This window comes from Sphingomonas sp. BK235 (assembly GCF_004345855.1).
Classification (GTDB): domain Bacteria; phylum Pseudomonadota; class Alphaproteobacteria; order Sphingomonadales; family Sphingomonadaceae; genus Sphingomonas.
Window position 1 is genome coordinate 450,431 of sequence record NZ_SLXN01000001.1, and the last position, 55,259, is coordinate 505,689.

Consider the following 55,259-nt stretch of genomic DNA (forward strand, 5'->3'; position numbering starts at 1 on the left):
AGGTGCGCGGGGCAGCCATAGCCCTTGTTCGACTGCCAGCCATAATGCGGGTGCGCTTCCGCCGCCGCGATCATGATCTGGTCGCGCGTATGTTTGGCGACGATCGAGGCGGCGGCGATCGAGCGGCTCACCGCGTCGCCGCCAACGATCGCGGTGGCGGCATAGCCCCAGCGCGGCAGGCGGTTGCCATCCACCAGCACGTGTCCGGGCATGCCGCCGATCGCCTGCGTCAGCTCGTCCACCGCGAGCGTCATCGCCTTCATCGTCGCCCAATAGATGTTGAGCGTGTCGATCTCGGCGGGCTCGACGATGCCGACCCCGATCAGCGCGCAGTCACGCAGCCGCGCGTACAGCCGCGCGCGCTCGGTCGCCGGCAGCTTCTTCGAATCGTCGATGCCGCGCGGCACGCCCTTGGCGGGCAGCACCACCGCCGCGGCGACCACCGGCCCCGCCAGCGGCCCGCGCCCGGCCTCGTCGACCCCCGCGACGGGGGGCAGGCAGCGCCTCTCGTGGAGCAGCCCCGGCATCAGAGCCGCCACGGCGGGAAGCGGCGATTCTCGCCCGCCTGGTACAGGCACAGGGCGTTGCCCGACGGATCGCGCAGCCGCGCCTCGCGCCAGCCCCATGGCCGATCGCGCGCCTCCTCGACGGTCACCCCGGCGGCGCGCGCCTGCGCCACCGCCGCGTCGACGTCGGCGACCTCCAGGAAGACCAGCGCCGCACCGCCGACCTCCTGCGCCGCCTCGATCGACAGCGTCGCGCCGCCTGCGCTCTCGAAGCGCGCATATCGCTCGCCGCTGGCGACGATCGGGGTCAGCCCGAGCCCGCGATAGAAAGCGAGCGTGGCGGCGTGGTCGGTCATCGGCAGCGTCACCTGGTTGAGCGTCGGTGCCGCCGCGGCGACGTCGAGCCGGACGCGCGCATGGCCCATCGGCCCATGCCCGGCGCCGAGACCCGGCGCCTCGCGCAGCGCGATCCGGACGAACAGGCGCGCCCGCGCGATCGCGTCGGGCAGGGCGAGTCCGCGCGCGAGCCCCTCGGCGATCGCGCTCGCCAGCGTACAGCCGGTGCCGTGGCTGTGGCGCGTCGCGATCCGCTCGCCCTCCCAGCGGGCGATCTCGCCGCGCGCGTCGATCAGCCGATCGACCACGGTGGCGCCCTCGGCATGGCCGCCCTTGACCAACAGCGGGCTCCCGATCCGTCCGGCATAGTCGCGTGCGGCGGCGGTGACCTCGTCCGGTGCGAGCGACTCGCGCCCGCACAGCGCCGCGAGCTCGGGCAGGTTGGGCGTCACCAGCGCGGCACCGCGCGCGAGCCGAGCGAAGGCCGCGACCGTGGCCGCGTCGGCGAGGACCGCGCCGCTGCTCGCCACCATCACCGGATCGAGCACGATCGCGCCGCCGTAGCGCCCGCTCTCCAGCTCCTCCGCCACCGCGGCCGCGACGTCCGCGCCGCCGAGCATCCCGATCTTGACCGAGTCGACCCCGAGGTCGTCGACCACGCCCGCCATCTGCTGCCGCACCAGCGCGGGCGGCAGCGCGGCGACCGCCTGGACCCCGAGCGTGTTCTGCGCCGTGACCGCGGTGATCGCGGTCATGGCATGGCCGCCCAGCATCGTGACCGTCTTGATGTCGGCCTGGATCCCCGCGCCGCCACCCGAGTCCGAGCCGGCGACGATCAGCACCCGCGGCATCATCCGCGATACCGCCGTTCGGTGGCGGCGGGATGGCGTCGCAGCGTGGCGCCGGTGCGCGCGGGCCGATCGAGCAGCTCGCCGCCGCAGCCGGGGCAGCGCTCGTCCAGCGCGTCGGCGCAATCGGCACAAAAGGTACATTCGAGCGAGCAGATGAACGCGCCGCCCTCGTCGGCGGGCAGGTCGAGGCCGCAGCGCTCGCAATCGGGACGCATCTCCAGCATGGCCGCGCTGTAACGGCCGCGCCGCGCGAGGTCACGCGCTTTGGCCGGGTCGGGTCACGACCGCGCGGCGGCGGCTTGCGTGCTGCGCCGCGACACGCGATGGCGGCGGCAATGACGCACCCCCCCGCCCAGAGCCGCGCTGGCCTCCTGCTCGGCATCGGCGCCTTCATCTGCTGGGGGCTGTTGCCGCTCTATCTCCATCTGCTCGACGCGGTGCCGGCGGTGCAGGTGCTCGCCTATCGCGCGATCTTCTCGCTGCTGCTGCTCGTCGCGATCGTCGCGCTGACGGGGCGCGGCCGCGCGGTCCTCGCCGCCGCGCGCGGGCGGACGCTGGCGCTGCTCAGCGCCACCGCGCTGCTGATCGCGATCAACTGGCTGATCTATATCTGGTCGGTGCAGAACGGGCACGTGCTGGAGGCGAGCCTCGGCTATTTCATCAACCCCTTGCTCAACGTGCTGCTCGGCGTGGCGGTGCTGCGCGAGCGGATCACGCGGGTGCAGGCGGTGGCCGTGGCGATCGCCGCGGTCGGCGTGCTGATCCTGGCGGCGGATGGCGGCGGGGCGCTGTGGATCTCGCTCGTGCTCGCGGTGACGTTCGGATTGTACGGGCTGATCCGCAAGATCGTGGCGATCGACGCGCTCGGGGGACTGCTGATCGAGACCGCGCTGCTGTTCCTGCCGGCGCTCGCGGTGATCGGCTGGGCGCAGGCGCACGGACAGGGCGCGTTCGGGCACGATCCGCGGCTCGACCTGCTGCTGGTGCTGGCGGGCGCGGTCACCGCCGCCCCGCTGCTGATGTTCGCGGCGGCGGCGCGGCGGCTGCGCTACGCCACGCTCGGGCTGCTGCAATATATCGGGCCGACGCTCCAGTTCCTCGAAGCGGTCCTGATCTTCGGCGAGCCGCTTCGCCCGATCCAGCTCGCCAGCTTCGTGCTGATCTGGAGCGCGTGCGCGCTCTACGCCGTGGCAGCTTGGCGTGTCGCGCCGCCGCGCGCCGCTTAGCCCGCCGCCCGCGACGCGCCGCCGAACGCCTGCAGCGCATCGCGCAGCTCGCGCCGCGCGCGATGATAGGCGCGCGGATCACGGATCCCCAGCCGCGCGCGCGCCGTCGCCAGCGGTTCGTGGAGCAGCGCGCGCGGGTCCTCGCCGACCAGCCACGCCGCGGCGCGGCCGTGGCGATAGCCTTCCCACACCGCGCGCGCGAACAGCCCGCTGCGCGTCACCGCGACGCTCTTGAGCGCGGCGGCGAGCGCGATCAGCGCCCAGCCGAGCCCGCCCACCTGCGCGAAGCTGAACGCCACCAGCGCCGCCTCACCGAGCGGATCGTCCGCCTCATAGCCGGTCAAAACGTGCCACAGGTCGTGCAGGTCGCGGATGCGACGGCCCATCCAGCCGTACGGGTGCGCCGCGGCCCAGGCATCGGCATGGTCGAGCTCGCTCACCGCGACCAAGCCATCGGCGCTATACCCCGTCGCGGCGAGGAAATCGCGATAAGCGGCGCCGACGCTGCCCGGTGCGAAGCCGGCGATCGCGTCACCGTCGCCGAGCAGCTCGGCCAGTTCGACGCGCTCATAGGCCATCCGGCCACCCTCAGCGGTCGCGATCAGCCGCGCGTAATTGGCAGGGGCGTTGCCCACGTTGAGCGCGCGCATGATGCGGAACACCTGCCGCGTGTCGTCGGCGTCGCGCATCAGCCGGCGCACCGCATCGAGCGCGCCGCGCCAGTCGCGTCGGCCGGTGGTGCCGGGATAGGGCGGCAGGCGAGTCATCGCGATCGACTCCTTACTGACATATGTGTCAGTTAAGCCGGCGGGCGTGTCTCGTCAAGCGCGGCCGACTCCTCGCGCGCCGAACCGCGGCGGCCGAGCCGCGCGCTGGTGGCGATGTCCATGGTGACGTTCCCCACCGTGCGGACGATGTCCGGGATGGTCTCCACCGCCACCAGCAGGCCCAGCGGCGCGACCGGCGCGCCGATCGTTCCCGCGATCGGCGCGATTGCGCTGACGTAGCTCACCGTGCCGGGCAGGCTGACCGAGCCGAGCGACGTCAGCGTCGCCACCACCACGCCGATCGCCAGCGTCGCGGGCGAGAGCGCGACGTCGAACCAGGTCGCGACATAGATCGCCACCGCCAGGTTCATCGCCGGCCCGGTCGCGCGGAAGATCGCGACCGCGAGCGGCAGCGTCACGCCCGCGACGCGGACGTCGACGCCCAGGTCGCGCGTTCCCTCCAGCATCGCGGGCATCGACGCGAGCGAGCTCTGCGTGCTGATCGCGACCGCCTGCGCCGGCAGCGTCGCGCGCGCGAACGCGCCGAGCGGGACGCGCGCGCCGAACCGCGCGATCGGATAAGCGAGCAGCATCACCGCCACCCCCGAGGCGCTGACGATCAGGATATAATGGACCAGCGCGCCGAACGCCCCCGTGCCCGCGCGCGCGCCCACCACCAGCGCCAGCGCGAGCACGCCCAGCGGCGCGATCCACAGCACCCAGTCGATCACCACCAGCATCGCGTCGCGCAGCGCGGTGAACAGCCGCACCAGCAGGTCGCGCTGCTCGCGCTCGATCCGCGCGATGGCGAAGGCGAACACCAGCGTGAAGATGATGAGCGACAGGAAAGCGTCGCTCGCGGCGGCCTGGATCACGTTGGTGGGGACGATCCCCGCGAGGAAATCGCCGAGCGGCGGGACCGGCGGCACCGCCTCCGCCCCCGACAGCGCGCGTCGCAGCGCGGCGGCCGAGGCGGTGGGCAGCGGGACGAGCGCGAGCAGCAGCGGGGTGAGCAGCGCGGCGATCGTCGCCGAGGTGGCGAGCAGCGCGACGTAGAGCGCGATCGCGCGCGCGGCGAGCCGGCCCGCGCGCGCCGCCTCGGCGGTGGCGGCCACGCCGGTGACGAGCAGCGCGACGACGAGCGGGACGATCGTCATCTGCAGCGCGTGGAGCCAGGCGGTGCCGAGCGGCTCGGCCACCGCGATCGCGGTCGGCACCGCGCCGGGTGCGACGCGCACCAGCAGGATGCCGGCGGCGAGGCCGGCGACCAGCGCCAGGAGAATACGGGTAGCCTGCGACATCAGCGCGCTCTTCGCCCTTCGTTCGTCTTCGTTTATGGGAGCGCCCCAGCGGAGCGAACGGACGAGGCGATGGCAAGGAAATATTTCGGAACCGACGGTATTCGGGGGCTGACCAACGCCGGCGCGATGACCGCGGAGATGGCGATGAAGGTCGGCATGGCCGCGGGGCGGCACTTCCTGCGCGGCGCGCACCGCCACCGCGTCGTCATCGGCAAGGACACCCGGCTCTCGGGCTATATGCTCGAGAGCGCGCTCCAGGCCGGCTTCACCAGCGTCGGGATGGACGTCACGCTCGTCGGTCCGATGCCGACCCCCGCGGTGGCGATGCTGACCAAGTCGATGCGCGCCGACATGGGCGTGATGATCTCCGCCAGCCACAATCCCTTCGCCGACAACGGCATCAAATTGTTCGGCCCCGACGGCTACAAGCTGTCGGACGAGGACGAGGAGGCGATCGAGGCCGCGATCGACGGCGACGTCGCGCTCGCGCCCGCCGGTGAGATCGGCCGCGCCAAGCGGATCGACGACGCGCGCGGTCGCTACATCCATTTCGCCAAGTCGACCTTCCCCGCCGACCTGCGGCTCGACGGGCTCAAGGTGGTGGTGGATTGCGCCAACGGCGCCGCCTATCAGGTCGCGCCCGAGGCGCTGTGGGAGCTCGGCGCCGATCTCGTCCAGATCGGGGTCAGCCCCAACGGGCTCAACATCAACGACCGCATCGGCTCCACCCACCCCGAGGCGCTGTCCGCGGCGGTGGTGGAGCATGGTGCCGCGATCGGGATCGCGCTGGACGGCGACGCCGACCGGCTGATCGTGGTCGACGAGCGCGGCCGCGTGATCGACGGCGACCAGCTGATGGCGACGATCGCGGCGAGCTGGGCGCGCGCGGGCCGGCTCGCCGGGGGCGGGCTGGTCGCCACGGTGATGTCGAACCTGGGGCTGGAACGCCATCTGGCGGCGCAGGGGCTGGGCCTGATCCGCACCAAGGTCGGCGACCGCCACGTGCTCGAGGCGATGCGGCGGCGCGGCTACAATGTCGGCGGGGAGCAATCGGGGCACATCATCCTGTCCGATTACGCCACCACCGGGGACGGGTTGGTCGCCGCGCTCCAGGTGCTGGCCGAAGTGTGTCGCGCCGGGGCGCCCGCGAGCGAGGTGCTGCATCGCTTCGACCCGCTGCCCCAGTTGCTCAAGAACGTCCGCTTCGCGGGCGGGCGTCCGCTCGAGGCGGAGTCGGTCAGGCAGGTGATCGCGGCGGCCGAGGCCGAGCTGGCGGGCAATGGGCGGCTGGTGATCCGTCCCTCGGGCACCGAGCCGGTGATCCGCGTCATGGCCGAGGGCGACGATCCGCAACAGGTCGAGCGGGTGGTCGACCGGATCTGCGACGCGGTGCGCGCCGCCGCCTGATCGGGGCGGCCGCGCTCGCTTGCGCCGGCGGCGGGCGGGGGGCAGGGAGGTGCGATGCCGCTCCGCCTCCGCCCCGTGCAGTTCGTCGACTCGCCCTTCGCTTATCCGGACGGCGCGGCGGTGCGGCTGGCGGGCGGGCTGCTCTGGTTCGCGGCCTATGAGGTCAGCGGCGATGGCCCGACGCGCGTCGTGCCGGTCGGCGAGATCGGCACGCTGGGAGAGCGTGCGGCGATGCTCCATGACCGCATCGTCGCGCCGCGCGCGCCGCTGAGACTCGGTGAGCGCGTGCTGCGGCTCGACCAGCCGCAGGTCGCCGCGATCCTCAACGTCACGCCCGACAGTTTCTCCGACGGCGGCGCGCACCGCGACGACCCGGCCGCCGCGGCCGCGGCCGGGGTGGCGCTGGCGGCGGCGGGCGCCGCGCTGATCGACGTCGGCGGCGAGTCGACCCGGCCGGGCGCGACGCTGGTGTGGGAAGAGGATGAGGCGCGCCGGGTCGTCCCCGTGATCGAGCGCCTGACGCGCGCGGGCGTGCTGGTCTCGATCGATACGCGCAAGGCGCCGGTGATGGACGCGGCGCTGGCCGCGGGCGCGGCGATCGTCAACGACGTGTCGGCGCTGCTGTGGGACGATCGTTCCGCCGCGGCCGTGGCGCGCGCGGGGGCGCCGGTGATCCTGATGCACTCCCCCGATCCGCGCGCGGGCGGGCACGGGCGGCAGGGCTATGCGGACGTCGTCGCCGAGGTGTTCGACTGGCTCGAGGCGCGCGTGGAGGCGGTGGTCGCCGCCGGGATCGACCGCGCGCGCGTCATCGTCGACCCGGGCATCGGCTTCGGCAAGTCGCTGTCGGACAATCTCGCGCTGCTCAACGCGCTGCCGATGCTGCACGCGCTGGGCTGCGCGGTGATGCTGGGCGCCAGCCGCAAGCGGATGATCGGCGCGCTCAGCAACGAGGCGCCCGTGGGGGAGCGGCTGGGCGGCTCGGTCGCGCTGGCGCTCGCCGGCGCGAATGCCGGGGTGCAGTTGCTGCGCGTCCACGATGTCGCCGAGACGGTGCAGGCGCTGCGGGTGTGGCGCGGGCTGCGCGACCGCGCGCTGGTCGGGTGACCGCGCGTCCCGTCAATTGATACCGCAGGTGCAACGACCTGAGGTAACGTGCGTTGGCCGCGCATGATCGTCACCGCCGTTCCCCGCCTGACCCAGATCGTCCGCGAAGTCTGGAAGCCGCTGCTCCTGCTCTTCATCTGGGACGTGATCGTCACGGTCACTTACTACGTCCTGCCGTTCAAGGCGCCCGAGCTGCCGCTGACGCTGTTCGGCTCCGCGCTCGCGCTGTTCCTCGGCTTCCGCAGCAACTCCGCCTATCAACGCTGGTGGGAGGGACGGTCGTTGTGGGGGCTGATGATCAACGCCAGCCGCAACCTCGCGCGTGCGGCGCGCAACTTCCTGCCCGATCCCGAGGCGCGCGACATGAAGCGCACGATCGTGCTGCGCCAGATCGCTTATGTGAACGCGCTGCGCTGCCAGTTGCGCAAGCAGAAAGCCGACGACGCGGTGCTGCGGTTCCTGTCGAAGGGCGAAGCGGATTTCGCGCTGTCGCGCACCAACATCGCCAACGGCATCGTCGACGGCACCGGCCGGCGCGTCAATCTGGCGCGCGAGAACGGGTGGATCGACACGATCCAGCAGGCGTCGATCGAGCGCGTGCTGATCGACATCGCCAACGCGCAGGGCGGGATGGAGCGGCTCAAGAACACGCCCCTACCCAATCAATATCGCTTCTTCCCGATGATCTTCACCCATCTGTTCTGCATCCTCCTGCCGATCGGGCTGGTGGAGACGCTGGGCTTCGCCACGCCGCTCGGTTCGACCGTCGCGGGGCTGATGTTCCTGGCGGTGCTGGCGATCGGCGACGATCTGGTCGATCCCTTCGCCAATACGGTGCACGACCTGCCGCTGCTGGCGATGTGCCGGACGATCGAGATCGACCTGTTGCAGTCGATCGGCGAGGAGGCACCCGAGCCGATGCAACCCGATAATGGCGTGCTGTGGTAAGCCGTTCCCTCGCGCGGCGAGGGGGCGTCACGCGACGCCGATGCCCGGTCGGCGACGCTGAACGCCGACCTCCACCGCGCGGTCAGGCCGCGCTGTCGATCCCGAGCTCGCCCAGCTTGCGGTAGAGCGTCGAGCGGCCGATGCCGAGCCGGCGTGCCACCTCGGTCATCCGCCCGCGATAATGCGTGATGGCGAGGCGGATCACGTCGGCCTCGATCTCCTCGATCGTGCGCAGATGCCCGTCGGGGCGGAACAGCGCCACCCCTGCCGCCTCGACGCGCGCCGCGCCGCGCGTGGCGCGCTGTCCGAGTGCCGCGATCTGCGGGAAGTCCGCGCGCGTCAGCGTGTCGCCCTCGCACAGCACCGCGGCGCGGAACAGCGCGTCCTGCAACTGGCGCACGTTGTTGGGCCAGTCGTAGCTCATCAGCAGCATCATCGCGTCGTCGCTGATGTCGAGCTGGCGCAGACCGGGCTGGCCCGCGATCCGCTCGAGCAGGTGACGCGTCAGCGCGGGGATGTCGCCGGCGCGATCGCGCAGCGGCGGGATCGCGACCGCGACCGCGTTGAGCCGGTAATAAAGGTCCTCGCGGAAGCGGCCCGCGCCGACCTCCTCGAGCAGCCGCTTGTTGGTGGCGGCGATCACGCGCACGTCGACCGCGCGCGCGTGGCGACCGCCGAGCGGCAGCACCTCGCCCGACTGGAGCGTGGCGAGCAGGCGCCGCTGCGCCTCGATCGGCAGGTGATCGACCTCGTCGAGGAACAGGGTGCCGCCATCGGCCTCGACCAGGCGCCCCTGCTTGCGCTCGAACGCGCCGGGGAAGGCGCCTTCCTCGTGGCCGAACAGCACGCTCTCGATCAGATTGGCCTGCACCGCGCCGCAATTGACGGTGACCCGCGGGCCGGTCGCACGCGGGCTGGCGGCGTGGATCGCCTCGGCGATCACTTCCTTGCCGACGCCGCTCTCGCCCTCGATCAGGACGGGGACGCGCGCGCGCGCGGCCTTGGCGGCGATCGTCAGCGCGGCGCGGAAGTCGGGCGCGGTACCGACGATCTCGTCGAACCCGAGCATGGCCGGGATCTTCTCGGTCAGCGGCCGCAGCTCGCCCGCCGCGGTGGCGGCGACCGCGCGCTCCAGCGCCTGGAGCAGGCGCTCGGGCGCGAGCGGCTTGGCGAGATAATCGGTCGCGCCCGCGCGCATCGCGTCGACCGCCTGCGCCACCGACGCCTGCGCGGTGAGCATCAGGATCGGCAGCTGCGCGCGATAGCCGCGCAGCTCGCCGATGACTCCCGCCGCGTCCCAGCCGCCCGCGGTCGGGTCGAGCAGGATCGCGTCGAGCTGCATGCCGTCCGGTGTCGATAGCGTCGCCACGGCGGTGGCGGGATCTTCGGCGAAGATCGCCCGCCAGCCGCCACGCGCGGCCAAGGTCCCGATGACGCGTCGTTGCGCGGCATCCTGGTCGACCAGCATCAGCAGACGTTGTCCGTTGCGCGTCATGTTCGGCCTATTGTCTCGTGACTCTCTGCCTATCGCCTAACCGTGCTGAGTAAAGGCGGCCTTAAGCGACTGTGGCGATATTGCGTCCGCGACGTCGCGCCTCTAGGCTCTCGATCGACACAGAGCGATACGAGGAAAAGATGGCGGAGAGTAGCGCGGGGCGCGGCGACATCAAGGCGCACGAGGCGACCTATTCCGGCATGATCGGGTTGCTGAAATGGGGTGCGGTGGCCTGTTTCATCCTCGCCTTCTTCGTCATCTGGCTGATCGCGTAACCGCGGCGTGAAGATCGCGGTCGTCAAGGAACAGGCGCCGGGCGAGCGTCGAGTCGCCGCCACGCCCGAGACCGTGCGCAAGTTCGCTGCGCTGGGCGCGTCCGTCGCGGTCGAGCATGACGCGGGGACAGAAGCCTCGATCGCCGATGCGGATTTCGCGGCGGCGGGCGCGACGCTGGGCGACCGCGGCGCGACGCTGGCCGCGGCCGACATCGTGCTGGCGGTGCAGCCGCCCGCGCCCGAGACGCTCGCCGGCGCGGCGCCGGGCGCCTGGGTGGCGGCGATCATGGCGCCGTTCGGCGAGGGCGGGCGCGCGCGCGTCGATGCCTATGCCGCGGCGGGCTACGAAGCATTGGCGATGGACTTCATGCCGCGGATCACGCGCGCGCAGTCGATGGACGTGCTGTCGTCGCAGTCCAACCTCGCCGGCTACAAGGCCGTGCTCGATGCGGCGGCGGAATATGGCCGCGCCTTTCCGATGATGATGACCGCGGCGGGCACCGTGTCCGCCGCCAAGGTGTTCGTGATGGGGGTCGGCGTCGCGGGGTTGCAGGCGATCGCCACCGCGCGGCGGCTCGGCGCGCAGGTCTCGGCGACGGACGTGCGCTCGGCCACGCGCGAGCAGATCCTGTCGCTCGGCGCCAAGCCCGTGTTCGTCGAGGAGGTGGTGGGGATCGAGGGCGAGGGCAGCGGCGGTTATGCCGGCGAGATGTCGCCCGAATATCAGGCGGCGCAGGCGGCGTTGGTGTCGTCGCACATCGCCAAGCAGGACATCGTCATCACCACCGCGCTGATCCCCGGTCGCGCGGCGCCGCGGCTGGTGACCGACGCGCAGCTCGCGACGATGCGCGCGGGCAGCGTGCTGGTCGATCTGGCGGTGGAGCAAGGCGGCAATGTCGAGGGCGCGGTGGCGGGCGAGATCGTGGAGCGCCACGGCGTGCGGATCATCGGCCACCGCAACGTGGCGTCGCGACTGGCGGCCGATTCGGCGGCGCTCTACGCGCGCAACCTGTACAATTTCCTCTCCACCTTCTGGGACAAGGAGCAGGGCCGCCCGGTGCTCGACGAGGAGATCGGCGACGCGGTGCGGCTGACCCGCGGCGGCACGGTGGTGAACGCGAGGCTGGTGTCGTGAATGCGCGGGGACAAGCTGCTCGCCGCCATGCGGGCCAATCCTCACGACTGGCGGATCACCGACGTGGAGCGGCTCTGCCGTGCTCATGGCCTGACCTGCCTGCCGCCGCGGCACGGCTCGCATTATAAGGTGACCCACCCGGCGATGCAGGCGATCCTTACCATCCCATCCCGTCGACCGATCAAGCCGGTCTACATCCGCGATCTCGTGCACATGGTCGACGCGGTTGCCGGGGAGAGCCGATGAACCCGCATGCCTATGAGGTCGACATCCGACCCCTCGCCGAGGCGGATGGTGGGGGCTTCGTCGCGATCGTCCCCGATCTGCCGGGCTGCCGCTCAGACGGCGAGACGCCGCATGAGGCGCTTACCAACGCCTATGATGCGGTGCTGAGCTGGATCGAGGCGGCCGAGGCGCTCGGTCGCGAGATCCCGGCGCCACGCCGCGTGCCGGCATGAGAGCGGAGCGATAACATGGACTTCGTCGCGATCCTGTCGATCTTCGTGCTGGCGTGCTTCGTCGGCTATTACGTCGTCTGGTCGGTCACGCCGGCGCTGCACACGCCGCTGATGGCGGTGACCAACGCGATATCGAGCGTCATCATCGTCGGCGCGCTGATCGCTGGCGCGGCGGCGGGGAGCACCGGTTCGAAATGGCTCGGGCTCGTCGCGGTGGTGCTCGCCAGCGTCAACATCTTCGGCGGCTTCGCGGTGACGCAGCGGATGCTCGCCATGTACAAGAAGAAGGAGCGGTCGTCGCCGCGGCCGTGAGGGGGAGAACAGAGTGGAGCATGTCGCGGTAAACCCTTGGGTCGCGCTGGCCTATCTGATCGCCGGCGTGTGCTTCATCCTGGCGCTGCGCGGGCTGTCGAGCCCGGCGACGAGCCAGCGCGGCAATCGCTTCGGCATGATCGGCATGGGCGTGGCGGTGGTGACGACGCTCGTCACCCACGTGCCGCTCGCCACCACGCTGGTCGAGGGTGAGGATTATGCCGCGCTGATCGCGCGCGTCGATTATGCCGCGGCGTTCGAGATCGTCGCCGCGATCGCGCTCGGCGCGGTGATCGGCGTCGGCGTCGCCCGACGCATCGCCATGACCGCGATGCCGCAGCTCGTCGCGGCGTTCCACAGCCTGGTCGGGCTCGCCGCGGTGCTGGTCGCCGCCGCGGCCTTCCTCAACCCGGTCGCCTTCGGCATCGCGGTGCCGGTGCTGTTCCCCGACGGCACCGCCGCGGCGCTGATCAACCCGGTCAGCCGCGTCGAGATGGGGCTGGGCGTCGCGATCGGCGCGATCACCTTCTCGGGCAGCGTGATCGCCTTCCTCAAGCTCAACGGCAACATGGGCGGCAAGCCGATCCTGCTGCCCGGTCGGCACGTCATCAATCTCGGCGTGCTCGCCGCGATCCTGCTGCTCGTGGCCTATTTCACCGTCGACCAGTCGCCCTGGGTGTTCTGGACGGTGACCCTGCTGTCGTTCGCGATCGGCTTCCTGCTGATCGTCCCGATCGGCGGCGCGGACATGCCCGTCGTCGTGTCGATGCTCAACAGCTATTCGGGCTGGGCCGCCGCGGCGATGGGCTTCACCCTGCACAATGCGGCGATGATCATCACCGGCGCGCTGGTCGGATCGTCGGGCGCGATCCTCAGCTACATCATGTGCCGGGCGATGAACCGCAGCTTCGTCAGCGTGATCGCCGGCGGCTTCGGCGCCGAGGCGGGCGGCAGTGGGAGCGGCGCGGCGGCGAGCGACCGCGCGTGGAAGCGCGGCTCGGCCGAGGACGCCGCCTTCCTGATGAGCCAGGCCGAGCAGGTCATCATCGTGCCCGGCTATGGCATGGCGGTGGCGCAGGCGCAGCACGTGCTGCGCGAGATGGGGGACAAGCTCAAGGCGCATGGCGTGCGCGTCAAATATGCCATCCACCCGGTGGCGGGGCGGATGCCCGGGCATATGAACGTGCTGCTCGCCGAGGCCAACGTCCCCTATGACGAGGTGTTCGAGCTGGAGGACATCAACTCCGAGTTCGCGCAGACCGACGTCGCCTTCGTGATCGGCGCCAACGACGTGACCAACCCGGCGGCCAAGACCGACCGCAGCTCGCCGATCTACGGCATGCCCGTGCTCGACGTCGAAAAGGCCAAAACGGTTCTCTTCATCAAACGGTCGATGGGCGGAGTCGGCTATGCTGGAGTCGACAACGAGGTCTTCTACCGGGACAATACGATGATGCTGCTCGCCGACGCCAAGAAGATGGTGGAAGAAATCGTCAAGTCGCTCGACTGACGCCGTGTCCCCGCTACCCTATGATGCCGGGGGTGCGGCCACCCCCGCGTTCGTCCTCGCCAGCCTCGATCCCGCCGGGGCGCTGGGCGCGCGCGAGGCGATCGCGCTGATCGGTGGCAGCATCACCGCACACCTCGCGCTCCCCGCCGCGTCCGAGGCGCTCGCCGCCTTGGAGGGCGCGCCCGTGATCGTGCTCGATCTCGCCGAGGCGGACGACGCGCTCGCGCACGACGTGGTCGCGTCGGTCGACACGCTCGCCGCGGCGCGCGCGTGGCGTGTCGTGGTGGCCTTGTCGGTCGCGCAGATCGATCCCGTCGTCGCCGCGCTGGGCGATCAGATCGGTGCGGTGCAACTGCTGTGCGCGCCCGAGCGTGCCGACTGGATCGGCGCGCTCGCAGTCGCGGCGGCGCGCGGGGAGGGCCGCGTCCGCGCGCCCGAGCATGATTCGGAACGGCTGGCGCGGCTGAGTGCCGAGGTCGCGCGTATCGCGGCGGTGCTCGCGCGGCTGGGCGAGAGCGAGGGCGCCGCCGGCCGGGCGGAGGAGCGCCGCTTCGCTTTCCATGCCGCGCCCGCCGCCGCGGTCGAGATCGACGCCGCGACGGTTCGCGACGTGCTGCGCGCGCGCCGGCTGCGCGATCGGTTCTTCGGTGCGGGGCTGTTCGAGGATCCCGCCTGGGACATGCTGCTCGATCTCTATGCCGCACGGATGGAAGGCGTTCGTGTGTCGGTGTCGAGCCTGTGCATCGCGGCGGCGGTAGCGCCGACCACCGCGCTGCGCTGGATCACACGACTGACCGAGCGGCGGCTGCTCGCGCGCATGCCCGACCCGCGCGACCGCCGCCGCGTCTTCATCGGTCTGACCGACGAGGCGGTCAGCGCGATGCACGGTCATCTCGCCGCTCTGACCGACGCGCGACTGCCGCTGGCGTGAGCGCCCCGGCGCGACGCGCCATCGCACGGGCTCTTGCACGACGAGGCCGTCCGTGTAGAGCGGCGGCAACGGCAGGGCCCGAGCTGGCCCGCGCGCCGGGCGCTTAGCTCAGCTGGTAGAGCGGCTCGTTTACACCGAGTAGGTCGGCGGTTCGAACCCGTCAGCGCCCACCATGCCGTCACCGGCCCAATCGTTGCTTTCTCGCCGTACTTTCTGCACCTAACGCGACGGGGTGACGAGGGGCGAGCGGGGGGGCGAGCGGATGAGCGGCATCGGCGAGGGGTTGGCGGAGCTGGGCCAGGGCGCCATGGCCGCGCTCGCGACCGAGCGGGCGGTCGCCGCCGACGGCCATACGCACGAGACCGTCTGTCTCAATTGCGCCACCCCGCTGATCGGGACGCATTGCCATGCCTGCGGGCAGGCCGCGCACGTCCACCGCACGCTCGGCGCGTTCTTCCACGATCTGCTGCACGGCGTGTTTCACTTCGAAGGGCGGGTGTGGCGCACGCTGCCGCTGCTGGCGTGGCAGCCGGGACGATTGACGCGCGAATATATCGACGGGCGCCGCGCCAGCTATGTCTCGCCGATCGCGCTGTTTCTCTTCGGCATGTTCCTGATGTTCGCGGTGTTCCATGCGACCGGTGCGCCCGAGACCGCGGACGGCGCGCAGGTGCAGACCGTGGGCGAGGCGATCGCGCGCGGCGACCGCCGCGTCGCCGCGCTGGAGCAGCGCCGCCGCGCCGCGCAGGGCGATCGGCGCGCGCTCGAGCGGATCGACGAGCGGCTGGCCGAGGAACGCGCCACGCTCAAGCTGCTCCACCGTCTCGATCCCGACGCGCCGAGTGCCGCGGCGGGGCAGGGCAACGGGCAGGACCAGGGCTTCAGCGACATCCCCACGCTCGACCACGCGATCAGGAAGTTCCGCGCCAACCCCGACCTGGCGACCTACAAGATCCAGACCTACGCGTATAAATACAGCTGGGCGCTGATCCCGATCTCGGTGCCCTTCCTGTGGCTGCTGTTCCCGTTCAACCGGCGGTTCCGCTTCTACGATCACACCGTCTTCGTGACCTATTCGTTGTGCTTCATGACGCTGCTGGCGATCGCCGCGATGCTGCTCGGCGCGGTCGGGCTCGGCGGTGCGGCGGGGCTGCTGATGCTGCTTCCGCCCTGGCACATGTACCGCCAGCTGCGCGGTGCCTATGCGCTGGGCCGCGGCGGTGCGCTGGTGCGCACCGCGCTGCTGCTGCTCTTCGCGCTGCTGGCGCTGGGGCTGTTCTTCGTCATGATCATGGCGCAGACCAGCCTCTAGCTCCTAGCCGACCCAACTGCTGGCGAGATACAATTCCATCATCCGCCGCCCCTTGTCGCTGAGCGTCACCAGCGAGCGGCGACGGTCGTCGACGTCGGCGCGGCGCATCACCAGCCCGCTCGCCTCGAGCTTGCCGAGGCAGCGCAGCGCGGTACTGGGCGGCACCGCCGCGCCGATACAGGCGCTCGACACCGGTACCAGCGTGTTGCGGCCATGGTGGATATAGAGGTCGAGCAGCATGTCCCAGGCCGCCTCGCCGAACAGATCGGTGCCGAACATCCGGTCGCGCGCGCGCCGTTCCTGATACATCAGCTCGGCGCGTTCGAGCAGCCCCGGGGCGGGCGCCGGTTGCTGCGCCTCCTTGGCGCGGAGCCGGTCGAGCAGCGCCTCGATCTCACGGATCGCGCAGCCCAGCTCCTCGTGCGTCGCAGGCTCGTGTCTCATCGGCCGCGCCCCGTCGCTGGAACGTCCAGTCGAACTCGCGCCCCCCCGCGCGCAGGCGGCGCCGATGCCGTATCACCCCGATCGCCAGCAGCAGCAGCCCCGGATAGGCCAGCCATGCCGCGACCCGCGTGTAGACGATCGGCAGCACCGCGGGATCGTAGGCGCGCACCCCATGGGTCGCGACGGTCAGCGCGTGGAAGGCGGTGAGATACAGCGGCCAGAAGCGGTCCGCGGTGAGGCTCACCGCCACCAGCCCCGCCAGCAGCGCCGAGTCGACCGCCACCCGCTGCCACTCGACATGGACATAGGTGTAGCCCCTCACGTGCGGCAGCAGCGCGGAGGCGGTCGCCGCCAGCAACAGCAAGGCCGCCACCCAGCGCTCCGGCGCGCCGCCGCGCCGAAAGGCGTAGAGGCAGGTGCCCAAGAGCACCGCGGCGAAGACGAGCACGCGCGTCATCGGCCGCTTTCCCGATATGGTTGATCACGATCGTACCGTCGCGGCTCAGCCGCGCGGCGCGAACGAGGGATCCTGCTTGTCGGTATCGCCGTACAGCCGCACGTCGATCCCGCGCGCCTTGGCCAGCGCCTCGAGCAGGCGGTGCACGTCGGCGGTGGCGCCCTGCGCGGCGCTGATCTGGACCGCGACGTCGCTGATCCCGGCGCGGATCGACTTGCCGACGACGGGCGCGATATTCTGCTCGAGCCGCGCCTCGATGAGCGCCGCCATGAGTCGCCCGGTGACCGCGAAGGCGCGATCCTGCAGCACCTCGAGCTCGCGCAGCAACGTGGCCACCGCGGTGACCTCGGTCGAGACGCGCTCACCGCGCGAGCTGCGCGACGACGTCGCTGAGGGTGCGGACGAAGAGAGCGAAAAGACCGAAGCCGGTGACGAGTGCGAAAACGATGGCGCCGAGCCAGAAGAGGCGCTGAGCGATTGTGAGGTCATTACCATCCCCGTTGCGGAACGGCAGCCGCAGCGGACCGGGGGCGTGTGGCGCCGACCGCGGCCCGGCCGCGGCGGCCGGTGCCGGTGCATCATCGCCCGGCGACGACGGTTCTGCGTCGGGCCGCGGGGTGGGGTCGCCCACCGAGAAACGACCCCTCGTTTCCGGGTGGGCGGCCTCGTGCGCGGCCAGCGCGGCCGCGGCGGCGGGGCGGCCACCGACGTCGAGCAGCGCGGTCGCCTCGGTGAGATAGCCGCTGACCGTATTCTCGGAGATGGCGAGCGCGCGCGCGATCTCCTTCACGCGATAGCGCTGATGGTAGAGCCGAAGCGATTCCCGTTGCCGGGTCGTCAGTTTGGCGAATCGATCCGGCGACATGATCCAGGAGATGCGAGAAGCTGGTTGAGCTGTCATCAACCAAGATGCGCGCGAGGGTGCCGCGCTGGGAAGCCGCGCCGTCGGTTGCGGTAGATTGGCCGCCACCATCATGACTTATCCCGACGATATGGCTATCACGCCGGCATGGCAGCCGACCAAGAGCCCGAAGCCGCGTCGATGCGGGCCGCCTTCCGCTCGCTCGATTGGTCGCGCACGCCGTTGGGGCCGCGCGCCGACTGGCCCGCCGCGCTGCGGACCACGGTGGAGATCATGCTCGCCTCGCGCTTCGCGATGTGCGCGGCCTGGGGGCCGGAGCTGACGTTCCTCTACAACGACGCTTATGCCGAGATGCTGGGGGCGCGGCACCCGGACGCGCTCGGCCGGCCGATGCGCACGGTCTGGCCCGAATTATGGGATCAGCTGACCCCGCTGATCGAGGCGGCGATGGCGGATCGCCCCGTGCTCGAGCGCGACCGTTATTTCCGCATGACGCGCAACGGCGTGCCCGAGGACACGTGGTGGAGCTTCTCCTACAGCGCGCTGCGCGACGACGACGGCGCGGTGGCGGGTTTCCTCGACGTCGCGCTGGACGTCACCGACAAGGTCCGCAACGAGCTGCGGCTGGCGGCCGAGAGCGAGCAGCTGCGCGCCAGCGAGACGCGCTTCCGCGCGCTCGTCGGGGCGCGCGCCGACGCGATCTATCGCATGAGCCCGGATTGGAGCGAGCTGCTCTCGCTCGACGGTGCGGGCTTCCTCGCCGACGCGCGCCGCCCCGCCGCCGATTGGGTCGCCACCTACATCCCGGCCGAGGATCAGGCGGTGGTGCGCGCGCAGTTCGACGCCGCGGTCGCGGCGCGCGCGCCGTTCGAGCTGGAGCATCGTTTCCGCCACGTCGACGGCAGCATCGGCTGGATCCAGTCGCGCGCGGTGCCGATCCTCGACGCCGCGGGCGCGATCGTGGAATGGTTCGGCAGCGCGGTCGATGTGACACGCGACCATGAATCGCGCGCCGCACTGGCGTCGAGCCGCGAGCAGCTCGAACTCGCCACGCGCGCCGCGCAACTGGGGCGGTTCGATTACTGGCCGCAGCGTGACCTGCTCGAATGGGATGATCGCTGTCGCGCGCTGTTCGGGCTCTCGCCCGGCACGACGGTGAGCTACGCGGGCAGCTTCGTCGCCGGCCTGCACCCCGACGATCGCGAGCAGGCCGTGGCCGCGGTCGCCGCCGCGCTCGCGCCGGACAGCTCGCGCCGCTTCGACACCGAATATCGCACTATCGGGATCGAGGACGGGATCGAGCGCCACGTCCACGCGCAGGGGCTCGCCTTCTTCGAGCGCGGCGTGGCGGTGCGGTTGATCGGCATGGTGCGCGACGTCACGGCGGATCGTCGCGGCGACGCAGCGCTGCGCCAGACCGAGGAGCGGCTGCGGCTGGCGGTGCGCGCCACCAATGACGCGATCTGGGACTGGGATCTGGTGTGCGACCACGTCCTGTGGAACGAGGCGCTGACCACCGGCTACGGCCACCGTCCGGTCGATCTGCGTACCGACGGGGCGTGGTGGCTGGAGCGGGTCCATCCCGACGATCGCGCGCGCATCCACGCCGATATCCACGCGGTGATCGCGGGCAGCGGCAGCGACTGGGGCGCCGAATATCGCTTTCAACGCGGCGACGGCGGCTATGCGGACGTTCGCGACCGCGGCTATGTCATCCGCGACGCGGCCGGGCGCGCGGTGCGGATGATCGGCGCGATGCTCGACCAGACCGAGCGCAAGGAGGTCGAGCGCTCGCTCGAGCGGACCAAGGAGGGGCTGGAGGTCGCGGTCGCCGAGCGCACGCGCGAGCGCGACCAGATGTGGCGGATTACCCCTGACCTGCTGTGCGTCGCGGGGATCGACGGTCGCGTCCGCGAGACCAACCCGGCCTGGACCGAGGTGCTGGGCTGGCAGGCGAGCGAAATGGCGGGGCGCTCCTTCCTCGACTTCGTCCATCCCGACGACCAGGCCGCGACCGTCGCGGCGCTGGCGGCGATGCGCGCGGGCGAGAGCGTGTTCGGCTTCGAGAACCGCTATCGCGCGCGCGACGGCCAGTATCGCTGGTTCAGCTGGAATGCGGTGCCGCGCGACGCGCTGATCTATGCGGTGGTGCGCGACGTCACCGCGGCGCACGCGCAGGCCGAGGCGCTCGCCAAGGCCGAGGAACAGCTGCGGCAGAGCCAGAAGATGGAGGCGGTGGGCCAGCTCACCGGTGGAATCGCCCATGATTTCAACAACATGCTCACCGGCGTTATCGGCAGCCTGGAGCTGCTGCGCCGTTATGTCGCCGAAGGCCGCAGCGACCGCGTCGATCGCTACATCGACGCGGCGACCAGCTCGGCCCAGCGCGCCGCGGGGCTGACCCAACGGCTGCTGGCCTTCTCGCGGCGCCAGTCGCTCGACGTCCAGGCGGTGGACGTCAATCGCGTCGTGCTCGGTGTCGAGGAGCTGCTGCGCCGCACCTTGGGCGAGCATATCGCGCTGACCTTGGGGCTCGATCCGGCGGTGTGGCACGCCACCACCGATGCCAACCAGCTCGAGAGCGCGCTGCTCAACCTCGCGATCAACGCGCGCGATGCCATGCCCGCGGGCGGGACGCTGACGATCGCGACCGCCGCCGCCACGCTCGATGCGGCGGCGGGGGCGGGGATGGCCGAGTTCGCGCCGGGCGACTACGTCGCGGTGAGCGTGTCCGACACCGGCACGGGCATGGCCGCCGAGGTGATCGCCAAGGCGTTCGACCCCTTCTTCACCACCAAGCCGATCGGGCAGGGGACGGGGCTGGGGCTGTCGATGATCTACGGCTTCGCGCGTCAGACCGGCGGTCACGCGCGGATCGCCTCGACCCTGGGCGAGGGATCGACGGTGACGCTGTATCTGCCGCGCGCACGCGAGGCGGCCCGTCCGTCGACCGAGCCGCGCGCGATCGGCGTGCGCGCCCGCGCCGGCGAGCAGGTGATGGTGGTGGAGGACGATCCCGCGGTGCGGATGCTCGTCGTCGACGTGCTGGAGGGGCTCGGCTACGGCGTGCTCCAGGCGGTGGACGGGCAGGAGGCGGTGGCGCTGCTGGAGCGGCGGCCGCCGATCGCGCTGCTCGTCTCCGACGTCGGGCTCCCGGGGCTCAACGGCCGTCAGGTCGCGGCCCGCGCGCGCGCGCAGATGCCCGAGCTGAAGGTGCTGTTCGTGACGGGCTATGCCGAGGAAGCGCTGGTCCGCTCGGGCTTTCTCGATCCCGGCATGGACATGATCGCCAAGCCGTTCGACATCGATGCGCTGGCGGCCAAGATCGCGTCGATGCTGGGGCACCATCCGGTCGACGCCTGAGCACGGCCGGGAGGCGGCAGCTCAGTCGATCGCCGCGACCACCCCGGCCCAGGCGGCGATCTCGTCGTCGGCGTGGCGTTCCACCTCCAGCGCACCCGCGCTGGCGCGGGCGAGGTCGATCTCGGCCGAGCCCTCCCATTCCCAGGTGGCGTTGCCGTGGAGCGTCACCATGCCCGCCGCGGTGGCGCGCGCGCGCACCAGCCCGCCGCGATTGTAGACGGTGACGTCGCGATCGAAGGCGATCCGTCCCGTCAGCCCGGCGGCATAGGTGGAGGCCGCCATCGCGCTGCCGCAGCTGTCGGTGAGGCCGACGCCGCGCTCGAAGGTGCGGACGTACAGCGCATCCGCCGCGCGGCGCTCGACGAAGGAGACGTTGGCGCGCCGCGGCAGCCACGCCGGGGCGGCCTCGCAGGCGCTGCCGACCGCGACCAGCTCGGCCTCGTCGACCGAATCGACGAAGGCGACCAGATGCGGATTGGGCATCGCCACCGCGGTGAAGCGCCGCGTGCTGGGCAGCGGCGGCACCGCCGCGTCGACGATCCGCGCGGGCGCGTCGTGCAGCGGCCAGGCGGCGGCGTCGAGCGAGGCGGGGCCGGCGGTCTCCGCCACGGTATAGACACCCGGGGCGAGCGGCGCGGCGCGCTCCACCTCGGCGTAGCTGGTCTTGAGCCGTACCGTCGCGCGGTCGATCCCCAGCGCGGCGAAGCCCGCGCGCGCGACGCAGCGCAGGCCGTTGAGGCACGTCTCGGCCTCGCTGCCGTCGCTGTTGAACATCCGCATCCCGAAGGCGGCACGCGCGTCGCCCGCGGTGAGCACGAGCAGCCCGTCACCCCCGACCGGCCCGGCGCGATCCGCCAGCGCGCGGGCCACCGCCGACCATGCTGCCTCGTCGAGCGCGAGCGCGCGCCCGTCGATCAGCGGGAAATCGTTGCCGGAGCCGTGACATTTGATGAAGCGCAGCCGCATCGCGCCTATCTGTTGCGCGCGCTGCGTCAGGGCAAGCGGTAATGATCCGCGAGCCGGTCGAGCGCGAGCGACAGCACCAGTCGGCCGCTGCGCGCGGGCCAGTCGAGCGCGCGTTCACTGTCGGGGAGTGACTCGCCCGCGCAGACCACGCGCCACAGGATATCGGCCAGACCGCGACCCGAGTCGGCGATGGCGGCGTCGAAGCGCCGCTTGGCCGCGACGCACGCCTCGGTCGGGTGCATCGACTCTGCGGTGCCGCCGTCGACCCGCGGCACCCAGCGCATCGTCACCGCGGGCGCCAGCGCGGCCCGCTCGTAATCGGCGCGGAGCCGCTCGCCTGCCTCGTTCTGGCGCGCGTCGATCAACCCTCGCGCCGCCAGCCAGGACAACGGCGACTCGCGCCGGTTGACGGTGACGGTGCGCCCGCGACGGGCGCCGCCGGCCACCGCGCCGCGGCGGCCCTGACCGTCGATCACCTGTTCCACCAGATCCCGCATGTCCGCATCTCCTGCCGTGCAGCGCGCGCGTCGCAGAAGTTGGACGACGTAGGACAGCGTCGCCGTGGCTGGATCGCGCGCGCGGCGCGGGGTAGGGCGCGGCATGATCACCTTCGTGCTCGCGCGCGCCGACAACGGCGTCATCGGTGTCGACGGTCGGTTGCCCTGGCACCTCCCCGCCGATCTCCGGCGCTTCAAGGCGCTGACGATGGGACAGGCGATGGTGATGGGGCGCAAGACCTTCGAAAGCTTCCCCGCGCCGCTGCCCGGCCGCCGCCATGTCGTGCTCACGCGTGACCCGATGTGGCGGGCTGAAGGCGCCGAGGTGGCGCATACGCCCGACGCCGCGCTCGCGCTCGCGCGCGGCGGCGACCCGGACGCGCGCGTCGCGGTGATCGGCGGCGCCGAGATCTTCGCGCTGCTGCGCGACCGCGCCGATCGTGTCGAGCTCACCGAGGTCCATGCCGAACCCGCGGGCGACGCGATCGTGCCGGCCTTCACCGGCTGGCGCGAGCTGGCGCGCGAGTCGCACGCGGTCGAGGGCGAGCGTCCCGCCTACGACTTCGTCACGCTGGCACGGTGACGCTGGCACCGCGCCGGCCGAGCCGCTAAGGCGCCGCGCATGGAGCGGCTTGACGGCGGCTCGGCGGTGCCGGCCGGGCTGGCCGGCGGGATCGTCGCGCTGGGCAATTTCGACGGTTTTCACCTCGGTCACCAGGCGGTCGTCGGCCGCGCGGTCGAGCGCGCGCGCGCGGAAGGGCGGCCCGCGCTGGTCGCCACCTTCGACCCGCACCCGGTGCGTTACTTCCGCCCCGACACGCCGCCGTTCCGGCTCACCACGCTGGACCAGCGCGCGCGTCTGTTCTCCGCCGCGGGTGCGGACGCGATGGTCGTGTTCCACTTCGACGAGGCGCTCGCCGGGCTCCACGCCGACGCCTTCGTCGCCGAGCGGCTGATCGGCGCGCTGCGCGTCGGCGGCGTCGTCACCGGCGAGGACTTCACCTTCGGCCACCGCAAGAGCGGCGACATCGCCACGCTGCGCGCCGCCGGCGCGGCGCACGGCTTCTCGGTCGATACCGTCGGCGCGGTGATGCTCGACGGCGAACCCGTCTCCTCGACGCGGATCCGCGCCGCGCTCGGCGCGGGCGACCCGCGCGGCGCGGCGCGGCTGCTCACCCGGCCGTTCGCGATCGAGGGGGTGGTGCAGCACGGCGACAAGCTCGGCCGCACGATCGGCTATCCCACCGCCAACCTCGACATGGGCACATATCTGCGCCCCGCCTACGGCATCTACGCGGTGCGCGGGCGGCTGGCGGACGGGCGCGTGCTCGACGGCGCCGCCAATCTCGGCATCCGCCCCAGCTTCGACCCGCCCAAGGAGCTGCTCGAGCCCTTCTTCTTCGACTTCTCGGGCGATCTCTACGGCCAGGAGCTCGAGGTCGAGCTGATCGACTATATCCGCCCGGAGGCGAAGTTCGACACGCTCGACGCGCTGGTGGCGCAGATGGACTCGGACTGCGCTACCGCGCGGGCGTTGCTGGCGCGCTGACGCGGCGCTAAGGCCATGCCCCACATGGCCGACGCACCCGACACGCCGCGCGACTGGCGCAACACCGTCTTCCTGCCGAAGACCGACTTCCCGATGAAGGCGGGGCTCGCGCAGAAGGAGCCCGCGATCCTCGACCGCTGGAAGCGGATCGGGCTGTACGATCGCCTGCGCGAGCAGCGCCAGGGGCGCGAGCGCTGGATCCTCCACGACGGCCCGCCCTACGCCAACGGCGACATCCACATGGGCCATGCGATGAACAAGGTGCTGAAGGACGTGATCGTCCGCAGCCGCTCGCTGATGGGCTATGACGCGCCCTACGTGCCCGGCTGGGACTGCCACGGCCTGCCGATCGAGTGGAAGGTCGAGGAGGCGTACCGCGCCAAGAAGCTCGACAAGGATCAGGTGCCGGTCGCGCAGTTCCGCGCCGAGTGCCGCGCCTATGCCGACAATTGGGTACAGATCCAGAAGGAGCAGTTCCAGCGGCTCGGCGTGATGGGCGACTGGGACAACCCCTATCTCACCATGCGCTACGAGGCCGAGGCGGTGATCGCGGGCGAGCTGCTCAAGTTCGCCGAGAGCGGCCAGCTCTATCGCGGCGCCAAGCCGGTGATGTGGAGCCCGGTGGAGAAGACTGCGCTGGCCGAGGCCGAGGTCGAGTATGAGGACGTGGTCTCGACCCAGATCGACGTCGGCTTCGAGGTGAGCGACTGCCCCGAATATCCGGGCCTCGCGGGCACGCTGGCGGTGATCTGGACGACCACGCCCTGGACGATCCCGGTCAACCAGGCGCTCGCCTATGGTTCGGCGATCGACTATCTCCAGTTCGAGCACGAGGGCCGGCGCTATCTCGTCGCCGAGCCGCTGCTGCCCGCCTTCACCAAGCGCACCGGCATCCCGATGGGCAAGATCGTCGCGCTGATCAAAGGCCCGGTGCTGGAGGGCGCGACCGCGCGCCACCCGATGCACCACCTCGGCGGCTTCTTCGCCACGCCGCGGCCGTTCCTCGAGGGCGAGTTCGTCACCACCGACGCCGGCACCGGGCTGGTCCACATGGCGCCCGATCACGGCGAGGACGACTTCCTGCTGTGCAAGGCCAACGGCATCGAGCCGGTGTTCGCGGTCGATGCCGCCGGCTTCTACCGCGCCGACTGGGCCTGGCTCGGCGGGCAGGGCAGCGTGATCAACAAGAAGTTCGTGGCGAGCGAGGGGCCGATCTGCACCGACCTGCGCGCGGCGGGCGCGCTGCTCGGCGCGAGCGACGACTTCCAGCACAGCTACCCGCACTCGTGGCGCTCCAAGGCGAAGGTGATCTTCCGCGCGACCCCGCAGTGGTTCATCCCGATGGACGTGGCGAGCGGCGCGGCGGCGGGTGACTCCGCCGGGGCCGGTACGGCGGACGGGGCCGAGCGTGGCAACGCCCCCACACTCCGCCAGCTCGCGCTCGACGCGATCGCGCGGACCCAGTGGGTGCCGCCGCGCGCGGAGAACCGCATCCGCTCGATGGTGGAAGGGCGCCCCGACTGGGTGATCAGCCGCCAGCGCGCCTGGGGCGTGCCGATCGCGCTGTACGTGAACCGCGCCACCGGCCAGTATCTCAACGATGCTGCCGTCAACGCGCGCATCGTCGCGGCCTTCCGCGACGGCGGCGCCGACGCCTGGTTCACCGCCGACCATCAGGTCCTTCTCGGCGAGGCGCATGACCTCGCCGACTATGAGCCGGTGAACGACATCCTCGACGTGTGGTTCGACTCAGGGTCGACCCACGCCTTCGTCGTCGAGGCCCGCTACGGGGAAGGCACGCGCGCCAACCTCTATATCGAGGGGTCGGACCAGCATCGCGGCTGGTTCCAATCGTCGCTGCTGGAGAGCTGCGGCACGCGCGGACGGGCGCCCTATGACGCGGTGCTCACCCACGGCTTCGCACTCGACGGCCAGGGCCGCAAGATGTCGAAGAGCCTCGGCAACGTCGTCGACCCGCTCAAGGTGATCGGCGAGTCGGGCGCGGATATCCTGCGGCTGTGGGCGGTGTCGACCGACTATTTCGACGATATCCGGATCGGCAAGGAGGTGCTCGCCACCGCCTCGGACTCCTACCGCAAGCTGCGCAACACCTTCCGCTACCTGCTCGGCGCGCTCGACGGTTTCGCCGAGGAGGAGCGCGTCCCCGTCGCCGAGATGCCCGAGCTGGAGCGCTACGTGCTCCACCTGCTCCACGCCCTCGACATGGAGCTGCGGGAGGCGGCGCGCGGCTTCGAGTTCAACCGCTACGTCCGCCTGCTCGCCGACTTCGCCAACGAGGACCTGTCGGCCTTCTTCTTCGACGTGCGCAAGGACTCGCTCTACTGCGACGCCGCCGACGACGTGAAGCGCCGCAGCTACCGCACCGTGCTCGACGTGCTGTTCCACGCGCTGGTGCGCTACGCCGCGCCGGTGCTGGTCTTCACCGCCGAGGAAGTGTGGCAGGCGCGCTTCCCCGACGAGGCGAGCTCGGTTCACTTCCTCGAGTGGCCGCTGCTGCCCGATCCGGCCGCCGAGGACCTCTCGGCGCGCTGGCAGGCGGTGCGCGCGCTGCGCGTCCGCGTCACCGAGGCGATCGAGCCGCTGCGCCGCGCGAAGACGGTGCGCTCCAGCCTCGAGGCGGAGGTGACCGTGCCCGACCTGCCGCTCGACGCCGCGCAGCTCGCCGAGGCATTCATCGTGGCGAAGGTGACGCCGGCCGATGGCGTCGACGTGACCCGGACCGACTATCACAAATGCGGCCGCTGCTGGCGGCACCTGCCCGAGGTGACGGTCGACGACGCGCTGTGCGACCGCTGCGCCGTGGTGGTGGGGGAGGGCGCGTGAGCCGGTCGCTGCCGCGCCTCGGGCTCGCGATCGCGCTCGTCGTCTTCGTCGTCGACCAGCTCGTCAAATGGGTCGTCACCGGCCCGCTCGCGATCGACTTCCTCGGCGCCTATCGCGAGATCCTGCCGATCTTCGACCTGCGCTTCACCAAGAACGAGGGTGTGTCGCTCGGCATGCTGCGCGCCGAGACCGACACGATGCGCTGGCTGCTCGTCGCCTTCACCGGCGCGATTGCGGTGGCGGTGGCGGTGTGGATGGTCCGCGAGGAGAAGACCGGCGAGCAGGCCGCGCTGGGGCTGGTGCTGGGCGGGGCGCTCGGCAACATCCTCGATCGCGTGCGGCTGGGCTATGTGGTGGACTTCGCCGACCTCCATTTCGGTGAGTGGCGGCCCTTCCTGGTCTTCAACGTCGCCGACGCCGCGATTACGATCGGCGTGCTGATTCTGCTGGTGCGCGCGCTCCTGATCCGCGAGAAGCGCCCCGATCCTTCGGAGAATGTCCATGCGTAAGTCTGTCGTCGCGGTGTCCGGTGTGGCGATGCTCGCCCTGCTCGCCGGCTGCGGCAAGCGCGGCTACGACCGCGCCCGCCCCGACGAGTTCGCGGTGGCGCGCCAGGCGCCGCTGATCATCCCGCCCGACTTCGCGCTGGTGCCGCCGCAGCCGGGCGCCGCGCGCACCCAGGGCAACAACCCGCAGGCGCAGGCGATCGACGCTTTGTTCGGCGGCCCGGCGCAGCGCAGCGCGGCCGAAGCCGGCGTGGTCGACCAGGCCGGCGGCACCGGCGCTGCGCCCGCTGGCATCCGCTCGGAGGCGGGCGACCCGAAGACGAACGTCGTCGACAAGGGCCAGACCACGCGCGACATCATCGCCGCGCCGCAGGGCGACGGCCAGGACGCGCGCGCGAGCGCGGGCGGCGCCGCGAGCGCACCGGCTGCGGCACCGGCGACGCCGGCGCGTGCCACGCCGACGACGACACCGCAGCAGTAAGGGCGCGGGGGCCGAGCCTCATCTCAACGCCGGGGCCGCGCATCTTGATGACGGGGCCGTGCTCCGGCGAACGCCGGAGCCCAGGGCCGCAGGAGTAACGCTCGTGGCTCTGGGCTCCTGCGTGCGCAGGAGCACGGGAGAGGTCGGGACGTTCGCGACCTCCGACCGTCATGCCGGGCCTGACCCGGCATCCATCGTGCCGCGAGCGTCGCAGCCGGCGTGTGAGCGGCACCATGGATCCCGGCTCAAGGCCGGGATGACGGGTATGAAGGTGACGCCTACTAGCCGCGCCTTACCTCTACCGTTCCATCACCCCGCGCCACGCCGCGAGCCCGCGCTCCAGGTCGGCGATCAGGTCGTCCGGATCCTCCAGCCCGATCTGCAGCCGCACCAGCGGCCCCTCGAACCCGCACACTGTCGCGCTGCGATGCCGCTGCGGGTCGATCGGCACCGCGAGGCTCTCGAACCCGCCCCAGCTATAGCCGATGCCGAAATGCTCGAGCGAGTCGATCAGCGCCGCGCGCGCCGCGTCGCTCCCCCCGGCGAGCACGAACGAGAACAGCCCCGACGCGCCCGCGAAGTCGCGCTGCCACAGCTCGTGCCCGGGGCACGACGGCAGCGCCGGGTGAAGTACCCGCGCCACCTCGGGCCGCGCCTCCAGCCAACGCGCCACGGTCAGCGCGCTACGCTCGTGCTGCGCCAGTCGCACCGCCATCGTGCGCAGCCCGCGGCTGCCGAGGAAAGCGTCGTCGGCGCTGATCACCTGACCGAGCTGGAAGCTGGTATCGCGCAGCGCCGCGAACCGCCCCGGCGCCGCGGTGACCGAGCCCATCATCACGTCCGAGTGGCCGCCGACATATTTGGTGCAGGCGAGCACCGAGTAATCGACGCCGAGCCCGATCACCGGGAACAGCAGCGGCGTCGCCCAGGTGTTGTCGATCACCGTCGCCACCCCGCGTGCCTTGGCCGCGGCGACGATCGCGGGCACGTCCTGCACCTCGAAGGTGAGGCTGCCGGGGCTCTCCATGAAGATCACGCGGGTGCGATCGCCGATCAGCTCGGCGATACCTGCGCCGATCAGCGGGTCATAGTAGCGGGTGGTGATGCCCATCCGCGCCAGCAGCTTGTCGGCGAGCGAGCGGGTCGGATCATAGGCGCTGTCGACCAGCAGCAGCTCGTCGCCGGGCGACAGCAGCGTCAGCAGGCAGGCCGCGATCGCCGCGACGCCCGAGGGATAGAGGAAGGTCGCCTCGGCGCCGGGCTCGAGCTCGGTGAGCGCGTCGGCGAGGCTCCACTGCGTCGGTGTGCCGCGGCGACCGTAGAACAGGCGGTGGTGCGTGTCGCGCGCGCCGGTCGCGCGCAGGTGCGCGACGTCGTTGTAGAGGATCGTCGAGGCCCGCCACACCGGCGTGTTGACGACGCCGCCAGTCCACTCGTCGCGGCGCCCGGTCTGGACGACGCGCGTGGCGGGCTTGACCGGCCGGTCGCTCATGCCGCCCCCGTCGCCTTGGGGGTGCTCGGGTCCGCGCCCCACTCGGTCCAGCTACCGTCATAGACCGCGGCGTCGCGCCCGAGCAGATGCGCGCCGAAGGCGAGCACGCTGGCGGTGATGCCCGAGCCGCAGGTCATGACCATCGGCCGGTCGAGGTCTACCCCGGCGTCGCGGAAGGCGGCGGCGAGTGCCTCGCCGCGCTTCCACCGGCCGTCCTCGTCGAACAGCCGCTTGTAGGGCAGGTTGCGCGCGCCGGGGATGTGGCCCGGGGCGACGCCCGCGCGCGGGTCCGGCTCCGCGCCGGTGAAGCGCGCCGCCGAGCGCGCGTCGACGATCTGCTCGCTCGCGTCCTGCTGGATCGCGCGCATCGCGGCGAGGTCGCGCAGCCCCGCCGTTCCAGCGCCGGCGTCGATCGCGCGCGGCGGCACCGCAGCGTCGCCCTGCTCCAGCGGGAGACCCGCCCGCTTCCACGCCGCCAGTCCGCCGTCGAGCAGCGCGACCCGATCGAAACCGAAGGCGCGCAGCATCACCCAGGCGCGCGCCGCGGTATGATGGGGCGCGTCGTCGTAGAGCACAATGCGCGTGGCGCGATCGATCCCGAGCCGGGCGGCGCGCGCGGCGAACTGCGCCGCGCCCGGCAGGGTCGAGGGCAGGTCGCTCGCCGCGTCGGAGAAGCCGGCGAGGTCCATGTAGAGCGCGCCCGGCACATGGCCGGCGCGATACTCGGCGGCGTGGTCGCGCGGCGGCTCGCCGGGCAGCAGCGCGTCGTAGCTGGCGTCGAGCACGCGCAGGTCGGGGGCGCCAAGCTGGTCGGCGAGCCATTCGGCGGAGACGAGTGGATCCATGTCCCTCTCATAGGCCGCGCGCGCGGTGCGGCAACAGGTCGCATTCCGCGCCGCGCGCGCCTATGTGCGCGCGCATGACCCCGATGCACCTTGGCCAGAACAGCTCGCTCCCCGCCTCGCCGCAGGAGGCGGTGCTCGACTATGTCCCCAACCCGCGCCCCGGCCAGACCTATCTGGTGCGCTTCACCCAGCCCGAGTTCACCTCGCTCTGCCCGGTAACGGGCCAGCCCGACTTCGCGCACCTCGTGCTCGACTATGTGCCCGGCGAGACGATCGTCGAATCCAAGTCGCTCAAGCTGTTCCTCGGCGCGTTCCGCAACCACGCCGCCTTCCATGAGGATTGTACCGTCGGCATCGGCCAGCGGCTGTACGAGGAGATGCGCCCGCGCTGGCTGCGCATCGGCGGCTATTGGTACCCGCGCGGCGGTATGCCGATCGACGTCTTCTGGCAGTCGGCCGCGCCGCCGGCCGACCTGTGGCTGCCCGATCAGGGCGTCGCTCCGTATCGCGGGCGCGGCTGATCCGGATCAGTCGGTTCGGGTCTCCCGCGGTGCAGCAAAACTGCAACCAATCCTTTCATGGCTGGTTCAGAAGAGAGGCACGGCGTCGCGTGGCGTCCGTGCTGCACCAGCGAAGGTATGAGGATGAATCAGTCGGCCGTTCCGCAGGACGTCAACCACATCGCGCTGATCGGCAATTTCCTGCCGCGACAGTGCGGCATCGCGACGTTCACGACCGACACCTACCAGGCACTGCGCGAGCGTTTCCCCGATACGCAGGTGGACGTCTACGCGATGGACGATCACCCGGGGCGCTATGCCTATCCCGAGGCGGTCACCGCCGCGATCCCGCAGCACGACCTCTCCGCCTATGTCGCCACCGCGCGGCGGATCGAGGCGAGTGGGGCGCAGGTGCTGTGGCTCCAGCACGAGTACGGCATCTTCGGCGGCGAGGCGGGCGGCCATATCTTCGCGCTGCTCGACCGGCTGACGATCCCGCTGATCGTGACGCTCCACACCGTGCTGGAGAAGCCCAGCACGGCCGAGCGCACCGTGCTGGAAGGGCTGCTGCGGCGCGCCGCCAAGGTGATCGTGATGGCCGAGCGCGGCCGCGAGATCCTCGAGCGCGTCTACGGCGCCAGCCCCAAGTCGATCGCGGTGATCCCGCACGGCGTGCCCGACCGGCCGTTCGCCGAGCCGGACGCGTTCAAACCGCGCTTCGGCTGGGACGGCAAGCGCGTGATCCTCACCTTCGGCCTTCTCGCGCCGGGCAAGGGGATCGAGACGATCGTCGAGGCCATGCCCGCGGTGGTCGAGAAGAACCCCGACGCGATGTACATCGTGCTGGGCGCGACCCATCCCAATCTGGTCGCGCACGAGGGCGAGAAGTATCGCGACTCGCTCAAGGCGCGCGCGGCCGAGCTCGGCGTCGGCGACAATGTCGCCTTCATCGACGCCTTCGTCGATCACGACGAGCTGATCGACCATCTTCAGGCGGCGGATATCTATGCCACGCCGTATCTCAACCCGGCTCAGATCACGAGCGGCACGCTCAGCTACGCCGTCGGCGTCGGCAAGGCGGTGATCTCGACGCCCTATGTCCACGCCACTGAGATCCTGGCGGACGGGCACGGGGTGCTGGTCGATTTCCGCGATAGCGCCGCCTTCGCGCGCGAGATCAACAATCTTCTGGGCAGCGCCCGCAACCTCGGACGTCTGTCCTCGCGTGCCTATGCGCGTGGCCGCACGATGATCTGGCCTCGTGTAGTGGAGCAAGCAATGGACGAGATCGCGACGAGTATCGCGACCCAGCCGCGGCGCCTCCGCGGCGGCGGCGAGACCGACACAAAGGTGTTGCCTCCCGAGATCGCCGCGGTCGAGCGGATGAGTGACTCGACCGGCATGTTGCAGCACTCGATCTACTCGGTGCCCGACCGCCGCCACGGCTATTGCATCGATGACAACGCGCGCGCGCTGATGCTGATGAGCGCCGTCCCCGAGCTCGACGCGGCAACGCGCGACAAGTGGATGACGATCTACGCCTCGTTCGTGCAATATGCCTGGAACCCAGAGGCGCGGCGCTTCCGCAACTTCATGAACTTCGACCGCACCTGGTGCGAGGACGTCGGCTCCGAGGACTCGAACGGCCGCACGTTGTGGGCACTGGGCGTCACCGCGCGCGACGCGCACGAGGCCAAGCACCGCGACTGGGCGCGCGCGATGTTCGACTCGACCGCGACGCTCGCGCTCGAGCTGGAGAGCCCGCGCGCGCAGGCCTTCGCGATGCTGGGCGCCGCGGCGATGTTGGAGGCCTCGCCGCGCCACGAGCTGGCGACGCAGATCCTGCGCCGCTTCCCCGATGAGCATCTCAAGCTGCTCGATGCGGCGCGCCGGCCCGAATGGGGCTGGTTCGAGATCGTGCTCGCCTATGACAATGCGCGCCTGCCCGAGGCGATGCTGCGCGCCGGCATCGCGCTCCAGCGGCCCGACCTGATCGCCTGCGGCATCGACACGCTGGAGTGGATCGTCGCCAAGCAGACCGCGCCCGAGGGCCATTTCCGCGCGGTGGGTTCGGAGAGCTTCGGCCGCGTCTACGCCGACCCGCTGCCGTTCGACCAGCAGCCGCTCGAGGCACAGGCCACGATCGACGCCTGCGCCGCGGCGTTCGACGCGACGGGGGACGCGCGCTGGTACGACGAGGCGAAGCGTGCCTACGACTGGTATCTCGGCGTCAACGACCTCGACCTCCCGCTGGCGACGCAGCGCGACGGCGGCTGTTTCGACGGGCTGATGCCGACCGGGCTCAACCGCAACCAGGGTGCCGAGTCGATCCTGGCGCTGCAAATGGCCTCGTGCGCGATTTCGGGGCTTTCAATCCGCGCCGGAAAAGTGGCAGGGACGCAGCGCGACGTCGCCTGAGCGGCATCGCGCGCGTACCGTCGTTCACTAAGACGAGGCTGGTCCTTGGAGCTGTTCAACCACCGGCTGCGTCTGCATGCCGACCCGTCGCGCGTCGTGGTGCGGCCCTTCCACATCGGCTGGATCGCCAACGCCAATGGCGTCAGCCGCTCGGAGCGGCTGATCGCCGAGGTGCTCGACATGCCGCCGCAGGAGGCGCGCGATCAGCTCGACCTCGTGCTCAAGGACTTCGAGGCGCGCCACTGGCAGACCCGCCGCGTGTTCATGACCCGCTATGACGAGATCGCGGCGGCGCACGGGCTCGACGGCAGCCGCATCAGCGACGAAAAGCGCCAGCTGATCGGCGCCTATTTCTGCCACGAATACAGCTATGCCGCCGCGGCGCTGATGAACCCCAGCGCGGTGCCGCATCCCGACCAGAGCGGGATGGAGGACGGCGCGCAACGCATCCTGATGAGCCTGCGCGCGGTGGGCGAGGGGCATATCTCCTCCGTCGCCTTCCGCGAGGGCATCATCACCTCGGAGAACGAACTCAAGCTCGCCCCCGAGCCGCCCTTCGCCACCGCCACCGACGCGATCGGCACCGACGAGGAAGCGCCGCCGACCGGGCCGGTGACGGTTTACCGGCACCGCGACAGCACGCTGTCGGGCACGGTGATCTTCCCGATCACCGACGCGCAGTCGAAAGGATTGGAGGACCTGCGCCTCGTCCATTTCGAGCATGACGACGGCAGCGTCGAGTGGCTCGGCACCTATACCGCCTACAATGGCGCGACGATCCAGTCCGAGCTGCTGCGCACGCGCGACTTCCGCGCCTTCGATCTCGTGCCGATGACGGGCAGCGCGGCGCGCAACAAGGGCATCGCGCTGTTCCCGCGCAAGGTCGGCGGCCAGTATCTCTCGATCGGGCGGCAGGACGGCGAGAATCTCTACCTGCTCAAGACCGACGACCTCACCCATTGGGACGAGGGCGAGCTGATCCTCAAGCCGGTCTTCCCCTGGGAGTTCGTCCAGATTGGCAATTGCGGGCCGCCGATCGAGATCGACGAGGGCTGGCTGCTGCTGACCCACGGCGTCGGCGCGATGCGCAAATATTCCATCGGCGCGGCCTTGCTCGACAAGGACAATCCCGCGCGGGTGATCGGCCGCACGCGCTCACCGATCCTCGCCGCCGCGGACCAGGACCGCGAAGGCTATGTGCCCAACGTGGTCTACACCTGCGGCGCGATGAAGCACGGCGACAAATTGTTCATGCCCTATGGCATTGCCGACAGCTCGGTGGGTTTCGCCTTCGTCTCGATCAGCGAGCTGCTCGACAAGATGTGAGGAGCGGGGACGGGGGCGGGAGCGGAACACGCCTCTCGCTCCCCTTCCCGTCATCCCGGCTCAAGGCGGCACCTTGGCGAAAGTCGCAGAACGCTTCTCATCTTCCGTCATCCCGGACTTGTTCCGGGATCCACTTCACCGCGAGAGCAACCCGCGACGCGTTCGCGGGACGCTGGATCCCGGAACAAGTCCGGGATGACGAAGGGGAGGCGCGGGATGACGAAGCGAGGCGCAGGCCCCGCTGACGCCCGGCTGACGCCGTGACCCTCACCCCACCGCCAATCGGCGCGTCCGCCGGTACAGCCCCCAGGTCACCGCTGCGAACAGCAGCGTCCCCGCCACCAGCGCGGCCTGCTCGTGCCCGCTCACCAGCGCGAGCGGCGAGTCGGTGCCGCTCTCGTAGACGATCCCCGCGAACACCACGTTCCACAGGCTCTCGCCCACGATCATCCCGGTCGCGGTGAGCACACCGAGCCGCTTCGACGCCTCCGCGTCAGCCGTCCGCTCGGCCCAGCCATCATAGAAGTGACCGATCAGCGCGCCGATCACCACGGTCAGCGTCGCCGACATCGGCAGATAGATGCCGAGCCCGACCCCGAGCGGGGGCAACCGCAGTCGCCCCGCGCGCCCGAGCGCCTCGTCGAGCAGCACGAACACGCCGCCCGCCGCCGCACCCCAGCCGATCATGGTCCAGTTGAGGTCGCCGCCCAGCACCCCCTGCGCCAGCGCGGAGATCAGCGCCGCCTGCGGTGCGGCCAGCGCGTTCGGCCCCGCGCCCGGCATGCCGGCAAAACCGAACGAGGTGTAGAGCAGCTGCATCACCGGCGGCACCACCAAAGAGCCGAAGCAGACGCCGATCACCAGCGCGACCTGCTGCTTCCACGGTGTCGCGCCGACCAGCTGGCCGGTCTTGAGGTCCTGCAGATTGTCGTTCGAGATGGTGGCGATGCCGAATACGATGCCGGTGACGATCAGCGCATAGGCGACCAGCGCCGCGGTCTCGTCCGCGGCGCCGCCGCGCCCGAACCAGCCCGCCAGCAGCGCCGCCGCGGCGAGCACCGAGAGGATGCCGATCCCCGACACGGGCGAGTTGGACGCGCCGATCAGCCCCGCCATATAGCCGCACACCGCCGCGATCACGAGCCCGACCACCAGGACGAAGAGCAGGCTGCCGACGATCAGCAGCCACTCGCTGCCTGCCAGCGGCCCGCCGCTGATCACCGCGTGGAGCAGCAGCGCGATCGGCACCAGCGTCGCCAGCGTGCCGGCCGCGACGACCCAGAAGGGCAGATCCTGCTCCTCCACCGCCATGCCCGCCCCCCGCGAGGCGCCGAGCGAGGCGCGCAGGCCCGCGGCTACCGGCGCGGCGATGCGGATCAGCGTCCAGATCGCGGCGACGCCGATCACGCCCGCGCCGAAGAAGCGCACGTCGGTGCGGAATACGCCATTGGCCCAGGCGGCGACGTCGCCCGCCTGCGGCGCCATCGCGGTGAGGATCGGCAGCACCAGCCACCAGCCAACCGCGACGCCGAGCAGGATCGCCATGCCCGCCGACAGCCCGATCAGATGCCCCGCGCCGAGCAGCGCGAAGGACAGCCCGCCGGTAACCCCGGTCGCGCCTCCGCCGACGCGGAAGAAGGTCGCCGCCTCGGCCGCGATCAGCCGCGTCTGGGTGAGGATGGCGAAGGCGGCGGAGGCGAGCGTGCTGCCGAGGATGGCGGTGAGCCCGCGCGCGCTCTCGCTGCTGCCGCTGCGGCTCTCCTCGCCGACCTTGAGCACCTCCGCCGCGGCGCGCCCCTCGGGATAGGGCAGCGGCGTGTCGACCACGAGCGCGCGGCGCAGCGGCACCGAGAACATCACGCCGAGGATTCCGCCGGTGGCGGTGATCGCCGCGGTGGTGAGGAAGGGGAAGCCCTGCCAATAGCCGATCATCACCAGCCCGGGCAGCACGAAGATGATCGCCGCCAGCGTGCCCGCGGCCGAGGCGACGGTCTGCACGATGTTGTTCTCGAGGATCGAGGCGCCGCGGAAGGCGCGCAGCACCGCCATCGAGATCACCGCGGCGGGGATCGAGGTGGCGAAGGTCAGCCCGATCTTGAGCCCGAGATACACGTTGGCGGCGGTGAACAGCAGCGTGATGACGCCGCCGAGCAGGATGCCGCGCAGCGTGAGTTCGGTGATGGGCGGCGAGGGCCGCGGCATGTCGGAGGGACGGTGATCCATCGCGTGACCGTGGCACAGCCACGGGTCGGAGGACAGAGGGCGGCAGATGCTGGCGCACACCGATGTGAGTAAGAGGATCGAGGAGTTGCGCGATCGCGCCCGTGCTCGCCCGCCGGGAGGGAGCGGTCCACCCGCCGCTCCCCCCGCTGCGCGTGCCGGTCCGACCGGCTGCATCCCATCCTGCCCGCGTGATTATGATTGTGAAGCTGTGCGGCGATTCGGACCCTATCCCACGCCGGCGCCAAAAAAAAGGCCGGGCAAAGCCCGGCCGGGAAGTTTTTAGGAGAGGATGCCTGAAAGGCACGGCTTTTGTGCATCGCACCACGGAATGACGCAAGTGCAATAATTCCAAACTCAGTTGCATTAACCGCAATCGTCGGGGGCGGGCGGCGCTGCTCGACAGCGTCGGCGCGACCGCCTAGCACCCTGGCGCGAAAGGGAGGCCGAGGGATGGCGCAGGTGTTGCGAGTGGCGTTGGCGGGGCTGGGGACGGTCGGCGGCGGGGTGATCCGCGTGCTCGACGCCAACCGCGATCTGATCGCGCGCCGCGCCGGGCGCCCGATCGAGGTGGTCGCGGTCTCCGCGCGCGACCGCAGCAAGGACCGCGGCGTCGACCTGTCGCGCTTCGACTGGGTCGACGACACCGCCGCGCTCGCCGCGGCCGAGGCGGACGTGGTGGTCGAGCTGATCGGTGGCGCCGACGGGCCCGCGCTGACGCTGGCGCGCCGCGCGCTCGGCGCCGGTCGCCACGTCGTCACCGCGAACAAGGCGATGCTCGCGCATCACGGGCTCGAGCTGGCCCGGGCCGCCGAAGGCAGCGGCGCCGCGCTCAAGTTCGAGGCCGCGGTCGCCGGCGGCATCCCCGTGATCAAGGGGCTGCGCGAGGGCGCCGCCGCCAACGCGATCGCGCGGGTCTATGGCATCCTCAACGGCACGTGCAATTTCATCCTCTCCAAGATGGAGGCGGAGGGGCGCGACTTCGCCGAGGTGCTCGCCGAGGCGCAGGCGCTGGGCTATGCCGAGGCCGACCCGTCGTTCGACATCGACGGCGTCGACGCGGCGCACAAGCTCTCCATCCTCGCCAGCCTCGCATTCGGCACCGCGCCTGCCTTCACGCAGGTCGCCGCGAGCGGCATCCGTCATCTGCTCGCCGCCGACATCGCCGAGGCGGCGGCGCTGGGCTATCGCGTGCGGCTGGTAGGAGTCGCCGAGGCCGATGCCGCGGGGCTTTTCCAGCGGGTCCACGCGCATCTGGTGCGCGCCGACCACCCGCTCGCCCACGTGACCGGCGCGACCAACGCGGTGGTGGCGGAGGGCAATTTCGTTGGCCGGCTGCTGTTCCAGGGCGCCGGCGCGGGCGAGGGGCCGACCGCGAGCGCGGTGGTGGCCGATCTGATCGACATCGCCCGCGGCGAGTTCGGTCCGCCCTTCGCCATGCCCGCCGCGGCGCTGACCGAGGCGGCGCCTGCGCCCGCGGGGGAGCGGCGCGGCCGCGCCTATCTCCGCTTCGCGGTGGCGGATCGCGTCGGGGTGCTCGCCGAGATCGCGGCGGCGATGCGCGACGCGGGCGTGTCGATCGAGAGCCTGATCCAGCGCGGCGCGCTCGCCGACGGCAGCGTCCTGGTCGCGATCGTCACCCACGAGGGGCCGGAACGCTGCGTCGCCGCCGCGCTCGAGCGGCTGCGCGGGTCGCAGAGCCTGCAGGGCGAGCCGCTGTGGATGCATATCCTGGACTGACGTGATCGCCCGTGCCGACGGGCGATCATCCGGAAGTCAGCAGCGACCGGCTGGTGCCGCGGCGACGCCACCGGCGCTGCTTTCCGCCACGACCGCGATCGTCAGCGCGCTACCCTCGTGCCTGACCGGCGCTGATCGTCACGGCCGCACATGGCCGCTCAGATCGGGTTCGTCGAGGTCGATCGCGACCCGCTCGCGTCGCGCCGGCTTGCTCTTGAACAATCCGGCGGCGTCGCGCGCGAGCAGGCCGACATCGGTGGCCTCGCCCGGTGCCTCGCAGCAGCTGCGCGGCGCGACCAATTTCTGGATCCCGCGTACCACGGCGGTGCCCATGCCGAGCAGATCGACTCCGGTCGTACAGCCCCATTGCGTCGCACCGCACGGCGTCGCCACGGCGCGCGCGGCGCCGATGCCGGTGAGGTCGCGGTTGACCGGGGTCGCGCCGGTCGGGGCGGCTTCGGCGGGCAGCGGCAGCGACTGGTCCGGCAACGCATCGGCGCAGACCACCACCTCGCCCTCGCGGCGCTCGCGCGTGCAGCGCTGGTCCGCGACGGGGACGAGGATCGAGATGCGCTCGGGCGGCGCCGCCGAAGGCGCGGCCGCCTGCAGGGCGAGAAACAGCAGCATATGCAGGGAGGGTGAGCGGGTCCCCGATCGCGGTCAACCCGGCTATTTGCCTACGAACATGAAAGCGGCGGCGCCGATCAGGCAGGCGAAGGCGCCGGCGTAGCGCCAGCTCAGCGGCTCCTTGAGCACGAACACCGCGAACACCGCGAACACCGCGAGCGTGATCACTTCCTGGGTCACCTTGAGCTGGCCGCCGCTCCAGCCGTGCGCATAGCCCAGTCGGTTGGCCGGTACGGCGAGGCAATATTCGAAGAAGGCGATCGACCAGCTCAGCAGCACCACGATCCAGAGCGGCTTCTCCATGCCGCCCTTGAGGTGCCAGTACCAGGCGACGGTCATGAAGCAGTTCGACGCGACGAGCAGCGCCAGCGTGGGCATGGAAGGATCCGTTCAGTCGAAGGGGCAGCGGCGCGCCGCGCCGTCGCGGTGGGCGAGGAGACGCGACAGGCGCGCGGCGGTGACGGATGCGCCGCCCGTCGCGTGCTTCGGCGCCAGACGGAGACAAAGCAGGCGAGCGCGCATCATCATCCATGTAGCCCGTGCGACCGCGCCGCGGAAGCCGCACGAGCGAACCACGTTCCCCGCGCCCGACCGCGCACCGCGCGCGCGGCCCGGTCGCGGTCGGCCGCGCTCAGGGGTTCAGCGCGATGTCGTCGCGGTCGTCGAGCTCGTCGTCGTCGACGCTGCCGTCGTCGAACTCGTCCTGCACCTCGTCCTCGTCGACGTCTGCCTCGTCCTGGTCGGTATCGCCGTCCTGCTCCGCGACCTCGCCGTCGACCATCTCGAGCTCGTCCTCGTTCTCGCTCTCGTCGTCCTCGCCGGTGTCAGGGTCGAGGTCGGTGATGATCGTGCCGTCGCTCGGGCCGTCGCGCGTCGCCTCGAGGATCTCGGCACGCTGGCTCTCGTCGTAGCCGTCCTCGTCATAGCCGTCGTCGCCGGGACCCTGACCGTGGATATGCTGCCCGCCCATGCCGATCTCCTCATCTACGATGCCGGGACGAACGGCAGGCGAGGGCGCGCGGTTCCGTCAGCGCGCCGCGAACAGCCGCCCGCGCTCGGTCACCAGCACGATCGCCAGCGCGGCGACGCCGGCGCACAGGAAGCCGGCGTTGAGCGGCACCGTCGTGCCGTCGAAATGCTGGCCGATCATGGCGCCGATCGCGGCGCCCAATGTCACGCTGGTGAAGCCCTGCACGCTCGACGCGGTGCCGGCGATATGCCCCATCTTCTCCATCGCCATCGCCGAGAAATTCGAGCTGGAGAGGCCGAAACAGCCCATCGCCACCGCCTGCAACACCGCGAAGCCGACCAGCGTCTCGTGCCCGTTCAGCGCCAGCAGCAGGTGCAGCCCGGAGACCAGGATCAGCGTCACCACCGCGGCATGGCCGAGTTGACGCGTGCCGACTCGCATCACCAGCCGCGCGTTGGCGAGATTGGCCACCGCCATCGTCCCCGCGGTGGTGGCGAAGATCAGCAGCAGCAGCCGCGGCCGCCCGAACACGTCCGCCATCACCTGCTGGATCGAGTTGATATAGCCGTATAGCGCGCCCATCAGCCCGGTCGCGGCGAGCGTGTAGCCGAGCGACCAGCGGTCGCTGAGCGTCAGCTTCCACCCCGCGGCGAGCCGCGCCGGCGAGAAGGGATGGCGGTCCTCGGCATGGAGCGTCTCGGGCATCCGGACCGCGAACCAGGCGAGCACCAGCAACGTCGCGCCGCCGACCGCCCAGAAGATGTCGCGCCAGCCGCCGAACAGCAGGACCACCGTGCCGAAGCCGGGCGCCAGCACGGGGACGATCATGAAGACGATGAAGGTCATCGACATCACCCGCGCCATCGCGCGCCCCTCGAAACAGTCGCGCACGATCGCCACCGTCGTCACCCGCGCCGCCGCGATCGCCAGCCCGGCGGCCACGCGCGCGGCGAGCAGCAGCGCGAAGCTGCCCGCCAGCGCGCAGAGCGCGTTCGCCACGGCATAGACCGCCAGCGCGGCGAGCAGCGAGCGCCGCCGCCCGAACCGGTCCGCGAGCGGGCCGTGGAGCAACTGCCCCGCGCCGAACGCGATCAGGAAGGCGCCGATGACATACTGCCGCTCGTTCGCCCCCGGTGCGCCCAGCGCCGCGCCGATCGTCGGCAGCGCGGGCAGCATCGAGTCGATCCCCAGCGCGGTCAGCGCCATCAGCGCCGCGATCAGCGCGACGAACTCGGGCAGCGGGATCGGCGGCGCGGCGACGGGGGGCGCGAGGGGCGGGGCGGGGGGCGTCGACATGCCGCGCGGCTTAGGTGGCGGTCGCCGCGCTGTCACCTCGCCGCGCGCGGGTAGCAACCCGGATCGGGAAGGTTTATTGCCCGGCGATCAACCGATTGGACCGACGTCATGCTCGATACCCCCGCCGCCGCGGTGCCCACGCTCAGCCTCGCCGACCAGGACCGCGACCCCGACGGCTTCGCCGCCGCGCTGGGCGGGTCGTTCGAGCGCTTCGGCTTCGCCATCGTCGCCGACCATGGCGTGCCGCAGGATCTGATCGAGCGCGCCTGGGCCGAGACCGCGGCGCTGTTCGCGCTGCCGGAACAGGAGAAGCGCGGCTATCACGTCCCCGGCGCGGGCGGGGCGCGCGGCTACACGCCGTTCAAGACCGAGATCGCCAAGGACGCCCGCCACGTCGATCTGAAGGAATTCTGGCACGTCGGGCGCGAGCTGCCGGCGGGGCATCGCTATGCCGCGGACATGCCCGCCAACGTCTGGCCGGCGCGGCCGGAGGGGTTCAAGGACACGTTCCTCGCGCTGTTCGAGGCGTTCGACCGCGCCGGCGACCGGCTGCTGTCGGCGATCGCGCGCCATCTCGGGCTCGCGCCGGACTGGTTCGACCCGGCGGTGCGCGACGGCAATTCGGTGCTGCGCCTGCTCCATTACCCGCCGATCCCGGCCGACGCCGAGGGCGTGCGCGCGGGTGCGCACGAGGACATCAACCTGATCACTTTGCTGCTCGGCGCCGAGGAGGCGGGGCTGGAGCTGCTCGAGCGCGACAGCGGGCGCTGGCTCGCGATCAAGCCGCCGGCGGGGGCGATGGTGGTCAATGTCGGCGACATGCTGCAGCGGCTGACCAACCACGTGCTGCCCTCGACCACGCACCGCGTCGTCAACCCGCCGCCCGAGCGCCGCGGCCACTCGCGCTACTCGATGCCCTTCTTCCTGCACCCCGCGCCCGACTTCCTGATCGAGACGCTGCCGCAGACGATCAACGCGGCGAACCCGGATCGCTATCCGACGCCGATCACCGCCAACGGCTATCTCCACGAGCGGCTGGTCGAGATCGGGCTGATCAAGAAATAGCGAAGGGCAGGCGGCCGATCGTCGACGGGGAGGCGCGTCGTCCCCTTCATCCTGGCGTCATCCTGAACTCGTTTCAGGATCCAGGGCGCCGCAAGCCCAGCGGCGGGGGCGCCTGCGGACCCGTGGATCCTGAAACAAGTTCAGGATGACGCTGGGAGGGAAGCGTTCACTCCTGTCGCGAGCGAGCGACGGCGAGTTCAACCGCTCGGCGCTCCAACTCGTGTATTCCCACCCTCAGGCGATCCGCTCGGGGCGCTCCGCGGCGTCGGCGGCGATCGCGCTGTCCGGCGCCATCGCCTCCCAGGGAAAGACGAACCAGTCCTTGGTCACCGCGCGGTCGATCACGCGCGCGGCATAATCGACCCGCTGCGCGGAGCCGATATTGTCGATCAGCGTGGCGAAGCGGACGCTGCCCTCGGCCGCGCCGGCGCGCGCGAGCATCGCACGCAGGTGGCCGATGGTGCGGCCCGAATCGTTGATGTCGTCGACGAACAGCAGCGGCTCGCCCGCGCGGGTCCGCGCCGCCAGCCGCTCGATCGCGTCGACGGCGAGCGCCTCCGACTGGGAGGAATAATCCACCGCCAGCATCGGCAGCCCGGTGGCGTGGCTGAGATAGACCGCGGGGATCAGCCCGCCGCGACCGATGCCGATCAGATGCGCCGGCGCCCAGTCGGCGGCGGCGAGCGAGTCGGCCAGCGCGCGGACGGCGGCGACGAGGTCGGCGTGGGTGATGGCGGTGTAGGTCGGCATCGCGGGCGTGTAGCGCCGATGGCGCGCGCGGGCGAGAGGGCTGGCGCGACGCCCGTACCTCTTGCACCGCCCCGGCGGACGCGGGACCTTTCCAACAACCTCCCGTCATCCCGGACTTGTTCCGGGATCCACCGCCCCGCGAACTTATCGCGCGTTGCTCTCGCGGTGGAGTGGATCCCGGAACACGTCCGGGATGACGGGAGACGGGTACGTTCCGCGACGAGCGGAGAGGTTCTGCGTGTCTGCCGGGGTGGAAGTTCTCTGATGGGGCGTAGCGGAGTGAAACGCCGCCCGATCATCTCTCCCCGCTCACCGCCGCAGCAATCCCCCGAGCACCCCACGCACCACCGAGCCGAGCAGCCCGCCCGACGCACCGCCGCCGCGCCGCCCGCCGCCGAGCACCGCCTTGGTCACCTCGTTCGCCACCGTCCGTCCCAGCGCCGACGACGCCGAGCGCGTCGCCGAGGTCATCGCGCGGTTCCACGGGTCGTTGGCGCGCTCGCGTTCTTCGGCGCGCTGGCTGCGCTCGGCCTCGCGCTGCGCCGCGACCCGCTCGCGCGCCTGCCGCGCCTCCTCCTTGGCCTGGAGCGCGGCGGCCTTGCTCGCCTCGTCCTGCGCGGTCGCGGCGGCCCGCGCGGCGGCGGCCTCCTGCGTCTTGGCCGAGAGCAGCTCCTCCGCCGACTCGCGGTTCACCAGCGCGTCGTAGCGGTCGCCGACCGCGTCGGTGGCGAGCAGCACCTTGCGCTCCTCGGGCGTCACCGGCCCGACGCGGCTCGCCGGCGGCCGCACCAACGTACGCTCGACCGGGCTGGGCGACCCGTCGGCCTGGAGCAGCGACACCAGCGCCTCACCGGTCCTGAGCTCGGTGATCGCCGCCGCGACATCGATCCCGGGATTGGCGCGGAAGGTCTGCGCCGCCGCCTGCACCGCTTTCTGGTCGCGCGGGGTGAAGGCGTTGAGCTTGTGCTGCACGCGGTTGCCGAGCTGGCCCGCGACCTTGTCGGGGATGTCGATCGGGTTCTGCGTGATGAAATAGACGCCCACCCCCTTGGAGCGGATCAGCCGCACCACCTGCTCGATCTTGTCGAGCAGTGCGTCGGGCGCGTCGTCGAAGAGCAGATGCGCCTCGTCGAAGAAGAAGCACAATTTGGGTTTGTCGAGATCGCCCACCTCGGGCAGCTGCTCGAACAACTCGCTCAGCAGCCACAGCAGGAAGGTGGAGTAGAGCCGCGGCGCCGCCATCAACTTGTCGGCGGCGAGCACGTTGACGATGCCCTGGCCCTGATCGTCGTGGCCGAGCAGGTCGCCCAGCTCGAGCGCGGGCTCGCCGAAGAAATGGGTCGCGCCCTGGCTGCGCAGCTGGAGCAGCGAGCGCTGGATCGCGCCGACCGACTGTTTGGAGACATTGCCCCAGCGCGCGGTCAGCTCCTGCGCGCGCTCGGCGCAATGCGCCAGCACCGCCTGGAGGTCGTCGAGGTCGAGCAGCAGCAGATGCTCCTCGTCGGCGAGCTGGAAGGCGATCGTCAGCACGCCTTCCTGCACCTCGTTGAGCCCCATCAGCCGCGCGAGCAGCAGCGGCCCCATCTCGCTCACCGTGGTACGTACCGGGTGGCCCTGCTCGCCGAACAGGTCCCAGAATTGCACCGGACAGGCGGCATAGGACCAGTCGGTCAGCCCGATCTCGGCGGCGCGCGCGGCGAAGGCGGCGTGGGTCTTGGCGGTCGCGGCGCCGGGCATGGCGAGGCCGGAGAGATCGCCCTTCACGTCGGCGACGAAGCAGGCGACGCCGGCGCGCGAGAAACCCTCGACGATGCCCTGGAGCGTGACGGTCTTGCCGGTGCCGGTCGCGCCCGCGATCAGGCCGTGGCGGTTGGCGCGTGCGAGCTGGAGCCATTGCGGCTGCGCCCCGCCCGCGTTCGCGCCGATGAAGATGCCGTCCGCCAAGGTTCCGCTCCTGCCGCTGGTCGCGCTCACCTATGTCATAGGACGCGGCGGGGGCGGCGTCACGGGGGCACGCGCTGCGGGGCGCCGGCGGCCCCGAACGGCGACGGGTCGCCGCACCCGAGGATGCGACGACCCGTCACGCTGCCATGGGCAGGCTTACTTGATCTTCACCGGGATGAAGACGCCCTGCGCGCGTCCGCGCGTGACGTTGAGCAGCACCTGCGGTCGCCCGGCGGCCTTGGCGGCGGCCACTGCCCGCGCCACGTCGGCGGCGGCGCGCACCGGCTGCGAGTTGACCGAGGAGATCACGTCGCCGCGGCGCAGCTTCTGCCCGGCGTCGCTCGACGGATCGGTCGCCGCGACCACCACGCCCTGGAGCGTCGAGTCGACGCCGATCGAGCGCGCGATCTGCGGCGTCAGCGGCTGTACCGTGATGCCGAGCGAGTTGGACGCGGGCGCGGCCTGCTCGCCCTCGTCGCCGCCGAAGCTGTCGTCGTCGTCACCGCCGCCGCCGGTCAGCGCCGCCATCTGGTCCTCCGACGGGCGCGTGCCGACGGTGGCGTTGAGCGACTGGCGCTTGCCGTCGCGGATCACGTCGAGCTTGATCGTCGATCCCGGCGCGGCGTTGGCGACGAGGTAGGACAGCGTCTTGTCCGGCGACACCGGCTGGCCGTTGATCGCGCTGACGACGTCGCCGGCACGAAGCCCGGCCTTGGCGCCGGGCCCACCCGGCTCGACGCGGCCGATGATCTCGCCCGAGTCCTTGGGCAGGCCGAGCGCCGCCGCCATGTCGGCGTTGACCGGCTGGATGCCCACGCCGAGATAGCCGCGCTTGACCGGCTGGCCCTTCACCAGCGTGTCGATGATCGGCTTGGCCTCGGTCGCCGGGATGGCGAAGCCAATGCCGATATTGCCGCCCGACTGCGAGTAGATCTGGCTGTTGATGCCGATCACCTCGCCGTTGAGGTTGAACATCGGGCCGCCCGAATTGCCCTGGTTGATCGCGGCATCGGTCTGGATGAACGTGTCGAACGGCCCGGCGCCGGTCGAGCGGTGGACCGCCGAGACGATGCCCGCGGTCACCGTCCCGCCCAGCCCGAACGGCTGGCCGATCGCGACCACCCAGTCGCCGACGCGCGCCCGGCTCGAATCACCGAGCCGCACGAACGGCAGCGGGGCAGGCGAGGTGATCTTCAGCACCGCGATGTCGCTGGTCGGGTCGCGACCGACCAGCTTGGCGGTATATTCCTTGCGGTCCTGCAAGGTGACGGTGATCGACTCGACCGTCGCGCCGCGCGACGCGGGCGCGATCACGTGGTTGTTGGTGACGACATAGCCGTCCGCCGAGATGATGAAGCCCGAGCCGAGCGAGGTGCCCTCGCGCGTCACCGGCGCACCGCCACCGCCGCCGCCGAACTGGCCGAACAGGTCGCCGAACGGGGTGCCCGCGAACGGGTTGGCCGACTGCTGGACGGTGACCTTCTGCGTGGTGGAGATGTTGACGACCGCGGGCTGGAGCTTGGCCACCATGTCGGCGAAGCTCATCGGTGCGCCGCCGCGCGGGGCCGAGGCGCTGATCGCGCCCGGCTCGTTCTGCGCGACCTGCGCGGTCGCCGGGTTCTGCAGCGTCAGCGACGCCGCGGTGCCGCCGAGCAGGAGGGCGCCGGTGAGGGCGTAGGCATAACGCACTTTCTTCATGTCCTCTGAATCACCCTGTCGAATAAAGCGGGAACGCTACATGCTGTGGCGAACATGCGATGAACGTCGTTTGAATATGAACGCGCGACATCGCCGCGGGTTCTATCGCCGCCCGCCCTCGAATTCGCGCAGATAGCCGTTGTTCGGGCTCATGATGATGTTGGTGCTGCCCTCGGGCTGCGGGCCACCATCGGCACCGAAGGTGTGGCGGTAGCTCTGCATCGCGCGATAGAAATCGTAGAAATCGGCGTCCTTGCTGAACGCGTCGGCGTAGATCCGCGCCGCCTGCGCATCGGCCTCGGCGCGGACGATCTGCGCCTGCTTCTGCCCCTGCGCGCGGATCGTATTGGCCTCCTGCTGGCGCGCGGTGCGCATGCGCTGGAGCGCGCTCTCGAGCGGGCTGCCGTCGGGCAGGTCGGCATGCTTGATCCGCACGTCGACGATCTCGGCGCCGTACTGCTTGGCCGAGCGGCCGAGCGACTCCTGGATCTCGTCCATCACGCGCCCGCGCTCGGGGCTGAGCAGGGTCGCGAACGGCACCTTGCCCAGCTCGTTGCGCAGCGCGGTGCCGAGCAGGGGGCGGAGCTGGTCGGCGACCCGCTCCTCGGTGTTCGAGGTGCTGCCAGTCGAGGTCACCGCGCGCAGCGGGTCGACGATGCGGAAGCGCGCGAAGGCGTCGACGGTGAGCCGCAGCTGGTCGGTCGAGAGCACCAACGTGTTGTCGAGATCGGCGTCGAGCACGCGCTTGTCGACCCAGACGATCTTGTCGACGAAGGGGATGCGCGCGATCACGCCGGCGCCGGTGCGGCCGATCGCCTGGCCCGGCTGCCATTGGTTGATCAGGCGCACCGGGTTGTTGAGGCGGAGCACCACCGCCTGCTGCGTCTCGGGGACGATCGCGAAGGTCGCCGCGGCGACGATCACCAGCGCCAGCGCGAGCAGGCCGGCGGCGACGGGATTGCGGAGCCAGACGGGCATCAGCGCGCCCCCCCGCTCGGCTGCGCCGGCGCGGTGCCCGACGCGGTCGCGTTCGGCTCCTGCAAGCGGCGGCCGCGGTCGAGCGGCAGATACGGCGTCACGCCCGGGGTCTCGACGATCGTCTTGTCGGTCTTGGCCAGCACGGCCTCCATCGTCTCATAATACATGCGGCGGCGGGTCACCTCGGGGGCGAGGCGATATTGCTCGTACACCTGGTCGAACGCCGAAGCCTCGCCCTGCGCGCGCGCGATCACCTGCTGCGAGTAGGAGCGGGCGTTGTTGAGGTTGCCCACCGCTTCCTGCTGCGCCGCGGTCACCGCGTTGAAGTCGTCGGCGAGCTGCTGCGGCGGCGCGGCCTGCTTGATCGACACGCCCTGGACCTGGACGCCGGCCTGATAGCTGGTGAGGATCTCCTGCATCGTCTCGGCGACGCGCGCCTCGATCTCGGTCCGCCCCGCGCCGATCGCCTGGTTGAGCGTCGTGGTGGCCAGCACCGCGCGCATCGCGCTCTCCGCGGTGGCGCGGACGGTCTCCTGCGGATCCTTGATCTCGAACACGTAGTTGCGCGCGTCCGAGACGCGCCAGCGCACCGTATAGGCCAGATCGATGATGTTCTGATCGCCGGTCAGCACGGTCTCGCCGCCGTCGCGCGGGAATTCGTCGGTGCGGACCTGCTCGACGTCCACCTTGGTGACGTTGACGATCGGCGCGGGCAAGGTGACGCGGATGCCCGGCTCGAGCATCCCCGAGTAGCGCCCGAAATAGGTGACCACGCCGCGCTGCTGCGGCCCGATCTGGTGGATCGAGGTGAGCACCAGCCAGATCCCCACCAGCACGGCGACGCCGAGCAGCCACAGCATACGCGGGCTGGCGCCGAGCGGCAGCTGCGGGCCGCCGCCCTCGCCGCCGCCACCGCCGCCACTGCCGCGCGCGCGGCGGATGAACTCGTCCAAGGCGGTGGGTTTGGCGCCGGTGCGCTTGGCGCCGGGCGGCACCGACCAGGGGTTGCGCGGGCCGACATTGTCGTCGTTGCCCCAGGGGCCGTTGCTTTGTGCGGCGAGGGTGATGGGGCGCCGGAGCCAGCGTCGCGAGATGATCATCCCGCCTTTATAAGTGCGGATCGGCCGAAAAACAGTGGCAAGCCGCGACACGAGGCGTAACGGATCATGTCCATGGACGAGAATGAGCTGAAGCAGGCGGTGCGCGCGGTCGCGGGCGAGCGCGCGACGGTGCGAGTCGAGGGGCGTCGCATCGGGGTCGTGATCGACGCCAGCGGGCTCGACGCCACCGCGCGTGACTCGCTGGAGGCGGCGGTGACGATGGCGGCGACGCGGCCCGACCATGAGGTGCGGGTCGTGGTCACGGCCGAGCGGGCGCGACGACGCCTGATCGCCGTCGCGAGCGGCAAGGGCGGCGTGGGAAAGTCGACGCTGTCGGCCAATCTCGCGATCGCGCTGGCGCGCGCGGGGCGGCGGACCGGGCTGGTCGACGCCGACATCTACGGCCCGTCGCAGCCGCGGCTGATGGCGGTGGAGGGAACCCGGCCCGAGGCGCGCGACAAGGTATTGCTGCCGGTGGCGACGCCTTATGGCGTGCCGCTGCTGTCGATGGGGCAATTGGTCGAGCCGGGCCGCGCGATCGCGTGGCGCGGGCCGATGACCGCGGGTGCGCTCGGGCAGCTGGTCGACGCCGACTGGGGCGTGACCGACACGCTGGTGGTCGACCTGCCGCCGGGGACGGGCGACGTCCAGCTCACCATGGTGCAGAAGCATCGTCCCGCCGGCGCGGTGATCGTCTCGACCCCGCAGGACCTCGCGCTGATCGACGCGCGGCGCGCGATCGACCTGTTCCAGAAGGCGGGCGTGCCGATCATCGGCCTGGTCGAGAATATGGCGGGCTATGCCTGCCCGCATTGCGGCGAGGTGTCCGATCCGTTCGGGCGCGGGGGCGCGGAGGCCGCGGCGCACGAGGCGGGGATCGCGTTCCTCGGCCGCGTGCCGCTCGATCTGGCGATCCGGGTCGCCTCCGACGCGGGCGAGCCGCCCGCGGCGCGCGACGACGATCGCGTGTTCGCGCCGATCGCCGAGCAGGTGGCGGCCTGGCTCTTCGCGCATTGAGAGCGGGGCCCGCCGGCGCCCCGCGACGCCGCCGCCGCGCGGTCAGCCGCGCGCGAGTGCCGCGTCGATCAGCATCGCCTGCGCCGCACCCGATTCGGGGACGAGCGCGCCGGTCCGGTCCGTGATCGCCGCCCAATGCGCCGCGACGCCCTCGGGCGACAGAGCGTCGCCCTCGAGCAGGACGCCCGGGGTCAGCGTGATCTCGCTCGCCTGGAACACGCCCGCGCCCGCGCCGACGATCTGGTTGCTCGGCGCGTCCTCGCTCACCAGGAAGAGGGCGGCGGGCGCCACCTTCTCCGGCGCGAAGGCCGCGAAGGCGTCGGCGGGGAAAAGCTCCTCGGTCATCCGCGTCCCGGCCACCGGGGCGATCGTGTTGACGCGGATATCGTAGCGCGCGCCCTCGAGGTGGAGCGTGCGCGCGAGCCCGACCAGCCCCAGCTTCGCCGCGGCGTAATTCGCCTGGCCGAAATTCCCGAACAGACCGGAGGAGGACGCGGTCATCAGCACGCGCCCATATCCCTGGGTGCGGAAGCTGTCCCAGCAGGCCTTGGTGGCGTTGGCGGAGCCGAGCAGATGCACGCCGACGACGAAGGCGAAATCCTCCGGCGTCATCTTGGCGAAGCTGCGGTCGCGCAGGACGCCGGCGTTGTTGATGAGGATATGCACGCCGCCCCAGGCCTCCTGCGCGCGCGCGACCATCTCCTCCATCTGCGCGACGTCGGTCACGCTCGCGCCATTCGCCATCGCGGTGCCGCCGGCGGCGCGGATCTCCTCCACCACGGCCTGTGCCGCGTCGGAGCCGCCCTGGCCCGACCGGTCGCCGCCGAGATCATTGACCACGACCCGTGCGCCGCGCCGTGCGAGGTCGAGCGCATAATGGCGCCCCAGACCCCCCCCGGCGCCGGTGACGATGGCGACGCGTCCGTCGAAGCGGATCGACATGAGAAAGGCGCTCCCTCGCGAGATGGAGCGCCTTTCCTAATCAGGTGCGGGACGGGCGCAAAGCCCGTCCCCGCGCCGGCTCAGCGACGACGCGCGCGCTTCTTCCCGCCAGCGTCGCTCGCCTGCATGCAGCCGTCATACTGGCCCTTCTTGCAGATCGGGTAGTTCGCCTCGGGCGCCGGCGCCGGGAACGCCTGGTCGGGCGAGGGCGCGGGCTGGAAGCGCACCGTCGCACCCGGCTGCGGCGTGCCCGACAGCGCGGGCTGCGACGGCTGGTAGCCGCCGGCGGTCTCGGTGCCCATCGCGCCGCCCGCGGCGGGCTGCGGCGAGGCGGGGGTGGTCGACGGCGGCATCGCCGCGTCGCCGGTGGACGGCGCGGTCTGCATCGGCGCCTGCTGCTGGCTCATCGCCGGATCGGCGGTGGTGTCGGCAGAGGGGGCGGGGGCCGCGTCGGCGGGGGCGGTGGCATCGGGCGCGGTGGTGGGATCGGGCGCGGTCGTGCCCGTCTGCGGCGCCTGCTGCGGGGTGTCCTGGGCGATCGCCATCGCGGGCATGGCGATGACGGCGGCTGCTGCCAGAAGGATCGTCTTCATGTTCTCTCTCCTGCCGTGCGTTCGGTCAGAAACGCGTAAAGTCACGCGGGTCGGCCAACGATCCGGCGTCGAGAAAAGGTCCATCGTTGCGAGGGCGCACCGAAGAGAAGGGGCGGCGCGCGCTTACCAGCCGCAGTGTTCCCGCGCGCGCGGGAAACCAGGGTAAAGAGCGTGGTGCTTCGCGGCGCTGGGCTCCTGCGTTCGCAGGAGCACGGCCATTCCGCTGTAACTATCTGTAAAAGTTCAATGCCCTGTGTCGAGCGCGTAGCCGGCCGAGCGCACCGTGCGGATGATGTCGGGGCGTCCGCCCTCGTTGATCGCCTTGCGCAGGCGGCGGATGTGGACGTCGACGGTGCGGCTCTCGATGTCGCTGTCGTGCCCCCAAACGCTGTCGAGCAGCCGCTCGCGCGAGAAGACATGGCCGGGATGTTCGAGGAAATGCTTGAGCAGGCGGAACTCGGTCGGCCCCAGCGCGACCACCTCGCCGCCGCGCCGCACCTTGTGCCCGACCGTGTCCATCTCGAGGTCGGCATAGGTGAGCTGCTCGCCCGCCAGCGCGGGGCGGACGCGGCGCAGCACCGCCCCGACGCGCGCCACCAGCTCGCGCGGCGAGAAGGGCTTGGTGACATAATCGTCCGCGCCGGTCTCGAGCCCGCGGACGCGATCCTCCTCCTCGCCGCGCGCGGTGAGCATGATGATCGGCACGTTCTGCGTCTCGGCGGCGCGGCGCAGGCGGCGGCACACCTCGATCCCCGAGATGCCCTCCACCATCCAGTCGAGCAGCACGATGTCGGGCGGAGTCTCCTTCGCCATGAGGAGCGCCTCCTCGCCGTCGATCGTGTGCTGGACCGCGAAATGCTCGCGCGTGAAATGCCACACGAGCAGTTCGGCGAGGCTGGCGTCGTCCTCCACCAGCAGCATGCGGGCCTTGGCCATCAGATCGTACCCCCGTGGTGTGATTTGTCGCGTTCGGTCAGTCGCGTCCCCGTCGCCGCGAAATAGACCATCTCCGCCACGTTGGTGGCGTGATCCCCGATCCGCTCGAGGTTCTTGGCGACGAACAGCAGGTGCGCGCACTGACTGATCGTCTTCGGATTCTCGACCATATAGGTCACGAGCGTGCGGAAGATGCTGTCGTAGAAATCGTCGAGCGCGCGGTCGCTCTCGCATACCGCCAGCGCCTTTACGGGATCGCGCGCGGCGAAGGCGTCGAGCACCTCGTGGACCATCTCGGACGCCATCTTGGCCATCGCGGGGAGGGTGGAGATCGGGTCGATGCGATGCTCGCTCTCGATCTGCGGCACGCGGCGCGCGATGTTCTTGGCGTAATCGGCGATACGCTCGACCACGCCCGCGATCTTGAGCGCGGCGACGACCTCGCGCAGGTCGTCCGCCATCGGCGCGCGCAGCGCGATGATCCGCACCGCGGTGCGCTCCACCTCCGCCTCCAGCGCGTCGATCTTGCGGTCGCCCGCCGCGACGCGCGCGGCCTGGTCGGTGTCGCCGCGCTGCAGCGCGACCATCGCCTCGGCGATCGCGCTCTCCGCGAGCCCGCCCATCTGCGAGATCAGCCCGCGCAGCTGGCCGATGTCCTGGTCGAAGGCCTTGACCGTATGTTCCTGGCTGTTCGCCATCCGTCCCGTCCCGTCTCTCAGCCGTAGCGCCCGGTGATATAGTCCTTCGTCCGCTCCTCACGCGGGTTGGTGAAGATGTCGGACGTGTCGCCGTATTCGACCAATTGGCCGAGGTGGAAGAAGGCGGTGCGCTGGCTCACCCGTGCCGCCTGCTGCATGTTGTGCGTGACGATCACGATCGCGTAGCGCCCGCGCAGGTCGTGGATCAGCTCCTCGATCCGCGCGGTGGCGACGGGATCGAGCGCGCTGCACGGCTCGTCCATCAGGATCACCTCGGGATCGACCGCGATCGCGCGCGCGATGCACAGCCGCTGCTGCTGGCCGCCCGACAGCGCGGTGCCCGAGTCGCCGAGCCGGTCCTTCACCTCGTTCCACAGCCCCGCGCGGGTGAGCGAGCGCTCGACGATCAGCGCCAGGTCGGCGCGCGACCGCGCCAGCCCGTGGATGCGCGGGCCATAAGCGACATTCTCGAAGATCGACTTGGGGAAGGGATTGGGCTTCTGGAACACCATGCCGACGCGCGCGCGCAGCTGCACCACGTCCATCGCCTTGGCATAGACGTCCTCGCCGTCGAGCCGGATATCGCCGGAGACGCGCGCGCTCGGGATCGTGTCGTTCATGCGGTTGAGCGTGCGCAGGAAGGTGGACTTGCCGCAGCCCGACGGGCCGATGAAGGCGGTGACGTCCTCCTGGCGCACGTCGATGCTGACATTGCGGATCGCCTGCTTCGCGCCATAGAAGACGTCGACGCCGCTCGCGGTCATCTTGGGCGGGGCGTTGCTCATCACCAGCGGGTCTCGAAACGGTTGCGGAGGTAGATGGCGAGGCCGTTCATCGCCAGCAGAAACACCAACAGCACGATGATCGCGGCCGAGGTCTTCTCGACGAAGCCGGCCTGCACGTCGTCGGACCACAGGAAGATCTGCACCGGCAGCACCGTCGCCGGGTCGGTCAGCCGCTCGGGCGGGGCGGCGATGAAGGCGCGCATGCCGATCATCAGCAGCGGCGCGGTCTCGCCCAGCGCGCGCGCCATGCCGATGATCGTGCCGGTGAGGATGCCGGGCAGCGCCAGCGGCAGCACGTGGTGGAACACCACCTGCACCGGCGAGGCGCCGAGCGCGCGCGCGGCGTCGCGGATCGAGGGCGGCACCGCGCCGATCGCGTTGCGCGCCGCGATCACGATCACCGGGGTGGTCATCAGCGCGAGCGTCAGCCCGCCGACCAGCGCCGCCGAGCGCGGCATGTGGAAGGTGCCGAGGAACACCGCCAGCCCGAGCAGTCCGAAGATGATCGAGGGCACCGCGGCGAGATTGTTGATCGACACCTCGATCAGGTCGGTCCAGCGGTTCCGCGGCGCATATTCCTCGAGGTAGAGCGCGGAGAACACGCCGATCGGGAAGGCGAGCAGCAGGGTCACCAGCATCGTCAGCAGCGACCCCTTGAGCGCGCCCCAGATGCCCGCGCGGGTGGGGTCGGTCGAATCGGCGCCGGTTAGGAAATCGCGGTTGAGGCCGCGCGAGAGCTGCGGCGCGAGCGTGCGCGCGGTGGCGCGCGCCGCGGGGGTGCCGCCGCCCTTGAAGGCGATGTCGATCGCCGAGGCGACGGGCACGTCGATCAGTGCCGCGCGGTGCAGCAGCGAGGGGTCGCGCTTCACCGCCTCGCGCACGCGCAGCCACGCCGCGTCGGACAGCAGCGCCGCGCCGCCGGCGCGCGGGAAGGCGGCGTTGGCGGCGGCGTCGACCGCCTCCTCCAGCCCCGCGCCCGCGAGCGCCAGATCGGCGCGCGCGCCGCGCAGCTGCGCCGGCGTGACGGCCAGTCCCGCGCGCGCGAGGTCGATCGGCAGCGCGACGCGCGTCTCGACGAAGCCGCCGGCACCGCGCGCGATCATCGCGGCGAGGAGGAACAGCAGGAACGCCGCCGATGCCACCACCGCGGCCAGCCCGAGCAACCGGAACCGCCGCTCCGCCGCATAGCGCGCGCGCACGCGGCGCTGCATCGCGGCGGTACGCCAGTCGGTCGGGCGCCGCTGGGTGGGCGCAGCGCTCACCGGCGCCTCCGGGACGCGGCGGTCACTCATAGGCCTCGCGGTAGCGCCGCACCACGATCAGCGCGACGACGTTGAGCAGCAGGGTGATGACGAACAGCGTCAGCCCGAGCGCGAAGGCGGCGAGCGTCTTGGCCGAGTCGAACGCGGCCTCGCCGGTGAGCAGGTCGACGATCTGCTTGGTGACGGTGGTGGTGCTGGCGAAGGGATTGAG

The 55,259-nt window shown here is 71.2% G+C and carries 55 protein-coding genes and 1 tRNA gene (2 of these 56 running past the window's edge); 25 read left to right on the plus strand and 31 right to left on the minus strand.

The window, feature by feature from the left end; genetic code table 11:
• The 3 genes in view from EV292_RS02080 to EV292_RS02090 are tightly spaced (each overlapping or abutting the next) and all read right to left on the minus strand, a layout consistent with a single transcriptional unit that may run on beyond the window.
• Positions 1-527 carry the 5' portion of a ribonuclease HII gene (locus EV292_RS02080; RefSeq protein WP_132907519.1) on the minus strand. The gene continues 82 nt to the left of window position 1, outside the view, so only the first 527 of its 609 coding nucleotides appear in the window; it begins with the start codon at positions 525-527; the stop codon falls past the left edge of the window.
• The gene (gene thiD, locus EV292_RS02085) at positions 527-1,696 is read right to left on the minus strand and encodes a bifunctional hydroxymethylpyrimidine kinase/phosphomethylpyrimidine kinase (protein ID WP_132907520.1); all 1,170 of its coding nucleotides are present in this window, start codon (positions 1,694-1,696) and stop codon (positions 527-529) included. Before thiD ends, EV292_RS02080 begins: the two co-directional genes overlap by 1 nt.
• Positions 1,693-1,917, minus strand: coding sequence for a DUF1272 domain-containing protein (locus EV292_RS02090; protein WP_132907521.1), 225 nt, complete (start codon positions 1,915-1,917; stop codon positions 1,693-1,695). The genes thiD and EV292_RS02090 overlap by 4 nt, the downstream gene beginning before the upstream one ends.
• Before the next feature lie 111 nt (positions 1,918-2,028).
• Between EV292_RS02090 and rarD the strand changes: the two genes are divergently transcribed.
• The gene (rarD, locus tag EV292_RS02095; protein ID WP_243693557.1) at positions 2,029-2,919 is read left to right on the plus strand and encodes an EamA family transporter RarD; all 891 of its coding nucleotides are present in this window, start codon (positions 2,029-2,031) and stop codon (positions 2,917-2,919) included.
• Here rarD and EV292_RS02100 read toward each other — a convergent pair.
• The gene (locus EV292_RS02100; protein WP_132907523.1) at positions 2,916-3,686 is read right to left on the minus strand and encodes a Coq4 family protein; all 771 of its coding nucleotides are present in this window, start codon (positions 3,684-3,686) and stop codon (positions 2,916-2,918) included. The two genes, rarD and EV292_RS02100, sit on opposite strands and share 4 nt — an antisense overlap.
• A gap of 32 nt (positions 3,687-3,718) precedes the next feature.
• The gene (locus EV292_RS02105) at positions 3,719-4,987 is read right to left on the minus strand and encodes a cation:dicarboxylase symporter family transporter (protein WP_132907524.1); all 1,269 of its coding nucleotides are present in this window, start codon (positions 4,985-4,987) and stop codon (positions 3,719-3,721) included.
• A gap of 69 nt (positions 4,988-5,056) precedes the next feature.
• Here EV292_RS02105 and glmM point away from each other — a divergent pair, with 69 nt between their 5' ends.
• The 3 genes from glmM to EV292_RS02120 all read left to right on the plus strand — a co-directional run bounded on the left by glmM (position 5,057) and on the right by EV292_RS02120 (position 8,449).
• Entirely contained in the window at positions 5,057-6,394 is a 1,338-nt protein-coding gene (gene glmM / locus EV292_RS02110) for a phosphoglucosamine mutase (RefSeq protein ID WP_132907525.1), read from the plus strand.
• A gap of 54 nt (positions 6,395-6,448) precedes the next feature.
• On the plus strand, positions 6,449-7,501 hold the full coding sequence (gene folP, locus EV292_RS02115; RefSeq protein WP_132907526.1) for a dihydropteroate synthase: 1,053 nt from the start codon (positions 6,449-6,451) through the stop codon (positions 7,499-7,501).
• A gap of 63 nt (positions 7,502-7,564) precedes the next feature.
• Complete coding sequence (locus EV292_RS02120; protein WP_132907527.1) at positions 7,565-8,449, plus strand: bestrophin family ion channel; 885 nt, start codon at positions 7,565-7,567, stop codon at positions 8,447-8,449.
• An 82-nt stretch (positions 8,450-8,531) separates the two neighbouring features.
• Here the strand turns inward: EV292_RS02120 and EV292_RS02125 are convergent, their stop codons facing one another.
• Entirely contained in the window at positions 8,532-9,944 is a 1,413-nt protein-coding gene (locus EV292_RS02125; RefSeq protein ID WP_132907528.1) for a sigma-54 dependent transcriptional regulator, read from the minus strand.
• A 140-nt stretch (positions 9,945-10,084) separates the two neighbouring features.
• Between EV292_RS02125 and EV292_RS02130 the strand changes: the two genes are divergently transcribed.
• From EV292_RS02130 to EV292_RS02170, 9 genes are all read left to right on the plus strand, one after another.
• Positions 10,085-10,219 (plus strand): aa3-type cytochrome c oxidase subunit IV, encoded by a 135-nt coding sequence (locus tag EV292_RS02130; protein ID WP_243693558.1) that lies wholly within the window; start codon positions 10,085-10,087, stop codon positions 10,217-10,219.
• A gap of 7 nt (positions 10,220-10,226) precedes the next feature.
• The gene (locus EV292_RS02135) at positions 10,227-11,354 is read left to right on the plus strand and encodes an NAD(P) transhydrogenase subunit alpha (protein WP_132907529.1); all 1,128 of its coding nucleotides are present in this window, start codon (positions 10,227-10,229) and stop codon (positions 11,352-11,354) included.
• Positions 11,355-11,600 (plus strand): type II toxin-antitoxin system HicA family toxin, encoded by a 246-nt coding sequence (locus EV292_RS02140; protein ID WP_132907530.1) that lies wholly within the window; start codon positions 11,355-11,357, stop codon positions 11,598-11,600.
• Entirely contained in the window at positions 11,597-11,812 is a 216-nt protein-coding gene (locus tag EV292_RS02145; RefSeq protein ID WP_132907531.1) for a type II toxin-antitoxin system HicB family antitoxin, read from the plus strand. The genes EV292_RS02140 and EV292_RS02145 overlap by 4 nt, the downstream gene beginning before the upstream one ends.
• 15 nt (positions 11,813-11,827) lie before the next feature.
• Positions 11,828-12,124 (plus strand): NAD(P) transhydrogenase subunit alpha, encoded by a 297-nt coding sequence (locus EV292_RS02150; protein WP_132907532.1) that lies wholly within the window; start codon positions 11,828-11,830, stop codon positions 12,122-12,124.
• 13 nt (positions 12,125-12,137) lie between these two features.
• Positions 12,138-13,634 carry an NAD(P)(+) transhydrogenase (Re/Si-specific) subunit beta gene (locus tag EV292_RS02155; protein ID WP_132907533.1) on the plus strand — a complete coding sequence of 499 codons (1,497 nt, stop codon included), beginning with the start codon at positions 12,138-12,140 and terminating at the stop codon, positions 13,632-13,634.
• 4 nt (positions 13,635-13,638) lie between these two features.
• Positions 13,639-14,565, plus strand: a complete 927-nt coding sequence (locus EV292_RS02160; protein WP_132907534.1) for a winged helix DNA-binding protein — start codon at positions 13,639-13,641, stop codon at positions 14,563-14,565.
• Between the two features lie 97 nt (positions 14,566-14,662).
• A tRNA-Val gene (locus tag EV292_RS02165) sits at positions 14,663-14,738 on the plus strand.
• 89 nt (positions 14,739-14,827) lie between these two features.
• Positions 14,828-15,877, plus strand: coding sequence for a DUF3667 domain-containing protein (locus EV292_RS02170; RefSeq protein ID WP_207913316.1), 1,050 nt, complete (start codon positions 14,828-14,830; stop codon positions 15,875-15,877).
• Between the two features lie 3 nt (positions 15,878-15,880).
• Here the strand turns inward: EV292_RS02170 and EV292_RS02175 are convergent, their stop codons facing one another.
• The 4 genes from EV292_RS02175 to EV292_RS02190 are packed head-to-tail and all read right to left on the minus strand — an operon-like array spanning position 15,881 to position 17,754.
• Positions 15,881-16,321 carry a winged helix DNA-binding protein gene (locus tag EV292_RS02175; RefSeq protein WP_132907535.1) on the minus strand — a complete coding sequence of 147 codons (441 nt, stop codon included), beginning with the start codon at positions 16,319-16,321 and terminating at the stop codon, positions 15,881-15,883.
• Positions 16,272-16,778, minus strand: coding sequence for a hypothetical protein (locus tag EV292_RS02180; protein WP_132907536.1), 507 nt, complete (start codon positions 16,776-16,778; stop codon positions 16,272-16,274). The genes EV292_RS02175 and EV292_RS02180 overlap by 50 nt, the downstream gene beginning before the upstream one ends.
• A 45-nt stretch (positions 16,779-16,823) precedes the next feature.
• The gene (locus EV292_RS02185) at positions 16,824-17,114 is read right to left on the minus strand and encodes a hypothetical protein (RefSeq protein ID WP_132907537.1); all 291 of its coding nucleotides are present in this window, start codon (positions 17,112-17,114) and stop codon (positions 16,824-16,826) included.
• A 25-nt stretch (positions 17,115-17,139) separates the two neighbouring features.
• On the minus strand, positions 17,140-17,754 hold the full coding sequence (locus tag EV292_RS02190; protein WP_132907538.1) for a LuxR C-terminal-related transcriptional regulator: 615 nt from the start codon (positions 17,752-17,754) through the stop codon (positions 17,140-17,142).
• Between the two features lie 33 nt (positions 17,755-17,787).
• Here EV292_RS02190 and EV292_RS02195 point away from each other — a divergent pair, with 33 nt between their 5' ends.
• The gene (locus tag EV292_RS02195) at positions 17,788-21,003 is read left to right on the plus strand and encodes a PAS domain-containing protein (protein ID WP_132907539.1); all 3,216 of its coding nucleotides are present in this window, start codon (positions 17,788-17,790) and stop codon (positions 21,001-21,003) included.
• 21 nt (positions 21,004-21,024) lie between these two features.
• Here the strand turns inward: EV292_RS02195 and dapF are convergent, their stop codons facing one another.
• Entirely contained in the window at positions 21,025-21,969 is a 945-nt protein-coding gene (gene dapF, locus EV292_RS02200) for a diaminopimelate epimerase (RefSeq protein ID WP_165926997.1), read from the minus strand.
• A 26-nt stretch (positions 21,970-21,995) separates the two neighbouring features.
• Positions 21,996-22,466 (minus strand): DUF6456 domain-containing protein, encoded by a 471-nt coding sequence (locus EV292_RS02205; protein WP_132907541.1) that lies wholly within the window; start codon positions 22,464-22,466, stop codon positions 21,996-21,998.
• Positions 22,467-22,569: 103 nt separating this feature from the next.
• Here EV292_RS02205 and EV292_RS02210 point away from each other — a divergent pair, with 103 nt between their 5' ends.
• The 5 genes from EV292_RS02210 to EV292_RS02230 are packed head-to-tail and all read left to right on the plus strand — an operon-like array spanning position 22,570 to position 27,846.
• Entirely contained in the window at positions 22,570-23,049 is a 480-nt protein-coding gene (locus tag EV292_RS02210; protein ID WP_132908141.1) for a dihydrofolate reductase, read from the plus strand.
• 39 nt (positions 23,050-23,088) lie between these two features.
• Complete coding sequence (locus EV292_RS02215; RefSeq protein WP_132907542.1) at positions 23,089-24,015, plus strand: bifunctional riboflavin kinase/FAD synthetase; 927 nt, start codon at positions 23,089-23,091, stop codon at positions 24,013-24,015.
• Between the two features lie 24 nt (positions 24,016-24,039).
• The gene (gene ileS / locus EV292_RS02220) at positions 24,040-26,859 is read left to right on the plus strand and encodes an isoleucine--tRNA ligase (protein ID WP_132907543.1); all 2,820 of its coding nucleotides are present in this window, start codon (positions 24,040-24,042) and stop codon (positions 26,857-26,859) included.
• Positions 26,856-27,368, plus strand: a complete 513-nt coding sequence (gene lspA / locus EV292_RS02225; protein ID WP_243693559.1) for a signal peptidase II — start codon at positions 26,856-26,858, stop codon at positions 27,366-27,368. The genes ileS and lspA overlap by 4 nt, the downstream gene beginning before the upstream one ends.
• On the plus strand, positions 27,361-27,846 hold the full coding sequence (locus EV292_RS02230; RefSeq protein ID WP_132907545.1) for a DUF3035 domain-containing protein: 486 nt from the start codon (positions 27,361-27,363) through the stop codon (positions 27,844-27,846). Before lspA ends, EV292_RS02230 begins: the two co-directional genes overlap by 8 nt.
• A gap of 298 nt (positions 27,847-28,144) precedes the next feature.
• Here EV292_RS02230 and metC read toward each other — a convergent pair whose 3' ends face one another.
• Complete coding sequence (metC, locus tag EV292_RS02235; protein WP_132907546.1) at positions 28,145-29,338, minus strand: cystathionine beta-lyase; 1,194 nt, start codon at positions 29,336-29,338, stop codon at positions 28,145-28,147.
• Positions 29,335-30,183, minus strand: coding sequence for a 3-mercaptopyruvate sulfurtransferase (sseA, locus tag EV292_RS02240; protein ID WP_132907547.1), 849 nt, complete (start codon positions 30,181-30,183; stop codon positions 29,335-29,337). The genes metC and sseA overlap by 4 nt, the downstream gene beginning before the upstream one ends.
• 74 nt (positions 30,184-30,257) lie before the next feature.
• On the opposite strand from sseA, the gene queF reads away from it, so the two are divergent.
• The 3 genes from queF to EV292_RS02255 all read left to right on the plus strand — a co-directional run bounded on the left by queF (position 30,258) and on the right by EV292_RS02255 (position 34,427).
• Positions 30,258-30,704 (plus strand): preQ(1) synthase, encoded by a 447-nt coding sequence (gene queF, locus EV292_RS02245; RefSeq protein WP_132907548.1) that lies wholly within the window; start codon positions 30,258-30,260, stop codon positions 30,702-30,704.
• A gap of 123 nt (positions 30,705-30,827) precedes the next feature.
• Positions 30,828-33,101, plus strand: a complete 2,274-nt coding sequence (locus EV292_RS02250; protein ID WP_132907549.1) for a glycosyltransferase family 4 protein — start codon at positions 30,828-30,830, stop codon at positions 33,099-33,101.
• Between the two features lie 45 nt (positions 33,102-33,146).
• Positions 33,147-34,427, plus strand: a complete 1,281-nt coding sequence (locus EV292_RS02255; protein WP_132907550.1) for a glycoside hydrolase family 130 protein — start codon at positions 33,147-33,149, stop codon at positions 34,425-34,427.
• A 267-nt stretch (positions 34,428-34,694) separates the two neighbouring features.
• On the opposite strand, the gene EV292_RS02260 is transcribed toward EV292_RS02255, so the two are convergent.
• The gene (locus EV292_RS02260; RefSeq protein ID WP_243693560.1) at positions 34,695-36,650 is read right to left on the minus strand and encodes an oligopeptide transporter, OPT family; all 1,956 of its coding nucleotides are present in this window, start codon (positions 36,648-36,650) and stop codon (positions 34,695-34,697) included.
• A 450-nt stretch (positions 36,651-37,100) separates the two neighbouring features.
• Here EV292_RS02260 and EV292_RS02265 point away from each other — a divergent pair, with 450 nt between their 5' ends.
• The gene (locus tag EV292_RS02265) at positions 37,101-38,387 is read left to right on the plus strand and encodes a homoserine dehydrogenase (protein WP_132907551.1); all 1,287 of its coding nucleotides are present in this window, start codon (positions 37,101-37,103) and stop codon (positions 38,385-38,387) included.
• 138 nt (positions 38,388-38,525) lie between these two features.
• Here the strand turns inward: EV292_RS02265 and EV292_RS02270 are convergent, their stop codons facing one another.
• The 4 genes from EV292_RS02270 to EV292_RS02285 form a co-directional block, all read right to left on the minus strand.
• Complete coding sequence (locus EV292_RS02270; RefSeq protein WP_132907552.1) at positions 38,526-39,014, minus strand: hypothetical protein; 489 nt, start codon at positions 39,012-39,014, stop codon at positions 38,526-38,528.
• A gap of 42 nt (positions 39,015-39,056) precedes the next feature.
• Complete coding sequence (locus EV292_RS02275; protein WP_132907553.1) at positions 39,057-39,392, minus strand: DMT family protein; 336 nt, start codon at positions 39,390-39,392, stop codon at positions 39,057-39,059.
• A 253-nt stretch (positions 39,393-39,645) separates the two neighbouring features.
• Positions 39,646-39,984 (minus strand): DNA primase, encoded by a 339-nt coding sequence (locus EV292_RS02280; RefSeq protein WP_207913317.1) that lies wholly within the window; start codon positions 39,982-39,984, stop codon positions 39,646-39,648.
• Between the two features lie 57 nt (positions 39,985-40,041).
• Complete coding sequence (locus tag EV292_RS02285; protein WP_132907554.1) at positions 40,042-41,280, minus strand: multidrug effflux MFS transporter; 1,239 nt, start codon at positions 41,278-41,280, stop codon at positions 40,042-40,044.
• Between the two features lie 108 nt (positions 41,281-41,388).
• On the opposite strand from EV292_RS02285, the gene EV292_RS02290 reads away from it, so the two are divergent.
• The gene (locus EV292_RS02290; protein ID WP_132907555.1) at positions 41,389-42,345 is read left to right on the plus strand and encodes a 2-oxoglutarate and iron-dependent oxygenase domain-containing protein; all 957 of its coding nucleotides are present in this window, start codon (positions 41,389-41,391) and stop codon (positions 42,343-42,345) included.
• 234 nt (positions 42,346-42,579) lie between these two features.
• Here EV292_RS02290 and EV292_RS02295 read toward each other — a convergent pair whose 3' ends face one another.
• The 5 genes from EV292_RS02295 to EV292_RS02315 form a co-directional block, all read right to left on the minus strand.
• Entirely contained in the window at positions 42,580-43,095 is a 516-nt protein-coding gene (locus EV292_RS02295) for a phosphoribosyltransferase family protein (RefSeq protein ID WP_132907556.1), read from the minus strand.
• A gap of 309 nt (positions 43,096-43,404) precedes the next feature.
• Positions 43,405-45,039 (minus strand): helicase HerA-like domain-containing protein, encoded by a 1,635-nt coding sequence (locus EV292_RS02300; RefSeq protein ID WP_132907557.1) that lies wholly within the window; start codon positions 45,037-45,039, stop codon positions 43,405-43,407.
• Between the two features lie 156 nt (positions 45,040-45,195).
• Positions 45,196-46,728, minus strand: a complete 1,533-nt coding sequence (locus EV292_RS02305) for a Do family serine endopeptidase (RefSeq protein WP_132908144.1) — start codon at positions 46,726-46,728, stop codon at positions 45,196-45,198.
• 111 nt (positions 46,729-46,839) lie between these two features.
• On the minus strand, positions 46,840-47,715 hold the full coding sequence (locus EV292_RS02310; protein ID WP_132907558.1) for a protease modulator HflC: 876 nt from the start codon (positions 47,713-47,715) through the stop codon (positions 46,840-46,842).
• Entirely contained in the window at positions 47,715-48,815 is a 1,101-nt protein-coding gene (locus tag EV292_RS02315; protein WP_132907559.1) for a protease modulator HflK, read from the minus strand. The genes EV292_RS02310 and EV292_RS02315 overlap by 1 nt, the downstream gene beginning before the upstream one ends.
• Before the next feature lie 66 nt (positions 48,816-48,881).
• Here EV292_RS02315 and EV292_RS02320 point away from each other — a divergent pair, with 66 nt between their 5' ends.
• On the plus strand, positions 48,882-49,832 hold the full coding sequence (locus EV292_RS02320) for a P-loop NTPase (RefSeq protein ID WP_243693561.1): 951 nt from the start codon (positions 48,882-48,884) through the stop codon (positions 49,830-49,832).
• 42 nt (positions 49,833-49,874) lie between these two features.
• On the opposite strand, the gene EV292_RS02325 is transcribed toward EV292_RS02320, so the two are convergent.
• From EV292_RS02325 to pstC, 7 genes are all read right to left on the minus strand, one after another.
• Complete coding sequence (locus tag EV292_RS02325; protein ID WP_132907561.1) at positions 49,875-50,774, minus strand: SDR family NAD(P)-dependent oxidoreductase; 900 nt, start codon at positions 50,772-50,774, stop codon at positions 49,875-49,877.
• Positions 50,775-50,854: 80 nt separating this feature from the next.
• Entirely contained in the window at positions 50,855-51,367 is a 513-nt protein-coding gene (locus tag EV292_RS22870; RefSeq protein WP_207913318.1) for a hypothetical protein, read from the minus strand.
• Positions 51,368-51,610: 243 nt separating this feature from the next.
• Positions 51,611-52,303 (minus strand): phosphate regulon transcriptional regulator PhoB, encoded by a 693-nt coding sequence (gene phoB / locus EV292_RS02335; protein ID WP_132907562.1) that lies wholly within the window; start codon positions 52,301-52,303, stop codon positions 51,611-51,613.
• Positions 52,303-53,001, minus strand: coding sequence for a phosphate signaling complex protein PhoU (gene phoU / locus EV292_RS02340; RefSeq protein WP_132907563.1), 699 nt, complete (start codon positions 52,999-53,001; stop codon positions 52,303-52,305). The genes phoB and phoU overlap by 1 nt, the downstream gene beginning before the upstream one ends.
• Positions 53,002-53,018: 17 nt before the next feature.
• Positions 53,019-53,786 (minus strand): phosphate ABC transporter ATP-binding protein PstB, encoded by a 768-nt coding sequence (gene pstB / locus EV292_RS02345; RefSeq protein WP_132907564.1) that lies wholly within the window; start codon positions 53,784-53,786, stop codon positions 53,019-53,021.
• Entirely contained in the window at positions 53,786-55,078 is a 1,293-nt protein-coding gene (gene pstA, locus EV292_RS02350) for a phosphate ABC transporter permease PstA (protein ID WP_132907565.1), read from the minus strand. Before pstA ends, pstB begins: the two co-directional genes overlap by 1 nt.
• Positions 55,071-55,259 carry the 3' end of a phosphate ABC transporter permease subunit PstC gene (gene pstC / locus EV292_RS02355; RefSeq protein WP_132907566.1) on the minus strand. The gene runs 1,188 nt beyond the window's last position, so the window shows 189 of its 1,377 coding nt (coding positions 1,189-1,377); its start codon lies off the right edge, out of view; the stop codon is at positions 55,071-55,073. Before pstC ends, pstA begins: the two co-directional genes overlap by 8 nt.

What these genes read in the sequence shown, in the direction of transcription:
- EV292_RS02275 (WP_132907553.1), bottom strand. Translation starts at nt 39,392, where the DNA reads ATGCCCACGCTGGCGCTGCTCGTCGCGTCGAACTGCTTCATGACCGTC.
- EV292_RS02295 (WP_132907556.1), bottom strand. Translation starts at nt 43,095, where the DNA reads ATGCCGACCTACACCGCCATCACCCACGCCGACCTCGTCGCCGCCGTC.
- EV292_RS02270 (WP_132907552.1), bottom strand. Translation starts at nt 39,014, where the DNA reads ATGCTGCTGTTTCTCGCCCTGCAGGCGGCCGCGCCTTCGGCGGCGCCG.
- thiD (WP_132907520.1), bottom strand. Translation starts at nt 1,696, where the DNA reads ATGATGCCGCGGGTGCTGATCGTCGCCGGCTCGGACTCGGGTGGCGGC.
- EV292_RS02205 (WP_132907541.1), bottom strand. Translation starts at nt 22,466, where the DNA reads ATGCGGGATCTGGTGGAACAGGTGATCGACGGTCAGGGCCGCCGCGGC.
- EV292_RS02180 (WP_132907536.1), bottom strand. Translation starts at nt 16,778, where the DNA reads ATGACGCGCGTGCTCGTCTTCGCCGCGGTGCTCTTGGGCACCTGCCTC.
- EV292_RS02210 (WP_132908141.1), top strand. Translation starts at nt 22,570, where the DNA reads ATGATCACCTTCGTGCTCGCGCGCGCCGACAACGGCGTCATCGGTGTC.
- EV292_RS02290 (WP_132907555.1), top strand. Translation starts at nt 41,389, where the DNA reads ATGCTCGATACCCCCGCCGCCGCGGTGCCCACGCTCAGCCTCGCCGAC.
- EV292_RS02230 (WP_132907545.1), top strand. Translation starts at nt 27,361, where the DNA reads ATGCGTAAGTCTGTCGTCGCGGTGTCCGGTGTGGCGATGCTCGCCCTG.
- metC (WP_132907546.1), bottom strand. Translation starts at nt 29,338, where the DNA reads ATGAGCGACCGGCCGGTCAAGCCCGCCACGCGCGTCGTCCAGACCGGG.
- EV292_RS02140 (WP_132907530.1), top strand. Translation starts at nt 11,355, where the DNA reads ATGCGCGGGGACAAGCTGCTCGCCGCCATGCGGGCCAATCCTCACGAC.
- EV292_RS02310 (WP_132907558.1), bottom strand. Translation starts at nt 47,715, where the DNA reads ATGCCCGTCTGGCTCCGCAATCCCGTCGCCGCCGGCCTGCTCGCGCTG.
- EV292_RS02320 (WP_243693561.1), top strand. Translation starts at nt 48,882, where the DNA reads ATGTCCATGGACGAGAATGAGCTGAAGCAGGCGGTGCGCGCGGTCGCG.
- phoB (WP_132907562.1), bottom strand. Translation starts at nt 52,303, where the DNA reads ATGGCCAAGGCCCGCATGCTGCTGGTGGAGGACGACGCCAGCCTCGCC.
- EV292_RS02325 (WP_132907561.1), bottom strand. Translation starts at nt 50,774, where the DNA reads ATGTCGATCCGCTTCGACGGACGCGTCGCCATCGTCACCGGCGCCGGG.
- EV292_RS02145 (WP_132907531.1), top strand. Translation starts at nt 11,597, where the DNA reads ATGAACCCGCATGCCTATGAGGTCGACATCCGACCCCTCGCCGAGGCG.
- EV292_RS02250 (WP_132907549.1), top strand. Translation starts at nt 30,828, where the DNA reads ATGAATCAGTCGGCCGTTCCGCAGGACGTCAACCACATCGCGCTGATC.
- rarD (WP_243693557.1), top strand. Translation starts at nt 2,029, where the DNA reads ATGACGCACCCCCCCGCCCAGAGCCGCGCTGGCCTCCTGCTCGGCATC.
- EV292_RS02125 (WP_132907528.1), bottom strand. Translation starts at nt 9,944, where the DNA reads ATGACGCGCAACGGACAACGTCTGCTGATGCTGGTCGACCAGGATGCC.
- EV292_RS02260 (WP_243693560.1), bottom strand. Translation starts at nt 36,650, where the DNA reads ATGGATCACCGTCCCTCCGACATGCCGCGGCCCTCGCCGCCCATCACC.
- EV292_RS02130 (WP_243693558.1), top strand. Translation starts at nt 10,085, where the DNA reads ATGGCGGAGAGTAGCGCGGGGCGCGGCGACATCAAGGCGCACGAGGCG.
- EV292_RS02105 (WP_132907524.1), bottom strand. Translation starts at nt 4,987, where the DNA reads ATGTCGCAGGCTACCCGTATTCTCCTGGCGCTGGTCGCCGGCCTCGCC.
- EV292_RS02315 (WP_132907559.1), bottom strand. Translation starts at nt 48,815, where the DNA reads ATGATCATCTCGCGACGCTGGCTCCGGCGCCCCATCACCCTCGCCGCA.
- EV292_RS02090 (WP_132907521.1), bottom strand. Translation starts at nt 1,917, where the DNA reads ATGCTGGAGATGCGTCCCGATTGCGAGCGCTGCGGCCTCGACCTGCCC.
- EV292_RS22870 (WP_207913318.1), bottom strand. Translation starts at nt 51,367, where the DNA reads ATGAAGACGATCCTTCTGGCAGCAGCCGCCGTCATCGCCATGCCCGCG.
- ileS (WP_132907543.1), top strand. Translation starts at nt 24,040, where the DNA reads ATGGCCGACGCACCCGACACGCCGCGCGACTGGCGCAACACCGTCTTC.
- EV292_RS02100 (WP_132907523.1), bottom strand. Translation starts at nt 3,686, where the DNA reads ATGACTCGCCTGCCGCCCTATCCCGGCACCACCGGCCGACGCGACTGG.
- queF (WP_132907548.1), top strand. Translation starts at nt 30,258, where the DNA reads ATGACCCCGATGCACCTTGGCCAGAACAGCTCGCTCCCCGCCTCGCCG.
- EV292_RS02215 (WP_132907542.1), top strand. Translation starts at nt 23,089, where the DNA reads ATGGAGCGGCTTGACGGCGGCTCGGCGGTGCCGGCCGGGCTGGCCGGC.
- pstA (WP_132907565.1), bottom strand. Translation starts at nt 55,078, where the DNA reads ATGAGTGACCGCCGCGTCCCGGAGGCGCCGGTGAGCGCTGCGCCCACC.
- EV292_RS02120 (WP_132907527.1), top strand. Translation starts at nt 7,565, where the DNA reads ATGATCGTCACCGCCGTTCCCCGCCTGACCCAGATCGTCCGCGAAGTC.
- pstB (WP_132907564.1), bottom strand. Translation starts at nt 53,786, where the DNA reads ATGAGCAACGCCCCGCCCAAGATGACCGCGAGCGGCGTCGACGTCTTC.
- EV292_RS02280 (WP_207913317.1), bottom strand. Translation starts at nt 39,984, where the DNA reads ATGGGCGGGCAGCATATCCACGGTCAGGGTCCCGGCGACGACGGCTAT.
- EV292_RS02265 (WP_132907551.1), top strand. Translation starts at nt 37,101, where the DNA reads ATGGCGCAGGTGTTGCGAGTGGCGTTGGCGGGGCTGGGGACGGTCGGC.
- EV292_RS02150 (WP_132907532.1), top strand. Translation starts at nt 11,828, where the DNA reads ATGGACTTCGTCGCGATCCTGTCGATCTTCGTGCTGGCGTGCTTCGTC.
- phoU (WP_132907563.1), bottom strand. Translation starts at nt 53,001, where the DNA reads ATGGCGAACAGCCAGGAACATACGGTCAAGGCCTTCGACCAGGACATC.
- folP (WP_132907526.1), top strand. Translation starts at nt 6,449, where the DNA reads ATGCCGCTCCGCCTCCGCCCCGTGCAGTTCGTCGACTCGCCCTTCGCT.
- EV292_RS02170 (WP_207913316.1), top strand. Translation starts at nt 14,828, where the DNA reads ATGAGCGGCATCGGCGAGGGGTTGGCGGAGCTGGGCCAGGGCGCCATG.
- EV292_RS02190 (WP_132907538.1), bottom strand. Translation starts at nt 17,754, where the DNA reads ATGATGGTGGCGGCCAATCTACCGCAACCGACGGCGCGGCTTCCCAGC.
- EV292_RS02195 (WP_132907539.1), top strand. Translation starts at nt 17,788, where the DNA reads ATGGCAGCCGACCAAGAGCCCGAAGCCGCGTCGATGCGGGCCGCCTTC.
- sseA (WP_132907547.1), bottom strand. Translation starts at nt 30,183, where the DNA reads ATGGATCCACTCGTCTCCGCCGAATGGCTCGCCGACCAGCTTGGCGCC.
- dapF (WP_165926997.1), bottom strand. Translation starts at nt 21,969, where the DNA reads ATGCGGCTGCGCTTCATCAAATGTCACGGCTCCGGCAACGATTTCCCG.
- glmM (WP_132907525.1), top strand. Translation starts at nt 5,057, where the DNA reads ATGGCAAGGAAATATTTCGGAACCGACGGTATTCGGGGGCTGACCAAC.
- EV292_RS02175 (WP_132907535.1), bottom strand. Translation starts at nt 16,321, where the DNA reads ATGAGACACGAGCCTGCGACGCACGAGGAGCTGGGCTGCGCGATCCGT.
- EV292_RS02285 (WP_132907554.1), bottom strand. Translation starts at nt 41,280, where the DNA reads ATGTCGACGCCCCCCGCCCCGCCCCTCGCGCCCCCCGTCGCCGCGCCG.